The organism is Nocardioides nitrophenolicus (assembly GCF_016907515.1).
In the GTDB taxonomy this organism is placed as follows: Bacteria; Actinomycetota; Actinomycetes; order Propionibacteriales; family Nocardioidaceae; genus Nocardioides; species Nocardioides nitrophenolicus.
In genome coordinates this window covers 5,234,504-5,290,860 of record NZ_JAFBBY010000001.1, presented here as the reverse complement: position 1 = coordinate 5,290,860, position 56,357 = coordinate 5,234,504, and the positions used below count along the sequence as shown (strand labels likewise).

Genomic DNA, 56,357 nt, shown 5'->3' with positions numbered 1-56,357 from the left:
CACGGGGGATGTGAAGGCGCTGCGGAAGGCGTCGGGCAAGACCTGCGGCGGGTGCACAAAGGGCATTGCGGCAGTCGAGGACCTCTACGGCGCCGGCGGTCGCGCCGAGGGTGGCGAGTACAAGTTGACGATCACCCGAATCAAGCCGATTGAGGCCGCGGACAGGTCCCTGCATGGCTGCAAAGCACGCTTTGAGGTCCGCAATGCTGAGCAGACGATCATGCATGGTGACGGGCGCCGCGAGGTGATGACCGCTGCCACGACGAACTACCTCAGTTACCTGATTTGGCTCGACGGGGCCTGGCGCATGGACGTACTGGAGCCGCAATGAAGATGCTCCTCCTAGTATCGGCACTTCTGGTTGCTGTGCTTTCCGCGCCGGCGGTGGCTGATGACGATCCAGACGTCACTGCGGGCACCGGCACCGGCGGGCTGTTCGCCACCGGGACAAAGTCGGCGACTCCCCAACCCGGGGGCCATCAGGCCTCGACGAGCAACGATTCCGACGGCCCGCACGTCGTCATCGGCCAGGGAGCATGTGCAGGGCAGACGCCGGTCATCGGCGCCGACGTAGCGGTGTTCTGCAACGCTGATGGCGACAACACACCCGCCCTCACCCCCGCCGACGTCCAGAGAGCCTTCGCCGAACTCCCCCTCCCCGCCGGCACCCTCGTGATCCAACCCCCGGACGGCCTGACCCTGGTCAACTTCAAGACCAACTTCTACACAACCAGCACCGCCCCGATCACCACCACCGTCACCCTCCTCGAGCAGTCCGTCACCCTCGAGGCCACTCCCACGACCTTCACCTGGCACTTCGGCGACGGCGAGTCGACCAGCACGACCGAGCCGGGGGCGCCGTACCCCCGCCTGACGGTGACCCACGACTACCGGCGCAAGGGCGACTACGGGCCGAGCCTGTCGACCACCTACACCGGTCGGTTCAGGGTCGGCGGCGGGGCGTGGCAGGCGATCCCGGGGACGGTGACGATCGACGGTGCGGCGCAGGCGCTGCGGGCGATCGAGGCCAAGCCGAAGCTCGTCGGCTACTGAGCCGGACGAAGCGCTACTTGGTCAGCGTGCGCAGGGTCGCGAAGGTGACGGTCGAGGTGCCGGCGAACAGGTCGTGCAGGCCGCGTCCGTCGGGGCGGAAGACCAGGGGCGGGATGACGAGGGCGACCAGGACCTGGCGGCCGATGGCCTTGATCGGGCTGAGGCGGCGCAGGTGCCCGTCGGCGGGTACGACGCACAGCCCGGTGAGCAGCTTGCCCGCGGAGCCGCCGCCGAGCCAGGTGAGCAGGCCGGACTCGACGACGAAGACGATGAGGACGGCGCCGGAGGCGAAGGAGCCGGGCTTGGAGTACTCGTCGAGCCCGAAGATGACGATCACGACCAGGGTGCTCAGCAGCCAGTCCACGAGCAGGGCGAGGATCCGGCGACCCCAGGATGCGTTCTCGATCACGCCCCAACGCTAGCGAAGCCGCCCCGGCCGTCCTGTTACACGGCCGAAACATCCGGGCAACCCTGCGAAATCTGCGCGCCCTACCGTCGCCGGTACGTCGCCTGTGTGGCGGCACCTGCTGAGACCACCTGGGAGTTCCACATGACTTCGAACCCGACCCGCTTGGGCGCGATCCGCACCATCGAGGCGAACGAGGCGCCGGCGGCGTTCTTCGACATCGACGAGAAGACGGGCGCCATCTTCGGCGAGAACGTCTTCTCCCTCTCGGTGATGCAGAAGCGCCTGCCGAAGTCGGTGTTCAAGTCGGTGGCCGCGACCATCCAGAAGGGCGAGAAGCTGGACCCGGCCGTGGCCGACATCGTCGCGTCGGCGATGAAGGACTGGGCGATGGAGAAGGGCGTGACGCACTACGCGCACGTCTTCTACCCGCTCACCGGCCTCACCGCCGAGAAGCACGACTCGTTCATGGAGCCCGTGGGCGACGGTACGGCGGTCTGGGAGTTCTCCGGCAAGACGCTGGTCCAGGGTGAGCCCGACGCGAGCTCCTTCCCCAACGGCGGCATCCGGGCGACCTTCGAGGCGCGTGGGTACACCGGCTGGGACGTCCAGTCGCCGGCGTACATCCTGGAGAACCCCAACGGGAACACCCTGTGCATCCCGACGATCTTCGTCTCGATGACCGGTGAGGCGCTCGACCACAAGACCCCGCTGCTGCGCTCGCAGAACGCGATGTCGGAGCAGGCCAAGCGGATCCTCGCGCTCTTCGGTCACGAGGACATCGACAACGTGGTGTCCTACTGCGGCCCCGAGCAGGAGTACTTCCTCGTCGACTCCGCCTTCGTCAACTCGCGCCCCGACCTGCTCAACGCGGGCCGCACCCTGTTCGGCGCGAAGCCGCCGAAGGGCCAGGAGTTCGACGACCACTACTTCGGGGCGATCCCGGAGCGGGTGCTCGGCTTCATGCACGACACCGAGCGCGCGCTGTTCAAGCTCGGCGTCCCGGCGAAGACCCGCCACAACGAGGTCGCACCCGGGCAGTTCGAGATCGCGCCGGTCTTCGAGCGCGCGAACCTCGCCTCGGACCACCAGCAGCTGATCATGTCGACGTTCAAGTCGATCGCGAAGACGCACGGCTTCGAGTGCCTCTTCCACGAGAAGCCGTTCGCCGGCGTCAACGGCTCCGGCAAGCACGTCAACTTCTCGTTCGGCAACGGCAACCAGGGCAACTTCCTCAACCCGGGCGACAACCCCCACGACAACGCGCAGTTCCTCGTCTTCTGCGCCGCCGTGATCCGCGCCGTGCACCTGTACGGCGGCCTGCTGCGGCTCTCGATCGCGAGCGCCGGCAACGACCACCGGCTGGGCGCCAACGAGGCTCCGCCGGCGATCATCTCGATCTTCCTCGGCGACCAGCTGCAGGACGTCTTCGAGCAGATCGCCGGGGGCGGTGCCACCTCGTCGAAGCAGAAGGGCGTCCTCTCGGTCGGCGTCGACACGCTGCCCGACCTCACCAAGGACGCCGGCGACCGTAACCGCACTTCGCCGATGGCCTTCACCGGCAACCGCTTCGAGTTCCGTGCCGCCGGCTCCAACCAGACCGTCGCCGCCCCGATGGTGGTGATCAACACGATCATGGCCGAGGCGCTCGACTACCTCGCCACCGAGCTGGAGGCCGCGGTCAAGGGCGGCACCGAGTTCAACGACGCCGTCCAGACCGTGCTCGCGAAGGTCGTCGAGCAGCACGGCGCGGTCGTGTTCAACGGCAACGGCTACTCCGAGGAGTGGCACGCCGAGGCCGAGCGGCGGGGCCTGAAGAACCTGCGCACGACGGTCGACGCGCTGCCGGAGTACCAGACGCCCGAGGCGAAGAAGCTGTTCTCGACGTACGGCGTCTTCAGCGAGGCCGAGCTCGAGTCCCGCTTCGAGGTCGGCGTCGAGCAGTACGTCATGACGATCAACGTCGAGGCGAACCTGACCGAGGAGATCGCGCGTACGACGATCCTCCCGGCCGCGGTGCGCTACCAGACCGAGCTCGCCACCAACGTCTCCGCCCTCAAGGCGGCCGGCGTCGACGCCGACACCACCGACCTGCTCGCCGTCACCGAGCTGGTGACGAAGCTGCGCACCGGCCTCACGGCGCTCGTCGCCGCGCAGGGCGGCGCCGACGAGCACCACGGGCTCGCGGAGGCGGCGTACTACCGCGACGCCGTGCTGCCCGCGATGCTCGCCGTCCGCGAGGCGGCCGACGCGCTCGAGGCCGTCGTCGCCGACGACCTGTGGTCGCTGCCGACGTACCAGGAGATGCTCTTCATCCGCTGACCCCCGGCGCTCCCCCGAGCTGCCCCGGCCCCCTCAGCGGGTCGGGGCAGTTCGGCGTGCGCACGTTGTTAACACGGACGAAACAATGCGGTACTGCGACCGCAACAGGTCATTCGGTAGGTTGCCGGGGAGGGTTTCCGGCCCGTCGCCGTGCCGGAGCGCCCCGATCGCCACAGGCTGAACCGATGGCTGGGCCGCGGAGCCACAGCCGAGGAGGACCGAATGTTCAACAACAGCGAAGAGCTGCTCAAGTACATCAAGGACGAGGGCGTCGAGATGATCGACGTCCGCTTCTGCGACCTGCCCGGTGTGATGCAGCACTTCACCGTGCCGGCCTCGTCCTTCGACCAGTCCGTCTTCGACGACGGCCTGGGCTTCGACGGCTCCTCGATCCGCGGCTTCCAGGCGATCAACGAGTCGGACATGTCGCTCTTCCCCGACCCGACCACGGCGTACATCGACCCCTTCCGCAAGGCGAAGACGCTCAACGTCAACTTCTTCATCCACGACCCGATCACCGGTGAGGCGTACTCGCGCGACCCGCGCAACATCGCCAAGAAGGCGCTCGCCTACCTCTCCTCGACCGGCATCGCCGACACCGCGTTCTTCGCGCCCGAGGCGGAGTTCTACATCTTCGACAACGTGCGCTACTCGACGGGCGTCAACGAGGGCTACTACCACATCGACTCCGTCGAGGGCTGGTGGAACTCCGGCAAGGACGACGGCGAGAACAAGGGCTACAAGACCCGCCTCAAGGGCGGCTACTTCCCCGTCGAGCCGTACGACCACTACAGCGACCTGCGCGCCGACATGGTCAAGAACCTCGAGGCCTGCGGCCTCCAGGTCGAGCGAGCCCACCACGAGGTCGGCACCGCCGGCCAGGCCGAGATCAACTACCGCTTCGACACGCTGCTCAAGGCCGCGGACGACGTGATGAAGTTCAAGTACCTCATCAAGAACACCGCCTGGGAGCAGGGCAAGTCGGTCACCTTCATGCCGAAGCCGATCTTCGGCGACAACGGCTCCGGCATGCACGTGCACCAGTCGCTGTGGAAGGACGGCTCGCCGCTGTTCTACGACGAGACCGGGTACGGCGGCCTCTCCGACATGGCCCGCTGGTACATCGGCGGCATCCTCGCCCACGCCCCGGCGCTGCTCGCGTTCACCAACCCGACGGTGAACTCCTACCACCGCCTGGTCCCCGGCTACGAGGCCCCGATCTCGCTGGTCTACTCCTCGCGCAACCGCTCCGCCTCGGTCCGGATCCCGATCACCGGCAGCAACCCCAAGGCCAAGCGCATCGAGACCCGGTTCCCCGACCCGTCGGCGAACCCGTACCTCGCCTTCTCGGCCCTCATGCTCGCCGGCCTCGACGGCATCCAGAACAAGACCGAGCCGGCCGCACCGATCGACAAGGACATCTACGAGCTCCCGCCGGACGAGATGGCCGAGATCGCCCAGGTCCCCACCTCCCTCGGCGCCGTGCTCGACGCGCTCGAGGCCGACCACGACTTCCTCACGGTCGGCAATGTGTTCACGCCCGACCTGATCGAGACGTGGACGTCGTTCAAGCGGGAGAACGAGATCGCTCCGGTGCAGCTGCGGCCGCACCCGCACGAGTTCGAGCTGTACTACGACATCTGAGTCGTGACCTGAGCTGGTTCTGCTGGCTCGTCTGCGCGATGGCCCCGGGTTCCCCGGGGCCATCGTCGCTTCGAGAGCGGCTCGCGCGGGCGGAGGTGTGCCAACTCCGGCGAGCATCATTCCGCCCAGAATGTCGCGGGAGCGCCTTATCGCGCGGACCGGCGGTCCGGTGCCGGCTCAGCGACTAACCAACGTTGTCGGCGCGGCCCGCGGCGCTTTCCTCTGCGTTGGCCGTCATGGAACGCGACTCAGACATTCCCATCGACTCCGAGACAATGGCCGACCCTCAGGCGGACCTGGGCGTCGATGGGTGTGCCAGACAAGCGGTTGTCATTGCGAACGATCTCGGGCGAGAGACCGCGAACTTGACAATGCAGTACGACTACTCGGCGGACTCAGTTGCCTCTGATGTCGTTGGTGCACCTGCGGGTTTGGGCCCAGCGACTAAGTGATCAAGACGCCCGAGAAGATCCCTGCACCGAGCAATCGCCGCGTTGAGGGCTATGGCGACGACCTCATCAGCTGAGCTTGAATGCTGGTCTCCGTCTACCTGGGTTGGCTGAGCGGACTCCGGCAGGTCACTATCATCTGGATCGAACGGCTCGTCCGCGGAACCGGGGTGTTGATACAGCGCTGTCTCGAGGCGATAGGCGCGGATCCTACTTTGAAGTTGTTGCAGCACGTCGTCGACCTCGGTGCCGCCCACTGCCGTGGCCGCAACCACCCAAGGCTCCTCACGCTCCAGAGCGGCCTGAGCGGCTAGTGCGACGGCCAGCCGCACCAACTGCCCGAACTCTCGGTCCATGTCGCATGCCGTCTCGAGAATGGGATACTGCGCCAGGCGGTTGGCCGGCGGCAGTTCCTCGGCGGAGAGTGTCCGGAAGTGGGCCCAGGGTGGTGGATCTGGCTCGAGCCGTGCGAGAGCGGCGAGGACCGGTTGCACGTACCCGAACGGCGTTGTCGTGAATCGGCCGCCAGCCTTGTGTTCCCACAGCTTCAAAATGACCTCGCGCGTCTCCCTCGCGAGCTCCTGATCGGCGGGCTGTGCCTCGGACCGGGTGATGAGGTCTGCGAGATGGTGAGCCATCCATCGTCCGACGATGTCGCTGGCGTCGAGGGCGTCGGCAAGGCTCTTGCCGAGTTCGATGACAGGGTCGCTCTCACTGGTCATGAATGTCTCCTGCGAGGTCAACCAAGAAGTACTTCGTGTAAGGCTCCAAATAAGGCAGCCGCTCGTCGTCGTTCCTACCGACGCCGGAGGTGCGGTACTCGCTAGAGTCGACGTACCGCCTGATCTGCACCTCGACGATGAGCCATCGGTCCAGCCGCCGGAGCAGCGCGGAGAGGCTCGGCCGGTCGACGAGCAACTGGTGGCCGAAACTGCCGTGGGAGCTCGTTCCGGCGTCGGAGTCGTCCCAGATCCTGGAGATGAAGACAATCTGCTCGCCATCTCGCCAGATACGCATGTCTGCGTCTGGGCTGAGCTTGGCGAGTGCTGGCAGAGCTGTCGATGGGCGCTGCGGTGGGTAGTGCATCCCGCTTGCGAGCGGGTCCTTGCAGTCCAGACCTTCGGCGTACCCGTGCTCCTCGATCCAGCCGGTGAGCTCAAACCCGACGACCTCGGATGTGAACTCACGGTTCGACGCATCAGGGAGGCGGAAGGCCCGGGTGTCGGGCGCAGTCTGCATCGCGCGCAGAAGAGATCGTGCGCTGATTGGCGCAACCAGAGCGCTGCTCACGTGGATCGTTTCATTGCGGCTGTAGTGCTGGACCGACCGGTATGCAGAGACTGACAGAAGATCCGGCTCAGGCTGCAGTTCATCTCGGAAGATCGTGGCGTTGATCTCGAACGGCCATGTGGTCTCGTCGGCGCGGACTCCCCCTACGGCCCCTGATCTACCAGGGACCTGTGCCTGTAAGGGCACCGCGTCCGCACGATCGGACAGCCATCTTCCGTCGGCGCGCGTTGGGACGTGATGCGAGAGGAACCGCGAGTACTCCGACTCGCCTGTCTCCTCGTCCTCGTCGTAGGTTTGGCCTACCGGAAGAAGTTGGAGCAGGCTGCCTGCGACCTCGTACAACCCATGGACGGCCAGGTAGAAGTCTAGATCCTCTTCTTGTGGCCACTCGGACTTCTGTGAGTACGAGTGTCGTGGGTACAGCCGCAGCTCGTGCCGGGGATCGTCCTCTACTCGACCTCGGCACTCGACCTTCCACCGGTCGATGAGCACCTCGTTTACGAGTTTCTCGATCGAGGTGTCGGTCACTCCGAACGCCCTCGCTAGTCGGTCGCACCAATATGACCGGAAGTCGAAGAAGAACCTGAATGTCTCGTCGTCATCGTCGTCTGCGTCCTCGCCGGGGCCGAAATCGTCGTTGAGGTCCTCATCGAGGACGTCGTCCGCATCCCAGTCATCGGTGTCCGTATCGAGCGCAGGGTTCCAGGCCTCGCGTCGGACTAGCGCGTTCAGTTCGCTGAATGACCTGACGACGTCCCCGCGCCCCCAGGGTCGGCGGACCACTCCTAGTGGTCGACCGATGGATTCGACGGCTGGGGGCCAGTTCAATCCCTCAGGGGTGAGGTCTGCGCGTTGGAGGCGAAGGACTATGTCGCGAGTGAGTGGGCTCGTTACGGCGTGTCGAGGACCTTCCAGCACCTGCCGCAACAACGGCGCGAACTTCGCGACCTGGGGTAGCGATCTCGCCTCGAGCGAGGCGCGCGAAAGAGCAAGGAGAAGCCACTGAGTCGCGTGCTTGTCGTAGAACGGCAGCCGAGCGTCTCTGAACACAGTTGGGTCGACGCTGCCCATCGCCACCTCGCACATCCGCTCGGCAAGGTGCGGCGCCTCGATCGACAACAGGAGATGGACTGCATGGGCTGCTAGCCACCGTGTCGCCGGTGCGGGGTCACCAAGCGCGGTCCAGATCAGGCAGGCAACTGCTGTGACGTTGTCGCAGTTCGCCGTCATGCCGGCCGGATGGGGACCGTCGAAGGAGTTTGGGGGTGCAGTGTTAGTGAAGAGGCTGGCTGCTGCGTCGAAGATACTGAGGCGATCCGCAGGCGTGAGGCGTGTGGCCAGCTTGGCAGCGAGTGTGAACGCCTCCTCGGGCTCGTACGCTGGCTGGTCGGCCACGGCCCGGCTGGCAACACGTCCGTAGTCAGTCTCCCGTCCTGTGAGCGATCGCAGCCGTGCGACGTCGAGGGACCGATAGGACACCAGAAGGTAGGCCGAGCCGAGCCGCCCAAGCAACGTTGTCAGTGCGACGTCCAGGGCGCTCTGCGCGCCCATCGAGAGGGAGGCCGTCTCCAGCCTCTCGAGGATCACCGCGAGATGCCACACGTCGACGGTTGGGCAGTTGCCGAACGCCTCAAGGATCGGCGCGCTGAATCCTACCGATGCCACATGGTCGAAGAGAGCATCGCGGTCGGGACGTCTCTGCGCTCGGTCCAGTGCAATGACCCAGCCCTCGACCGAAGTGAAGTCGATGTCCGTGTAGCTCGTGGGTGCGGGACGCGCGTCGGTAACCGCGACCTCAGTCGTCTCGGCCGCCGCCTCGCGATGCATCAGGAGCGTGGGGTCGATGGCTTCGATTGTGCGCTTAGGGATGCCGAGTACATCGAGCGCACGGTCTAGCGCGTCTCTCTTGGGAGGCTCGGTCCGCCACAGCCGCAGCAGGGCCACGATGACTGGCGTCGCCGGGAGTGTTGACGACGCGAGAACCTCGGCGAGAGTGTCGATCGCGGGGTGACGGTCGCAGAACGGCAACAAGGCGAGGGCTAGGGCCGGGTCCTCTGCGAGTAACCCCACTGGTTTGGTGCAGAATGGTTCGGCGAGGCGGGCGACCGGTGCGACGCGCCGGTCTCTCCAGCGTGAGACCAGGGCGAGTGCTTCGGGGACGCTCAGCCCAGCCGCGACCCGAGCGACGCGTGCAAAGTCGAGGGAGTCGCCGAGGTACTCCTCTAGGCCTTCCGAGATCTGCCCCATCCGGTAGGCACGACCGGGTTCGTCGTCACTCGTCTCGCCGGCGAGTAGGGCAATTTCGACGAACGCATCGAACCGTGACCATGCGTCGTCCCCGATCGCGTTTGCGATGTCGAGCCCTGCTTGGAAGTGAATCTCGGCCTCGTGTGGTGATGCCTGGTACGTCGCTCGCGCGAGCAGGACCAGGCCCTTCGCCTTCTCGTGTGCATCCTCCCGGGCCACCAGCAAGTCAGCGTGCACCTGCCGAGCAAGCTCGGCTGTCACCTCGCCCAGGTCGTCGGAGGCCGATGCTCGCTGGACGAGTTGGATCATCGTCGAGCGCCACAGGCTGTCTCGATTACGTTCACAGAACGCGGTGATGTCGGTGCTAGTGAGGGTTGCAGGGTGTTCTACCAGCACGCTGAGGATGACCGAAGCGGTGATGTTCAGCTGGACCTGGTCGGTCTCTTCGTCGTTGTGCCGGCGCGTGCCCTCGCGGCTCAAGAACGCTCTCGCCTTGTCGGAGAACTCAGAGAGCAGCGCCGGGCTCGGATCGAACTGCAGCGCAGTCCATAGGTTCGCCCACCCCACTAGCGGTTCCACGTTGGCTTCATAGGCCCGCAACGACCTGGACGACTCAAAGTGCTTACGCTCGCGCGCCCTGGTGATGTCTGGGCCTTCGATCTCCGTGGCGGTGAGTTCGCGCCCTTCGAGCCTTGCTCGCAGTGCGAACCCGAGAAGCGGTACCCACAGGTCGCGGTGGTGCCACTCGCCTGTTCTGCGCCCCATGTCTGCGGGCAGATAAACATTCAGGACGCGGTGGGCGTCGTCTGTCGAGATCGAACTGGTGGCGAGGGCGCGGGTGATCAGCCAAACGATGGCGGTCAGTCCTTCGTGGACCAGTTCGTTCATGGGCGAGGCCCATGACTCGCCGGCTCGTCGGCTCGGCCGAACTGGCTTGGATCTCTTCAACGCCGGCTTCAGAAGGTGCGTGACGACCTCGGGCGTCATGGGGAGATCCCGCTCGGCGCATACCTGGGCGACGGCGAACTTCGCGTACTTCCCGCGTGTGCTCAGAGCCAGCGACTCGAGGTCGGCCACCCGCCCTGCATCGGCCAGACGTCGGGCCACGAGCACGCCGACATCGAACGCGAGTGTTCTTGGGGTCCAGCGAAGCAGGTAGTCGACGCATGCATCGGGGCCGTCAGTGTTGAGCAGACCCCATGCGATCTGCATGACGTCCTTGTCGCTGACGTTCGAGCGCTCGTCATCTCTGGCCGCTTGCTGGGTCCAGGCTCGGACCCAGGTCACGGCGCTTCGGAGTCGATTCCTGGCTTGCTCGGATTGACCGGGCGCGCCAGCCAGGAGGGCGCCTTCGTACAGCAGGTTCGAGCTCGGCCACTTGCCCGTGACAGCGCGCGTGGCCACGAGTTGCTCCAGCACGTGGGCATCCAGGAACCGGGCAGCCAGGTCGGTGTTGTCTCTGATGAGTTTGAGTCGCCTGGTCCTGCCCGCCGTGAGCTCGCCGAGACGCAACGCGAGCCGGGTCGCGGCGAAGTCGTGGTCTCCACGCAGAGCGGCGCTCAGCGCGAACTGCGTCCTCTGCTGCGAGATCTCCCGCCGCTGCAGCTCGTTGCGTTGGTGCGGCGGAAGTGTGTTGTCGGGCAGCCCCTCGTCCGAGAGTGCGAGTTGGACCAGATCGTCGAACCGGTTCGCCTCGAAGAGCAGCGCGGGGAGTGATGCGGCAACGTAGGCGTCGCTGTCAGCGAGCGGTGTGAGGCGCAGCAAAAACTCGTCCAGGCTTGTGCCCGCGGGTCGGTAGTGGTCGCGGAACCAGGTCTCGGTGGGTTCGTCGCGGAACTGGACCGTCCCGCTATCGATCAGCAGAGGCCGGCCAAGGTCTGTGACGAAGCTGAGGACGAGCGATTCCTCGATGCCTGACAGCTCCGCGAGGACGCGGACGGGGATCATCGGTCGGAGTGCTGCCAGACCGATACAAATTTGGTCGATCTCGGCGGCGCTGCTGTGGTGGCTGTCGCGCACCTCGGCTATCTGGCGTTCGATGATGGAGTCGAGGGCAGCGGCGGGAGAAACAGGATTGGGGGCTAGCCAGTCAAGCGCTTCTTCGATGGTGCTGGTCGCCTCGAGCACGGTGGCTTGGACTCGCGGGTTGCGGCTGGTGCGGGCGTGGAACTCGGCGGCGTCTGCTGCGGACACGCTTGGAAAGGCTTGCTCAACATGTGCGCGGGTCTCAGCTAGGTCGAACCCCTCGAGTCGAATGTCCAGGTGATGTGGCGGTAGGTCAAGTCGGTTGCGTCTTTCGGTGCGGCACGTGACGACCAGCCTTACGTTGGGCGGGAGTTCTTCGCGCAGCAGTCCTGCAACGAACGGGCGGTCCCCTGCGTCGGCAGCCATCATGGCGGCGTTGTCGGCCGCATCGATCACGATGGTGAGTAGGGCGTCTGGTGATGTGGCCCCGATGGTTGCGGCGGCGTTCTCGAGGCGTCCTAGGAAGGCGCGCGCGTAGTCCGTGTCGTCTGCTGTCGCTGATGGGACGAGCGGGTCGCATAGGGATCGCGCGGAGAGCTCGTTCGACAGTTGCACTAGACCTTGCTTGGCCTGATGGCGTGCGCTGCTGGGGCGCCTGTACGAGCCGTTTCCGAAGCAGTCGTAAACGAGGGCTTCGCTGCGGGGCGGACCAAGTTCTAGGAGCGCCATGGACAGCACGCTCTTGCCCACTCCGCCTGGGCCGTGGATCACGACAGGCATTCCCTGTGCCGCGCATACCGCGTCGGCGATCTCGGTGAACTGGCCTCTCGTGAGGGGGGTGGTGGGAGTTTGGATGAGGTTCGGGGCAGGCAGCAGTTGGTCATCTGACGTCTTTAGCGCAGCCAAAACGTCCTCGCGGTAGACCGCGGGTTGGTTGCCCGAGACGGACGTCGCGCGGCTTGAGATCATCTCTCTCAGCAGTAATGCTTGATCCCCTGGCGCGCCGGGGAGCAGCCCGGCGACTTGGGTCTCCAAGAGCTGACGCAACTTCAGTAGCGCGGGGGCCCGAAGATCGACGTCTAGCGCGTTGGCGAGGTCAACGATGTCGTCGGCGTCGAGGATGTCGGCCAGCCTGCGTCGGACCGAGTCGGCGGCGGTGGATGGCTTGCCCTTCTTGAGGTCGTCGAGTGTCTTTAGGGCTGAGTCACTGATCGGACGGTTGGTGATGAACTCAAACCTGATCCGGCCTAAGGCCTCTGGATGGTTGTCGCGGTGGGAGCGGTACTTCTTCGCGAAGCCGACGAGAGTCTTGGTCAGGTACGAGAAGGTCCAGGCCTCGTCCGGCCGTGTGGTGGAGTGCTTGAACTGGCGGTAGACGACGAGATCAGCGTCGTCGATGTCGCTGGAACCCCAGTACTCGGCGAGGTCGATCACCTCGTCACCTGTGAGTGGCGAGGAGTCATCGGCCGCGAGTCGAGCGACGTTGTTGCCCGGATCCGCCTCAGCCCGCGATCGGTGCTCGCTTGGATCGACCGCTTCCACGTAGAGCGCGGTCAATCCGGCGGTGGTGTCCAGCAGACGTAGCGACTGGCGCGCTGCCCATGTGTAGTGGAACTGGTCGCCGTCCCTACTCGGACGGACATCTGTCAGCGAAGTCATTTTCGCCTGCAGCGTGGTCGACAGCAGAGGACGCATCGCACAGTTGGCGTCACCACCCCGTCTTGCTTGAGCCAGCCCGAGGCCAGCGACTCCTCCGTGCAAGGAGCATATTCGGCGGCGCGGACAATGGTGAACGGATGTGACGGCGCGGCGCAGGGCTTGTCCGTAGAGAGTTGCCCCACTCGCAGGAGCCCTACCAGCTTCATGCACCCTGGCTGGGACCATGACTCCAACGTCAACGCCTACGAGATTGGGAGACCGAGGCGACGGCCTCCGGTGCTCGAGAACTCCTCATCCCGCAGTCGGACGGCGTGCATCCGGACCTACCGCTCCAAGTGCGCTCCGGGGGCGTCTTACGTTGCGACCGGACGCAGGGATCTCTCCGGCCGCCTTGAACCGCGCAGGCTCTCCGCAAGCGACGGTGTCCTGGACGTTCCGTATCACTCTGTGCCGTGTCGGCATCAGAAAAATGCGCGAAAAGGCTGACCACCGTGACAGCATTCGCACGTGGGTATGAGCACGGAACAGATCGCCATCATCGTCACCGGCTCGGTGGCTCTCTTGGGCGTTATCGTGCCCGCCTTGAATAAGCGGGGGGGGACCGGCGTCATAAGCGTCTGCTCTGGCGACATCAACGATTTGCAGCCATCGCAGACGGGCTGGCGAACGAACGCAAGCAGGTATACATAGACCTTCTGGTGCACATGCGGCACGAGCGAGACTGGTTCGCCAGCTACACACCCGACAAACTCGGAACGTCGACGACACCGTTCACGCCAGACGAGCAGTTTCGCCTCGAAGCGAGAGTCGCTCTCTGGGCCAGCGATGAAGTTCGTGCCGCCTATGACGTCTTCACCGATTGGTTGCTGGATTGGTGGGAGGGACCGGTGGGCGGCGCGAGGGACGCCCGCGCTTTGGCCGACATGTCTGGTCGCACCGAAGCGATGGAAAAGCTGATCCGGGAGGAGTTGCGATCTCTAACCGAAGGTTCGGTCGATCGATTGGATGGGCGGTCATTGTCCGCAGCGCTCGCGAAAGATCTGCGAAACCCGTAACGGGCGAGCAACCACCTACTCGCCCTCTTCGCCGAACGAAGTAGGCGGATATTCGTCCTTCAAGACTGACGTGCCTCATTCCGCCGCGATCACCGCCTTCGGGTCGCAGGCACGATCATGACTATCCAGTTGGCTCAGCCTTGGTTAGCGCGGTCTTGCCCTCCTCGGTGGTGCCAATCCAGTACTGATCGACGGACGGAGTCGGCTGGTTTGGGCGGTGGAACGTGGCCATGCCGACGTCGACCTCGATCAATCCCTCCCGGCGTAGCTCGTCGGCCATCGGCGAAGTTCCATGCCATGGCGGGCTGCTTTGCCACGAGTACCCGCCATCCCTAGCCTTGTAGATCTGCAAGAGTCTCGTGCCCATTTCCCGGGTCGACGGGAACCGCTCAGTGTCGTCCTCTTGAAGTGACTTGATGGGGCGGAGAAGGTCGTAATGAGCCCGAGTCAGTTCCACGGTCCCAGCCCTTCTTGTGGCGCGACAGGCGTCCCGTGCGCCGCCGCCTTCGCATGCGTCAAACCGCCGCGACCCGGACGCACTCATCTGCCAAAGCGGTCGCCCCCGGCCAGCGCACGGGTGTTCTGAAATCGACTGAATGCGCCACCATGACCGTGTGAGCGGTAGTGGCTTAGCCAGTACTGACGGATGCTCACCCCTGCTTCGCAGGTGCCCGTACCAAGCAGACATTCGCCCGGATCTGTCGCGATCCGCTCGGTCCTACCAATGTGCGATGGGTCGTGGCACCATGCCCGAGTGATCGAATCGGCAGAGGAGTTCGTGCGTCTGCGGATCAGCGATGACCCAGCGGAGTACAACCGGGCTGCTCACGACGAAGCGAGCGAGAGCACTTGGCGCGAGGTGATCGAGCGATTCCCGGACATGCGATTCTGGGTCGCCCAGAACAAGACCGTGCCTCTGAACGTGCTTGAGATCCTCCGTCAAGACCCCGACGACAAGGTCCGTCACATGGTCACCAGCAAGCGGTCTTGGGCGCGTGCGCACCCCGACGACACGACGCGACCCCAGGGACACGAGAACACCCGCACGAAGAACCGCCGGTCTTAGTGGGAGCGGAGCCACCAGGGCTCGACGATGCGGCTGTCGGGGCGGAGGGTCTGACCATGCCGCTGAGCGACCGGTCGTCGGCTTGCGTCTAACCGCCCCGAATGCGGGCGACCGCGACGACGACGTCCGACTAACGTGATCGCCAGGCCCGTCGGGAGACCGCGTGCGAACCACGGCAGACGGCCAGCAGCCGCTCGATCGAAATCTCGTCGACCAGTCCCCCGGCCAGGGAACGCAGCTCGCCGCACACTACCAACTGCTGGACCTGCCGCGTCGAGACCCCGAGCCGCTCCACAGCCTCGGAGACGGCGCGCAATGACAGGACACAACGTTCGCTTACGCGAAGCCGTCCGCCAGCCGGGCGAACACACCGGCTCAGACCCGAGCGGGCCGTGGAGCAGCTGACGACGAGAGCCGCCCGGTTTGGAACATCGCACCGAGCACGGTCGTCACCAGGATGATTCCCGCAACGACCATGAGCGACCACCCGAGCCCCGCCCGCAGCAGCAGTGCCCCCGCGAGAGCACCCACCCCGATGGCCACGACCGCAAGAAGGCGGCGGCCGGAGCCGGAGCCGGTGCCCAAGCCCAGCCGGGAGTCAGCGGCAAGACCGGTGAGGGTCGAGGTGACGACGACCGTCGTCACGTCCTTGACCGCGAGGAAGCGAGCGGTCGCGGCCTGCAGGCCCATGGCCGCGCCGAGCGCGGTGGTGACGGCGAGGGCGACCGGCTCGCGGTCGGTGCCGACGACCGCCGTCGTGATCCCCAGGGCCAGCACGATCGATCCCACCGCGGCGAACAGCAGGGTCGTCAGGCGGGTCCAGCCGGGCTCGGCGCGGCGCAGCGCGCGGCCACCGATGGCGGCGCCCGCCATGAAGCCGGCCAGCGCGAGGAGTGGGCCCGCGATCGGCAGGTCGCCGGCGCCCGTGATGGCCATGCCGAGGATGACCACGTTGCCGGTCATGTTGCCGGTGAAGACCCGGTCGAGGCCGAGATAGCCGATCGCGTCGACCATGCCGGTGGTGAAGGTGAGCGCGAGCATCGCCCACAGCCGGGAGCGCTCGGCGAGGGCGGTCGGGTCCGGGCTCAGCTCGCTCATGCGACCTCGAGCACGGCCTTGCCGCGCAGGCCCCGCTGACGCAGCAGACCGAACGGGGTCGCGTGGTCCTCCCACGGCCCGCGCCAGGTGACCTCGGCGTCCAGCCGGCCCTCGGCGACCTCCGACGCCAGCAGCGTGAGGTCGTCACCCACCGGGAGTCCGCCGTGCAGGTGGAAGGTCACCAGCCGGCGGTCGTGGAGGCCGCCGTGGGCGTGGAAGGCGCCGATCGGGAAGACGGTCTCGGCCACGGTGGCGTGCCCGATCGCCACCAGCACGCCGCCGGGCCGCAGCGCGAGGTAGCCCGCGACGAGCTGGTCGCCGGCGACCAGGTCGAGGACGCCGTCGAAACGGCCCTCGGCCTCGCGCGGGTGGCTCACCACCTCGGCGGCGCCGAGCTCGCGCAGCCGCGGTCCGAGCTCGCTCGGACTGGTGGTCGAAGCGACGACGTGCGCTCCCCCGCGACGCGCCAGCTGTACGGCGAACCGGCCCACCCCGCCGCTGGCGCCGGTGACCAGGATCCGCTTGCCGAGGGTCCCGGTGAGCTGGAGCGCCCGCAGCGCGGTCGTGGCGGCGACGGGGAGGGTCGCGAGGGCGACCGGGTCGGCGCCCGCAGGGGCCGTCCCGAGCCACGCGGTCGGTACGGCGCGGAGCTCGGCCCAGCCGCCGAGGCCGCCGTGCGTCACGACCAGGGCGCCTTCCGGCGGCCCGGAGCCGTCGGCGGCCGCACGTACGACGATCCCGGCCGAGTCCCAGCCCGGCACCGTGCCGTCGGGGAGGTCGAAGACGCCGGCGTTCACCTCGCCGAAGTTCAGCCCGATCGCGGTCGTGCGCACCAGCGCCTCCCCCGGCTGCGGCACCGGGATCGGTACGCCGGACGCGAGGCGCACCCCGGTCTCCGTGGTGGCGTCGCGGACCAGCGCGCGCATGGTCGGCTCAGGCATCGCGCACCGGCCACGGGTTCATGCCGGGGAGCACGAGGTGCCCGGCGTCGACGGGCAGCTGGATCCCGTGCACGAACGCGGCCTCCTCGGAGCAGAGCCAGATGGCGGCGAGGGCGGCGGCCCGGGCGGGCAGGGCGCCGACGTTGCGCATCGCCGTCCACTGGTGGACCGCGTCGAGGTAGTCCTCGCGGGTCCCGTCGGGCTTGCCGCTGGCGCGCCGCCACCCGGCCGGGTGGTCGTTGATCAGCGTGTCCGTGGTCGAGGGCAGCAGCGCGTTGACGCGCACGTTGTGGTTGCCGAGCTCCAGCGCGGCCACCCGCATCAGCCCGATCACCCCGTGCTTCGCGGCGACGTACGGCGCGCTGCAGGGCGCGCCCTCGACGCCGACGTTCGAGGAGGTGAAGACGATGGCGCCGCTCTGCTGCTCGACCATCACCGGCGCCACCGCCTTGGCGGTGCGCCAGGCTCCCTCGAGGCAGACGCCGATCTGGTCGGCCCAGGCCGCGTCGGGGGTCTCCCACAACGGCTTGTCGGACCAGTCGTAGATGCCCGCGTTGACGAGCAGGGCGTCGATGCGACCGAACCGGTCGACCGTCGCGGCCACCGCCTCGTCGAGGGCGGACTGGTCCCGGACGTCCGCGACGAGCGCCAGGCACGCGCGCCCCTCCTCCTCGACCAGGGCCCGGGTCTCCTCCAGGTCCTCCTTCGACGCGAGCGGGTACGGCACGCTGGCGATGTCGGCCGCGATGTCGACCACGACGACGTCCGCGCCGCGGCGCGCGAACTCGAGGGCGGCCTCGCGCCCCTGCCCACGCGCCCCGCCGGTGATGAAGGCGACCTTCCCTTCGAACGAGCTGCTCATCGTTTCCTCCTGTGTCGGATGCTGGTAGGGGTCAGGCCGGGACGGCACGGACGACGGGGGCGCCGAGCTGCTGCGCGAGCCAGTCTGCCGCGCCCGGGAGCCAGCGCCCCCGGGCGTTGGCGATGTTGTGGTCACCGCCGGCCACGACGCGGCGCTCCGCACCCGTGACGTGCTCGGCGAGCCAGCGGCCGGTGAAGTCGCCGTGGACGAGGGGGTCGGCGTCGCCGTCGACGACCAGGAGCGGTACGTCGATCGCGAGCGCGGCGTCGGTGACGTCGAGGGACCCGGTGAAGCGGCGGGCGCCCTCCTCGTCGCCGGTGCGCACCGTCAGGAGCCCCTGGATCAGGGGCGGAAGGTCGGCGTAGGGAGGGACCTTCACCAGGCCGCTGACGACTACGCCGGCCCGCAGCCGCGGCTCCGCGGCGAGGGTCGCGGTCGCGTACAGCCCGCCGAGGCTGCAGGCGAGGATGCCGGCGCGGACCTCGCGCCCCTCGTCCGGGAAGCGCGGGAGCACCGCGTCCAGCGCCTCCCGGACGACCGCCGGGTAGTCGGTCGTCGGCGCCTGGACGCCGACCAGCTCACCCTGGCCCGGTCCGTCCAGCACGAGGGTCGCACAGCCGCGGGCCAGGAGCGCCTCGGCCAACGACCACAGCTCCTCCTTCGCCCCGTCGAGACCGGGGACGAGCACCACCAGGGCGGCGGACTCCGTCGCCGGGCGACGGAGCACGCCACGGAAGCGGTCACCCTCGACCCGCTCGGCCCCCGGGTCGAGGACGGCGAGCGCTGCGGCCTGCGCCTGCGCCGCCTCCTGGTAGGTGCTGGTGCGGGGGCTCGGCCACGACCCGGCGAAGTAGTACCAGGCCGACGCGGTCAGGAAGGCCTCGCCGCTGGTGACGGCCAGACCCTGCTCGCGGGCCGCGACGGCGGTGCGCACATAGCCTGCCGCGACGTCGCGGAAGCTGTCGCTCCAGCGGTCGAGCGAGGTCAGCGCGCCGGTCACGGCGTCGTACTCGTGGACGTCGATGCCCGCCGCGACCGCGCGGGAGCGGGTCGCTGCCGTCATCTCGGCGACGCCGTCGTCGGGCGTCTCGGTGGAGCTCACGGATTCTGCCTTTCTCATCGTGGGAGTCGGGGTCAGGCCCTGCGGGCCAGGAGGCGTTGCCGTACGCGGTCGAGGTAGACGGCCACGAGCAGGATCGCGCCGGTGACGACCATCTGCCAGGAGTTGTTGAACCCGCGGAGGGCGAGCGCGTTCGCGAGCACCTGGAGGAAGGCGGTCCCGACCAGCGCGGCGAAGACGGACCCGCTGCCCCCGGTGATCGAGACGCCGGCCAGCAAGGTCGCCGCCACGACGTAGAGCACGATCGTGTTGTTGCCGGCCGTCGGGTCGGCGATCGTCTGGCGGCCGATCATCATCACGCCGGCGAGGCCGGCGCAGGCGCCGCTGACGCCGTACACGGCCGGAACCACCCACTGCGACCGGATGCCGGAGAGCTGCGCGGCCTCCGGGTTCCCACCGATCGCGTACACGGAGCGGCCGAACACCGTGTAGGTCAGCACCACGCCGGCGACGACGACGACCAGTACGGCGATCATGGCGCCGTACGGCAGCACCCCGCCGAGCGCGTCGTTGCCGAGGGTCCGGGCGAGGCCGTCCCAGGACAGGTCGTACTGGCGGTTGCCCGACCAGAGCAGCGCGAACCCGCTCAGCAGCGAGGCGCTCGCCAGGGTGACCACGAAGAACGAGAGCCCCACCCTCCCGATCAGCAGTCCGTTGACGAGGAAGCCGATCGCGGCTCCCAGCAGCACGGTGAGCAGGAGAGCCGGCTCGGGAGCCAGGCCGCCCATCACCAGCTTGGCGTAGGCGATCCCGCAGACGCTGAGGATCGCGCCCATCGACAGGTCGATCCCGCCGGTGAGGATGACCATCGTCATCCCGACACACAGCAGCATCGGCACCGCGCCGGTGCGCAGCAGGTTGGTGAGGTTGGAGGACGAGGAGAAGTTCGGCTCGGTCAGGAGCTCGACCACCACCACGACCACGAGCAGACCCGCGACGGCGTACGCCGGTGCGCTGCTCCCGGTGAGATGGCGTCGCCAGCCCGCGCCGGTGGCCGGCCGTTCGGCGGCGGGCGGCTCGACGTCCGTCCGCACCGTGGTGTCCTCGCTCGAGCTCATCGTGCTGCCTTCCTGTGGTGTTCGGGTTCCGGTGCGGTGAACGCCAGCCGGGTGATCGACTCCTCCGTTGCCACCGCGCCGGGCTCCTCGCCGACGACGCGGCCCTTGGCCATCACGACGACGCGGTGGGCCAGCCGGAGCACCTCCAGGAGCTCGGAGGACACGACCACGACGGCCAGCCCGCGGCGGGCGAGCTCCTCGACGAGGGCGTAGATCTCGGCCTTGGCCCCGACGTCGACGCCTCGCGTCGGCTCGTCGAGCACCAGCACCCGCGGGTCGTTGAGAAGCCACTTGCCGATGGCGATCTTCTGCTGGTTGCCGCCGCTGAGCGTCCCCGCGGCCACGTCCGGGCTCGCCGCCTTGATGGACAGCTCACGCGCGACCCGCGACGTGTGGGCCCGCTCCGGCGCCGGGCGCCGGATCCCCCACCTGCCCCGCCGGGCCAGGGACGCCATCGCCAGGTTCTCCTGGACCGACATCGACAGCACCAGGCCTGCCCGCTTGCGGTCCTCGGGCACGAGCGCGATGCCGGCGTCGATCGCCGTCCGCGGTGAGCTCAGCGCGACCTGGCGGCCGTCGACCCGCACGGTGCCGGTGTGCGGCCAGCGCCCGAAGAGGGTCTCCGCGAGGCTGGTGCGCCCCGCTCCGGCCTGTCCGGCGATGCCCACGATCTCGCCGGCGCGCACCTGGAGGTCGACGTCGGTCAGCCGAGTGCTGCACAGACCGGCCACCTCGAGCAGCGGCGGCGCGGCGGACAGGTCCTCGGTGTCCTTGGCCGCGGGGCGCTCGAAGATCGCCACCTGCTGCCGACCCACCATCAGCCGGACCAGCTCGGACTCGTCGACCGAGGCCGTCTCACGGACCCCCACATCGCGTCCGTCGCGCAGCACGGTCACCCGGTCGGTGAGGTCGAAGTACTCCCGCAGTCGGTGGGTGATGTAGACGACGCCCGCGCCACGCTCCGCGAGGCCCCGGATCATCGCGTACACGTGCTCGGTCTCCTGGCCGGTCAGCGAGCTGGTCGGCTCGTCGAACAGGACCAGGCGCGGCTGCCGGCGTACGACGCGCGCGATGGCGAGCATCTGCTGCTGGTGCAACGGCAGGTCCCCGACGAGGGCGGTGGGGCTCAGCGGCAGGTCGAGCTCGGCGAGCTCGCGCTCCGCGGCCCGGTTCGCCCGTCGCCAGTCGATCAGCCCCAGGCGCCGCGGCGGGCGGCCGTCGAGCAGGTTCTCGGCGACGGTGAGCCGCGGCTGCACCTGCACCTCCTGGGCGATCAGGGCGATGCCGAGGTCGAGCGCCGTCGCCGGTGAGTAGGCGGAGCGGGAGTGTCCGTCGAACCACACCTCCCCGGCGTCGGCGGCGTACCGCCCTGCGGCGATCTTGAGCAGGGTCGACTTCCCGGAGCCGTTCTCCCCCACCAGCCCGACCACCTCGCCACGTCGTACGTCGAGGTGGACGCCGTCCAGCGCCTGGACGCCGGGGAAGCGCTTGCTCACCGCGGTCATCCTCAGCAGGAGGTCGCCCCCGCCGTCCGTGCTGCTCATCGTCCGTGCGCTCCCTTCTCGGTACGTTCTCCGGCGTGACCGGTCAGTCGAGCGGACACGCGACCGCCTCGCGCTGCTCGGCACTCGCCTCGAGCAGCGGCTCGTCGCTCTCGACGAGCGGCTGGATGCCGGTCGGCTCGAGGTCACGGCCCTCCGCGATGCCCGCGGTCCGCACCGCGATCGACGGCATCTCCTTGACCGTCGCCTTGCTGAGGCACTTGGGATAGACGGTGACGTAGCGGGGGGCGGGCTCGCCCTTGGCGAGAGCGATCATGACCTCCACCGCCTTCTGCTGCTGCTCGGGCAGGCCCCAGGCGAAGGTGTAGTCGATGGTGCCCTTCGCCAGGGCGTCGAGTCCGATCGCGTCCGCGTTGTAGCCGACGATCGTGAGCTGGTCCCGCATGCCGAGGTTGTCGGCCGCGCGGGACGCCGCGACCGCGTTGGTGTCGCTGTAGGCGACCACGCCGACGGCGTCGGGGTGCTGCTGCAGGACGGCCTGCGCCGTGCTCAGGCCGCCGGCGATGTCGTCGGTCTTGTTGGAGTAGGTGCCCACGACGCTCAGCCGGCCGTCGCTGCAGGCGGCCAGCTCCTTCTCGAAGCGCGACTGCATGTCGATCAGGTCCTGCTGCGGGTTGCCGTAGGCGCCGTAGACCAGCTCTCCACCGTCGGGGAACTTCTCGCAGAACAGCCGCGCGGCGTTCACCGACGCCGTGAGCCGGTCCTGGTGGAAGGTCGTGGCGGCGCCGTCGAAGTTCGTGATCTCACCCGCGACGACCGGGATCCCGGCCTTGACCGCGCGCTCGCTGGGCGCGGTCATCACGTCGGCGCTCAGCGGGAAGAAGGACACGGCGTCGGCCTGCTGCGCCACGATCTGGTCCATCGCCGTGATCATCGTGTTGAGCGGGTCGTCCGCCTTCGCCTCGACGATCATCGGCGTCGCGCCGCACGCCTCGGCGGCGGCCCTGAAGGCGTCGTTGCCGGCCTTGCCGCCGGCGTTGGAGCTCCACACGGCGGCGTACCCGAGGGTCAGCCCCGCTCCGCTGGTGCACGCCTCGGCGGGGCCGGCGCCGAGCTCGTCGAGGATGGCATCGGCCTCGTCGGCGGAGACGGTCTCGTTGAGCACCTCGTCGGTGCCCCCGTCGCGGGCATCGTCGCTGCAGCCCGATGCCACGGAGACGACGGCCAGTGCGGCGATGGCCAGGACGCCCTGGCGGATCCTCGATCGAGTCATTGTTCCTCGGCTCTCGTGCGCGGTCCCGGAGCTCCGCAAGTGGATGTTGCACTACACTCTAATCAGATTGCATCCTATCTGTCACTAGTCGGATTCCATTTGAATCACTCGCGCAAGGAGTCGCTCATGCACGCACCCGCCTTCCTGGCCAGACCCGAGCTCGAAGGCACCTTCGGCATGTGCGCCTCGACGCACTGGGTCGCGTCCGCGGTCGGGCAGGCCGTGCTCGAGCGCGGCGGCAACGCCTTCGACGCCGCGGTCGCCGCCGGCTTCGTGCTCCAGGTGGTGGAGCCGCACCTCAACGGCCCGGGCGGCGATCTCGTCGCCATGATCGCCCTGCCCGGCGCGGAGCCGCGGGTCCTGTGCGGGCAGGGGCCGGCCCCTCGCGGAGCGAGCATCCAGCACCTGCGCTCGGAGGGCTTCTCCGCGGTGCCCGGATCCGGCGCCCTGGCCGCCGCAGTGCCGGGCGCGGTCGACGCGTGGCTGCTCCTGCTGCGCGACCACGGGACCTGGCGGCTGGGCGACGTGCTGGAGTTCGCCGTCCACTACGCCGAGCACGGGCATCCGCTGCTGGCGTCGGCCGCGCGGGTCATCGGCGAGGTCGAGGACCTCTTCCGCACCTCGTGGCCGACCTCGGCGCAGCAGTGGCTGCCCGACGGGCGCGTCCCGCGCGCCGGGGACGTGGTGAGGAACCAGGCCTGGGCCGCGACCCTCCGGCGCCTGCGCGAGGGGTCGGCGAGGCCGGGCGCACGCCGCGAGGAGGAGATCGAGGCGGCACGGGCCCAGTGGCGCTCGGGCTTCGTCGCCGAGACCGTCGCGGCCTTCGTGGCCGGCTCCGCGCACGCCCACTCGGACGGCCGGGAGCACCGCGGCGTCCTCGACGCGGCCGACCTGGCGGCGTACGTCGCCCACTGGGAGCCGAGCGTGAGCCGCGAGTTCCGGGGCCACCGCGTGCACAAGGCCGGCCCCTGGACGCAGGGCCCGGTACTGCTCCAGGCCCTCGCCGTCCTCGAGCAGTACGACGACCACGAGCTCGACCTCGACACCGCCGGCGGCGTGCACCGCACGCTCGAGGCACTGAAGCTGGCCTTGGCCGACCGCGACGCGCACTACGGCGAGGGGCTCGGCGCCGAGGGACTCGCGACCCTGCTCTCGACCGCGTACGCCGAGCAGCGCCGGCGGCTGGTGCTCGACACCGCGTCGCACGACTTCCGGCCGGGGACGGGGGCCGGGCTCGGCACGTACCGTCCGCCCCTGGTCGTCGCCGAGGCCGGCGAGCTGACCCTCCCCACGACCGGGGAGCCGACGGTGCAGTGGAACGGCGACACCCGAGGCGACACCTGCCATGTCGACGTCGTCGATCGCTGGGGCAACGCCGTCTCGGCCACCCCGTCGGGCGGATGGCTGCAGTCCTCGCCGACGATCCCCGAGCTGGGCTTCGCGCTCGGGACCCGGCTGCAGATGAGCCACCTCGACGCGACGAGCCCCTCGGCACTGCGACCGGGCGCGCGACCGCGCACGACCTTGACCCCGACGATCGTGACGGCCCCCGGGAGGGTGATCGCGATGGGCAGCCCCGGCGGCGACCAGCAGGACCAGTGGCAGCTGGTGCTGCTGCTCCGCCTCCTGGTGGCCGGCCAGTCCCCCCAGGCGGCGATCGAGGCGCCGATGTTCCACACGACGAGCGCGCCCGGGAGCTTCTGGCCCCGCACCTGGACGCCCGGAGGCGCGGTGCTCGAGGACCGGTTCGACCCGCGACTCGTCGAGGAGCTCCGGTCCCGAGGTCACGTGGTGACGACGTCAGCCGGATGGTCGCTGGGCCGGCTGTCGCTGGCCGCCCACGACGACACCGGTCGGGTGTCCGCGGCCGCCAACCCGCGCGGCGCGCAGGGCTACGCGGTCGGCCGGTGAGGACGACGGCGCCCGGCGGGTCCGTGCAGTCCGGGCCTGGTGGGATGCAATCATCGGACGACCAGCGGAACGAGGAGCGAGCGGTGAGCAGCAACAGCGAGTCGATGAGCGAGCGCGTCGCGGCCGAGCTCCAGCACCGCATCATCGTCGGGACCATCCCGGTGGGCACGTGGCTGCGTCACGACGCCATCGCCCGCGAGTTCGGGATCAGCCGGACTCCCGTCCGGGAGGCGCTGCGCATCATGGCCGCCCAGGACCTGGTGACCATCGAGCCCAACCGCGGCGCGCGGGTCAACGGCCAGTCGAGCCAGGACGTGCGCGAGATCGGCGTCGTGCGCGCCGAGCTGGAGGGGCTGGCGGCGTCCCTCGCCGCCGCCCACATCGACGACGCCCAGGCGGAGCGGATGACGGTGGCCTGGCAGGACTTCGAGGCGGCGTTCGAGGTGACCGGCCCGGGCGAGCAGCTCGCCGAGCGGTGGATGGAGTCGAACGAGGCGTTCCACTCGACGATCCTCGAGGCGTCGGGCAATCGCTACCTCCAGCAGGCGATCGCCGACCTGCGGCGCAAGCTGCCGCACAACATCTCCTTCGGCGCCTACGCCGGGAGCTCGCGCCTGATCGCGCGGAACATGGCGGAGCACCAGGCCATCGCCGACGCGATCCTCGCCCAGGACGCCGAGCGAGCCCGCGCCCTGATGAGCGAGCACATCCGCAGCTCGGTGGAGGCCGCGGCGCACTGGATCGAGCGGAGCTCCTAGGCGGCCAGCTCGTCCGCGCGGCGCAGGTGCTCCAGGAGCGCCGCCCCGACGCGGTCGGGCGCCTGCTGGTGCACCCAGTGCCCGGCGCCCTCGACCACGACGACCCGAAGGTCGGCGAACAGGCTCTCGTCGACGCGCATGAAGGCCGCGACCGGATCGGTGCTGCCGGTCAGGAACAGGGAGGGCGCCTCGATCCGGTCCAGGTCACGTGCGGACGCCGCACGCCAGTTGTCGTCGATGTTGCGGTAGTACGACAGCCCGCCGGCGAATCCCGTGCGCCGGAACACCGCGACGAGGTGGTCGAACAGCTCCGCGCTCATCCACGCCGGACGATCCCTCGGCCCGACCGGCCGGCCGATGGCCTCGAAGTCGTCGTCGAACGCGGCGGCGAGCGTCGCCGCGACGTCGCGCTCCAACGCCTGCTCGGCCACCCCCTCCGCCTGGAAGCGGACCTGGTAGAACTCCTCCCCCAGTCGCCGCCGGAGGATCTCGATCGGGGGCGCCGGCGCGGGACGCGTGTGCGGCACGCTCAGGCCGGTCAGCGAGAGCAGGCGGTCCGGGTGGTCCAGGCCGAGCGCCCAGACGCACTGCGCGCCCCAGTCGTGACCGACGACGTGCGCCCGGTCGACACCCTCGTGGTCGAGGAGTCCGATCAGGTCCCGGCCGATCTCGCTTGCCGCGTACGACGAGCGCCCGGCCGGGCGCGAGCTGTCGCCGTACCCGCGCAGGTCGGGAACGAGCACCCGGTAGCCGGCCTCGACGAGCGTGGGCACCTGCCGGTGCCAGGTGATCCCGAGATCCGGGAAGCCATGGACCAGCAGCACCACGGGACCGTCACCGGCCGCGTCGACCGCGAGCTCGACCCCGTTGACCCGCCACAGCTCGCTCACCAGTCGGTCTCCATCCCGGGGATCACCCGGCCGTTGTGCACCGGGGGCTGGGCGACGGCGCTGCGGCTCTGGCCGAGCAGCTCGACGATGTAGTGGGTGCTCTCGGTGTCGCCGACGTTGGTGATCCAGTGGTCGGCGGGCAGGCCGTCGACGCCGACCTCGCGGTAGAGCACGAAGCCCTCGTCCGAGGGCTGACGGATGACGCCGTCGCCGCCCTCCTCGCGCGCCTCCATCTTCGACGGGTTGGCGTACACCAGGACGTGGTCGTTGGCGTGCATGTGCGGTGAGCACGACTCCCCCGGCGCGAGGCGCATGCGCCACACCCGCACGACGTCGTTCTCGAACAACAGCTCCGTCCCTACCTGTCGGCTTCGGTCGTTCTCGGTCACGGTGGCCTCCTCGGTCTCCCACTCCATCACACCGGATTGGATGCAGTATTGTCTGAATTGCATCTAATCACATGACGCCGAGGAGAGACCAGATGCCCGAGCTGCCCGTGTGGGGCATGGTCCTGACGCCGTTCACTCCCGAGCTGAGCGTCGACCACGCGTCGTTGGCCGCGCACGTCCGCTCCCTGCTCGAGCAGGGAGTCCACGGCGTCGTCGCCCTGGCGGTGATCGCGGAGCCCGGCGCGCTGACGCGCGACGAACGGGCCGCCGTGCTCGACACGGTGCTGGACAGCGCACGCGGCCGCCCGGTCGTGGCCACCGTCATGGCGCTCGACGACGAGCGCCACCGCGACGAGCTGCGGACCCTGATCCGCCCTCGGGCCGACCGGCTCGCCGCGGTCATGCTGCCGATCCACTCGCCCGACCCCGCGCTCGTGGCGCAGCGGCTCCAGGCTGCCCATGACGAGTGCGGACTGCCGGTCTGGGTGCAGGACTATCCCGGACCGACCGGGGTCTCGATCGCGTACGACGACCTGGTCGACGCCTTGCGAGCGGCTCCCGCCGTCGTCGCGGTCAAGTGCGAGGCGCCGCCGACCTTCCGCCGCATCCACGGCCTGGCCCGGGCCCTCCCACACCTCCAGCTGCTCAGTGGGCTCGGTGGAGCCAACCTCGTCGAGGATCTCGTCGCGGGCGCGAGCGCGGTGGCGTGCGGCATCTCCCGGCCGTCGGACCTAGTGGCCGCCACCCGCGCCTGGACCTCCGGCGGCATGCCCGCTGCTCTACCGGAGGTCGCGCGGTTCTCGGCGCGCGTGGGCGTGGAGACCCAGCCGGGGACCAGCATCGCCATCCGCAAGGAGCACTGGCGCCGCGCCGGAACCATCGCCTGTGCCGCGGTCCGCGCGCCGCAGCTGCCGTACCCGGGCTTCCTGTCCGGGCTGAGCGACGCGCTGGTCACCTAGGGACTGGGGGCGCCAACGCGGCCGGGGCACCCTTGGGTGCGGCCCGGACGTGAGCGCGTTCGCCTTGCTTGCCGATCAGGCTGAGGAACTCGACCGGTCCCGAGCTGGTGGCGGCGAACCAGTGCGGCGTGCGGGTATCGAACTCCGCTGCCTCACCGGGCTCGAGGATGAGGTCGTGCTCGCCGAGCACGAGCCGGAGCCTGCCGCTGAGCACGTAGGCCCAGTCGTATCCCTCATGCGTCCGCAGGTCCGGCTCGGCGTCGTCATGACCGGCAGGCAGGACGAACTTGTAGGCCTGGATGCCGCCGGGCCTGCGCGTCAGGGGCAGGACCGTGGAGCCGTCCGCACACGGGATCGGCCGCAGGTTGACCCGTGGGTCGCCGGTCGGTGGTGCGTCGACGAGCTCGTCGAGAGTGACGCCGTAGGTCCGCGCGAGCGGGAGCAGCTGCTCCAGCGTGGGGCGGCGCAGACCTGCCTCGAGCCGGGACAGCGTGCTGGTCGAGATCCCGGTCCTCTCGGACAGGTCGCTGAGGGTGATGTCGAGACGTTGGCGCAGGCGCCTGAGTCGCGGCCCCACCGCGTCGAGAGTGCGGTCGGTCGAGTCGTCCATCTGCCCAGATTGCCATTTGGCAAGAACCTTTGCGAATCCGCCTGCTCCCGCACACCATCGAACCGAGTGGCCCGTCGACGAGGGCCCACCATCGACGCGGAGGGGATCAACCGATGACGCACTCGTTCGATCAGGACTACTGGGACCAGCACTGGCGCCCCGACCCGACCGGTGCCCCGTCGGCGATGGCCGTCAGCCCTCCCCACCCGTACCTGGTTCGCGAGCTGGACGACCTCGAGCCGGGCACGGCACTTGATGCGGGCTGCGGCGCGGGAGCAGAGGCGCTCTGGCTCGCCGCCCGTGGCTGGCAGGTCACCGGCGCCGACCTCGCGCACGACGCGCTGGTCCGTGCGGCCGAGCGCGCCGCCGCGAGCGGCGTCGCGGATCGGGTGCGGTGGGTCCAGGCCGACCTGACCACCTGGGAGCCGGACGTGTCGTACGACCTGGTGACGACGAGCTACGCCCACCCGGCGATGCCGCAGCTCGAGTTCTACGACCAGGTCGCGTCCTGGGTCGCTGCCGGCGGCACGCTTCTCATCGTCGGCCACCTGCACCACGGTCCCGGCCACGGTGCGGGTGAGCCGCCCGCCGCCGCGTCGGTGCGCGCCGACGACATCGTGGCGCGACTCGACCCCGACCGCTGGGTCGTCGCGACGGCGGAGGAGCCGAGCCGCACTCTCGCGGCTCATGGAGTCAGCGAGGTCGCGCTCCACGACGTGGTCGTCCGGGCGACGCGGCGGCACTGACCCATCCCCACCATCCTGCCTCCACGAGGGCAGCGAGAGGAATCACGTGAGCTCCAACCCACCCATGGCCGACACCGGCCACAGCACCCCCGCCGCCGACCCCGACCCCACGGTCCACGACGCGCGGCAACGCCGCGCGATCCTGATCGCGGTCTGCATCGCGCTGATGGCCGTCATCGCCTCGGTCACCGGACTGAACGTGGCGCAGCCCGAGCTCGCCGTCGAGTTCGACGCGTCGCAGACCACCGTGCTGTGGTTCATCAACCTGTACACGATCAGCCTCGCCGCGCTGCTCCTGCCGCTGGGCGCCCTCGGTGACCGGCTCGGTCGCAAGCCCGTCCTGGTCGCCGGCCTGATCGTCTTCGGCGCCGCGAACGTGGCCGCCGGGCTGGCTACCTCCTCGGAGCTGATGCTCGCCTCGCGCTTCGTCTCGGGCGTGGGCGCGGCGATGATCATGCCGGTCACCCTCGCAGTGATCACCTCGACCTTCCCCGAGGAGGAACGCGCCAAGGGAATCGGGGTGTGGACCGGGGTCGCCGGTGGCGGCGGCATCCTCGGCATGTACCTGTCCGCCCTGCTCGTCGACGTCGCCACCTGGCGCTGGCTCTTCGTCCTGCCCGTCGTGCTCGTCCTCGTCGCGGTCGCGCTGATCGGACGCTCGGTGCCCAACTCCCGCGAACACAGCGAGCACCGCTTCGACGTCGTCGGCTCGGCCACCTCGGTCCTCGCGGTCCTCGGACTGATCTACGCCCTCCACGAGGGCCCGGTCCACGGTTGGACCGAGCCGGCGACGCTGGTGGGCCTCTTCGGTGGCACCCTCGCCGCGGTCGCCTTCGTCGTGGCGGAGCTGCGCCAGATGGCGCCGCTGCTCGACGTCCGGCTCTTCGGCGGGCGTGGCCTGGCCAGCGGATCGGTCACCCTGCTCGCGGTCTTCGGCGTACAGGCCGGGATCTTCGTGGTGCTCTTCCCCTTCCTCCAGGCCGTGCTCGGGTGGTCGGCACTTCGAGCAACGTTGGCGATGATGCCCATGGCGTTGCTGATGATGCTCGCCTCCGGCCTGGCCCCGCAGGTCGCCGCTCGCATCGGAGCCCGAGCCACCATGGCCACCGGGATCCTCCTCGGCGGGGTCGGCCTCGCCCTCATGGCCGGCCTGGTGTCCGTCGACGGCGGCTACCTCGCGGTGCTGCCCGGGATGCTCGCGATGGGTCTCGGCATGGGCCTGTCCATGACGCCCTCCACCGAGGCGATCACCGGTTCGCTGCCCCGCGAACGCCAAGGCGTCGCGTCCGCCCTCAACGACGTCACCCGCGAGTTCGGCACCGCGCTGGGGGTCGCCCTCCTCGGAGCCATCCTGTCCGCCGGCTACCGGAGCGCCATCGACGAGCGGCTGGCCGGCGTCCCGCGCGACCTCGCGGACACCGCACGCGAGGGCGTCGCGAACGCGGTCGCCGCAGCGGACCCGGCCGGAGCCCCCGCCCAGGTCGTCGTCCGTGCCGCACAGGACTCATTCGTCGAGGGGTGGCAGCACGCGATGTGGGCCGGAGCCGCCGTGATGGCCGTGCTGTTCGGATACGTGCTCGCCCGTGGTCCCCGCGGGTCGTCTGGCGGGCCGAGCCTCGGCGCACCTCAGGACGAACGCCCGTAGGTGAGCCGACGCAGCACCTGCTCGGCCGGCCCGGGATGGTTCGGGGTCTGGAGAGCCACCGCGACGGCGACCGAGCCCAGCCAGACGCCGACCGCGGCGAGGACGGCGAAGGTGGTGTGGCCGCCGAGGTCGAGGGCGAACGGGGCGAAGAGCACGAGCCAGCACCCCGACTGGAGGAGGTAGCCGGAGAGGGAGCGCTGGCCGAGCGCGGCGATGGCGGCGGCCCGACCAGTCCGGGTGAGGCGGGCGCAGAGGAGGGCGAGGGCGGCGATGTAGCCGGGGCCGGCGTACTCACCGCTGACGTCGTGGAGCAGGGCGAGGAGGTCGACGGTGCCGGCGGCGGGATGGAGGACGCCGGCGGCGACGAGGGCGTAGGGCAGGCCGCCGAGGACCGCGATGCCGAGGCCGACGACGGCGGTGCGGACCAGGAGGGTCCGGTGCTGGTCGACGTCCTCGAGGATCCCGCGCCGGGCGGCCCAGACGCCGAGCCAGACGATGACGATGGCGGGCAGCACGGAGAGGGTGTGGCCGGGCCACTCGGCGAGCCGGTCGCCGATGGAGGCGCGGTAGGAGTCCGCGGCGAGCGACGGGTTCGGCGTGTTGACGAGCCCGGCGCTGCCGGACCAGTCGTGGGTCACGGCGAGGATCGGGAGGACGACGAGGTAGATCGACTGCAGCCCCCACACCCACAGCACGGCCCGGTGGAAGCGGTCGGAGCGACGGACGAGCAGGAAGGTCGCGGCGAGGCCGATCAGGCCGTAGGCACCGAGGAAGTCCCCGAAGTAGAGCAGGGTCGCGTGCACGAGGCCGAAGCCGACCAGCCACGCGTTGCGACGGACCAGGACTCGTCGAGCGTCACCGCCGGCGGCCTCCTGGCGCCGGGCGATCTGGACCAGGCCGTAGCCGAACATGATCGCGAAGACGGGATAGGCGCGGCTGTCGACGAACAGGGAGAGCCCGAGGTTGAGGACCCGGGCGGGGCCGTGCGGGTCGGGGTCGAGGCCGGGCTGGCCGGCGAAGGCGCAGTTGCCGGCGTTCGCGAGCGCGATGAAGAGCAGCATCACGCCGCGGATCAGGTCGGGGGCGAGCGCACGCTCGCCACGTCGGGTGGGCCCGAGAGCGGTGGTGGTCATGACTCCACGCTCGTCGCCGGCGGCGGCGTCCGCGAGGAGCCCAGGCCCCCGGCGGGGGTGGGGATCTCCCCACCCCGGCTCAGTGGTGGGCGTGCCCACCGGGTGCGCCCACGTCGGAGGCTGGCTCCTCCCCCGGGCGGACGACGACGAACTGACCCATCATCCCGTTGTCCTCGTGGCGCAGGGTGTGGCAGTGGTACATGTACGGCCACCGGGCCGAGGCATGGTCGGTGAAGCTCAGGGCGATCCGCACCGTCTCGTCGGGCCGGACCCAGACGGTGTCCTTGCGGCCGGCCAGCTCCGGGGGCGGTGGCGTGCCGTCGACGTCGACGACGCGGAACTGGACGTCGTGGACGTGGAAGCTGTGGCTGCCGCCGTCGGCATTGGTGATCTCCCAGATCTCGGTGTCGCCGAGGGTGACCACGTCGTCGATGCGACCGAGGTCCATCGGGCGGTCGTTGATCGCGTAGCCGGAGAGCTCGAAGGTGCGGGTGCGGGTGGCGGCGCCCGGGTCGGGAAGCTCGGGATCGGCGAGCCGGGCGGGCAGCGGGACGGAGGGCGTCAACCGGTCCCCGGCGCGGAGCTGGAGGAGGTCGAGGCGGTCGGCGCCACCCGCCATCCGGTCGCCGGTGTCGCTGGGGCCGGAGCGCAGGGTCGCGATCTCCCCCGGCTCCAGCCGGACGACGATCTCCGCGCGCTCGCCGGGCGAGAGCTGGATCCGGTCGAGCTCGACCGGCGCGGTGAGCAGGCCACCGTCGCTCGCCACCATGGTGAACGAGTCGCCCGAGGACAGGGCGACGGCGTACGGACGGGTCGAGGAGGCGTTGAGCAGCCGGAGCCGGACCAGCTCGGTGGTCACGTCGAGATAGGGGCCGACGGTCCCGTTGACGACGATGGTGTCGCCGGTGAGGCCCGCCGACTGGAAGGAGCCCGGGTCCTCGTCGAGGGTGCCGTCGTCCTGGAGCTTCTTGTCCTGCAGGATCACCGGGACGTCGTCGACGCCGTACGTCGCCGGCAGGCCCGTGGCGGGCACCGGGTCGTCGACGAGCAGCAGGCCGGCGAGGCCGCGGTAGACGTGCGCGGCGGTCGCGCCGTGCAGATGCGGGTGGTACCAGAGCGTGGCGGCCGGCTGGTCCACCGTCCAGCCGGGCTCCCACACCGCGCCGGGCTCGACCACCTGGTGCGGGCCGCCGTCGGCCTCGGCGGGCAGGTGCATGCCGTGCCAGTGCAGCGTGGTCGTCTCGGGCAGGTCGTTGCGCACCCGCATCCGCACCCGCTCCCCGCGGGTCACCCGGATGGTCGGACCCAGGTAGTCGCCGTTGACGCCCCAGGTCGGCGTACGCCCGCGACCGAAATCGCTGACGCCCTCGTCGAGGTCGAGGTCGAAGACCCGCTCGCCGTCGACCAGCCGGGAGCCGGCCAGCGGTGGGATGGCCAGCGGCGTGTCGAACTCGACCTCGCCGACGGTGTCGACGGTGACCCGCAGAGTCGCCACCACGATCCAGGCGACGAAGCCGACCCCGGCCGCGAGCACCACCGCGAGCACGACCGCGAGCGGCTTCGCGAGCCTCCTCACCGCACCCACGGCACGTCGTAGTCGAAGATCCAGTCGGTACGACGGTCACTGCCCGCCTTGCGCAGGAAGATCGGCAGCATCAGGTCGCGCATCGCGATCGCGACCCGGGACCGGGCCACCCGCTTCTGCTTGTCGATGCCGGCCGCATAGGCGACCAGCGCCTCGGCGCGCGCCCGGCGGGCGTCCTCGTAGGCCGTGAAGGCGACCGCGGGGTCGGGGTCCGCGCGGAGCGAGGACGCGAGCACGATCGCGTCCTCGAGCGCCATCGACGCGCCCTGGCCGGCCGACGGGCTGGTCGCGTGGACGGCGTCGCCCACCAGCACGGCACGGCCCCGCCACCACGGCTCGACCCGTGGGAGCCGGAAGATCGGGTAGACCGTGATCGGGCCGGCGGTGGCGTCGAGGATCTGCGGCACCGGAGCCGGGTCGTCGGCGTGGAGCTCACGCAGCCGGGCCAGCCAGTCGGTCGAGGTGGCGATGCCGGCGGCCGGCGGCTCGTCGGCCGTGAGGTTGGCGAACCAGAAGACCGTGCCGTCCGCGCGGACCAGGTAGCCGAAGAACGAGCGCGTGCCGAACACGAAGTGCTGCCGGCCCGGCGTCGGGGCGAGCCCCGGGACCCGGGCGAAGCCGCCGCTGCCGAGCAGGCCGCTGAAGGCGGGGACGACCTCCGGCGCGACCTGTCGTCGTACGGCCGAGCCGACGCCGTCGGCGCCGACCACGACGTCGCCGTGCTCCTCGGAGCCGTCGTCGAACCGGGCGAGCACCCCCTCCCCCGTCTCGCGTACGTCGACCAGCCGGCGGCCGTAGGACACCGTCACGCCGGCGTCCTCGGCGCCGTCCCGGATCACCTCGTGCAGCCACGAGCGCCGGACGACGACACCGCCGTCGTCGGGCCGGCCGGCAGGACCGTTGGGCACCACGCCGAGCTGCTTGCCGCGCCCGCTCCACATCACCATCTCCGCGGCGGGATGCGCGTCCGCGAGCAGCCGATCCTCCCAGCCCAGGGTGCGCAGCACCCGGCGGCCGTTGACCGCCACGTTGAGGAAGAGCCCCTCGAACGGGTCCGGCGCGGTCCGCGCCTCGAAGACCGGCGCCTCCCAGCCGATCCGGGTGAGCAGGGCAGCGACAGCCGGTCCGGCGACTCCGCCGCCGACGACCAGGGCCTTGGGCATGGTCCGTCTCCTCTACAGTGAGGCGATCACTCGCCATCAGATTATCTCTCTGAGCGAGAGACTATGCGAAGGAGACAACTGTGGCCAAGCGGGCGACCCTGCTCGACGACTCCGCGCGGCTGATGCGCGACTTCATGAGCTCGGCGGTCTTCTTCCAGGACGTCGTCGCCCGGGCCGCCGGGCTGACCGCCAGCGACCTGCAGACGCTCGGCGTCCTGGTCAGCGAGGGACCACGCTCCCCCGGTGAGCTCGCCGCCCGCACCGGCATCAGCACGGGCGGCGGCATCACCCAGCTCGTCGACCGGCTGGTGAAGGCCGGCTTCGTCACCCGGGAGCGCAGCGAGCAGGACCGGCGCCGCGTGCTCGTCACCCCCGTGCTCGAGGAGGTCGGCCGGCGGATCGGGCCGCTCTACGCGGGTGTCGGCGCGGACTGGCAGTCCTTCCTGGAGAGCCTGAGCACCGCCGAGCTCGAAACCTGCGTGCGCTTCCTGGCGACCGCGGTCGAGATCAACCGCCGCCACGCGGCGGAGGTCGGGGACACCGAGGCCTGACCCGGGGTGCGGCGACGCTCACCCCGCGGAGGCCGCGAGGTCCAGCACCCAGGTCACCCCGAACCGGTCGGTCAGCATGCCGTAGAGCGGCGCCCACGCGGCCGGCGCCAGGGGCGCCCGGACGACGGCGCCCTCGGCCAGGCTCGCCCAGTAGCCGCGCAGCTCCTCCACGTCGGTGCCGCGGACGGAGACGAAGAAGGGATCCTCGCCCCGGTCCCAGGCCAGGTGCGGGTAGGCGTCGTAGGCCATCACCCGGAAGCCGGCCGGGGAGGCGACCTGGCCCCAGGCGACCTGGTCGGCGGTGGCCGGGTCGGTGCCGCCCATCTCGGCGTGGGTGATGACGACCAGATCGCCGCCGAAGACCGAGCGGTAGTGCTCGAGCGCGGCGCGGGCCTGGCCGCGGAAGTTCAGGTGGGGGGTGACGTCGATCGAAATGAGTGCTCCTGTGCTGGGACCTTCTCGGACAGGAAGGACGCTCGCAGCAATAGCGGCCGGATTCTGTCCGCCACTGGAGGAGAATCGGGCAATGACCGGAACCTCGGCGCGGATGCTCGCCCTGCTCTCGCTGCTGCAGACCCGCCGGGAGTGGCCGGGCCGGGTGCTGGCCGAGCGGCTGGAGGTGAGCGCGCGGACGCTGCGTCGCGACGTCGACCGGCTCCGCGAGCTCGGCTACCAGGTGACCGCGGTGATGGGGCCGGACGGTGGCTACCGGCTGGACGCGGGCTCCGAGCTGCCCCCGCTCCTCTTCGACGACGACCAGGCGGTCGCGCTCGCGGTGGCGCTCCGAGCGACCCCGGTCTCGGGGGCGGACCTGACCGAGGCGGCCGAGCGGGCACTGGCGACGATGCGGCAGGTCCTGCCGTCGCGGCTGCGGCACCGCGTCGACCGCACCGACTTCCATTCGGTGCCTGCGCCGGACCCGGTCGACCCCGCGGTCCTCGATGCCGTCACCGACGCCGTACGACGCCGCGAGGTGCTCCGCTTCGACCACGCCGGCCACCCGCGGCGGGCCGAGCCGCACCACGTGGTCGCCCGCCGGGGGCGCTGGTATCTCGTCGCCTGGGATCTCGACCGCGCGGACTGGCGGGTGTTCCGGCTGGACCGGGTCCGGCCCCGGACGCCGAACGGTCCGCGGTTCGCGCCGCGCGAGCTGCCCGCGCCCGACGTGGGGACCTTCGTGGCGGCGCGGTTCAAGGGCTCCACCGGACCGGACGCCTGGCCGTGCACCGGCGAGGCGGTGCTGGCGTGCCCGGCGACCGAGGTCGCGCCGTACCTGCTCGACGGCGCCGTGGAGGACCTGGGTCCGGACCGCTGCCGCGTGCGCGCCGGCGCCTGGTCGTGGGTCGGTCTCGCGGCGCTCCTCACCCGCTTCGACGCCGACCTCGTCGACGTCCGGCCGGTCGAGCTCAGGGACGCGTTCGGCGTCCTGGCGGAGCGGTTCGCGCGGGTGGTCAGACCTTCGCGACCCGGAGGACCTTGACCGCAGCGGCACCGATGAGAAATGACACCGGCGCGGGTCTGATCGCGGTATGAGACCGCTCCGGTACGCCATCAATGTCACCCTCGACGGCTGCTGCCACCACGAGGCCGGGATCCCGCCCGACGAGGAGTCGATGCAGTACTGGACCGACGAGATCGCACGTGCCGACGACCTGCTCTTCGGCCGGGTGACCTACGAGATGATGGAGGCAGCGTGGCGCCGGCCCGACTCGGGCGGCTGGCCCGACTGGATGAGCGGGTGGGAGATCCCGTTCGCCGAGGCCATCGACCGCGCCCCGAAGCACGTCGTGTCGAAGACGCTGGGCAGCGTCGACTGGAACGCCGACCTGATCGACGGCGACCTGGCGCGGGCGGTCCGGCGGCTGAAGGACGAACCGGGCGAGGGCAGCGTCTTCGTCGGCGGCGTGACCCTCCCCCGGGGGCTGGCGGACCTCGGCCTGATCGACGAGTACGTGTTCCTCGTCCAGCCGGTCGTCGCGGGACACGGGCCGACCCTGCTCGCCGGGCTGCGCGAGCGGATCCGGCTCGAGCTCGTCGATCGTCATGAGTTCCGGTCGGGAGCGGTCGCCCTGGAGTACCGATCCGTGGCTGCCGGCGACTGACCGCCCCCCGGGACGTCGCGCGGTGGCCGGCGTCAACGGGTCAGCAACCGGGCCACCCACCCGGCGGCCGGCGCCGGCGCGCGTCCCGCGGCCAGCACGCCGGAGTGGCCCGTGGGCCACCACCGCGTCTCGACCGGTACGCCGACAGCGCGGTAGCGGCGGACCAGCGAGCGGGTGAGCCACCAGGGCGCGACCTCGTCGACGGCGGCGGCGTCGATCCGCACCGGCAGTCCCCGGGGCAGGTCGAGCCGGGCGACGTCGTGGGCACGGAGCGAGGACAGCAGGCGCGCGCGGACGAGCGGGCCGTCGGGACCGAGGATCGCCGCCGGCGCCAGCCCGCCCCACGACGTACGACGGGCGAGCTCGGTGAGCGTGAGCTCGCCGAGCCGGGGCCAGAGCTCGCGAGCGCGATGGCTCAGCCCGTCGCCGGCCACGAGCCGGGCGAGGTCGGGGTCGGCCGTGGCGGCGCCGCTGACCATCAGCGCGATCAGCGCCGGGACGACGCCGAAGCCCGGTGGCGTGCGCGGCCACCGCAGCGAGAGGCCGATGGTCTGGTCCATCCGGGTGACGGGGGCGAACACCGCACAGCCCGCCAGCTCCACACCCGGCGGCGCGCCCAGCGCGGCGGCGTGGAGGGCGGCGACCGCGCCCTCGGAGTGGCCGGTCGAGACCCAGCGGTCGGCGAGCGGGAAGGTCGAGCGCGCGGCGACGAGCAGGTCGAGTACCGAGGTGGCCAGCGCCGGACCGATCAGGTAGGGATGCGGGCCGGGGCTGCCGAGCCCCGGGTAGTCGGGGCGCAGCACGGCGATGCCGGCGCGCAGCAGGTGCGAGACGAAGGCGTCGCCCTGGGTCATCCGGCGCAGCTCCGGGTGCCCGTCGACGGCGGTGCTCGGCGCGGAGCGGTCACCGCCGCCGGTCGTCATGTGGCCGTAGGTGGCGACCGGCCAGCCGCCGGAGGGCGGCGCGCCGGCGGGCAGGTGGACCAGCCCGGTGAGCACCTCCCCGCCCGAGTCGTAGGACACCCGCCACGACTCCTCCGCGGCGGCAAGCGCCGCCCGGCCCCGCGCCGGCTCGCGGACCACGATCGCGCTCACCAGCGGCCCCGAGGCAGCAGCCGGCGCACCCGGCGCGGGATCAGCCCGAGCCGTTCGGCGGGGCGGGCGTCGGCGGCCGCCATCAGCTCGGCGAAGGCGTTGGCGACGGGCACCAGCTGGTCGACGTCGACCTTGTCGACGGTGTCGGCGTCGTCGTACAGGTAGAGCGGGCCGGAGACCAGGCTGATCGTCGGCACCCCGGCGGTCAGGGTGAAGGACGCGTCGGTCGGGATGCCGTCGAGGGTGAACTCCAGCAGGCTGGCGTTGAGCATCGAGGTCGCGCCCAGGCCGTGGCGCCGGATGGCGCGCGCCACCGCGCGCTTCATCGGGAGCGAGACGTTCTCGAAGAAGGCCCGCGGCTCGCTGTGGTCCAGGGTCTCGAACGACCCGTCGGCGGTACGCCGAGCCCGCAGCCCGACGTGCTCGACGGTCAGGTTGAGCGCCAGCCGGTACGGCGAGTCCGGGTCGATCGTGTAGCGGCGCGCGAACGCCCGGTGCGCCTGGTAGCCGGTGAAGTGGCTGTCGAAGGACACGAACATCAGCGTCTTGCGCCACGGCCGGCCGGCCTGGAAGCGGGCGACGGCGTGCTCGGCGAGGGCGATCACCTCGGCCGTGCCGGTGGCGTCCTCGACGGCTCCGGGACCGATCGAGTCGTGGTGGGACTGGACCATCACGGTCTCCCGGCTCTCGCCGTGGAGCACCCCGATGACCGTCCGCGCGCTCACCCGGCGGCGCTCGGCGACCAGCCGCAGGCAGGCCCGCGACCCGGGACGCAGCCGCGCCCGGAGCGCCTCGCCGGCCCGGCGGGTGAGCCATGCACCCGGCAGGGTGAGGAGGGTCCGCCGGTAGTACTCGTTGTGGTAGCCCAGCGACTCCGGGTAGTCGCGCAGCACGCCGACCACCCCCACCGCGCCCGCGGCCGCCGCCTCCCGCACGGTGCGGGTGAGCGAGGTGAGATACGGGTTGCGCGAGCCGAGCGCCTCGCGGTTGAGCAGCCGCCGCTCCGGGTCGTGCACGTACTCGCTCAGCGGCAGCAGCGCCCACTGCGGCAGGTCGAAGGTCAGGTCGAAGAGCACGATCCGGCCCGCGACGTCGTGCTCGCCGACCCGCCCGGCACCGATGTCGACCAGCTCCGCCGCGACGCCGTCGGGGCCGGTGCCGAGCACGCCGACGTGCTCGTGGCCGGGCAGCGCGCAGTGCCGGATCGGGGCGCACGGGAGCTCGACCCCGTCGACGTGGAGCGTCGTCAGCCGCGGCTCCCAGGCGAAGGAGTCGGTCTCCTCGACCCACACCTCGTCGAGCCCCGCGCCGCGGAGGCGGTCGGCGACGTAGTCCGCGGCCTTCGCGCCGCCGGGCGTGCCGGTGGCGCGGGGCGCCATCGCCACCAGGTCGTCGACGGTGGCCAGCAGCTCGTGCGTGGCGGCGACATCGGCGGTGGGCCAGCTCATGGCTCGACCCTAGGACTTCGTCAGGTTCGGCGGATCTCACGCCGGGAAACTCCGGCAACGGGCATCGAGTGCGAGAGAATGGTCGCGTGACGTCCCCCGATGACGAGATCGATCAGCTCGCGATCCTGCCCGAGATCGACCTCGCGCTGATCGACGCACTCCAGGTCCATCCCCGGGCGCCGTGGACGACCATCGCGTCGGTGCTCGACATCGACGCGGTGACCGCGGCCCGCCGCTGGCGGCGGCTGTACGACGAGCGGCTGGCCTGGTGGGTGGTCCGCCCGTCCGCGGCCCGGCTCTCCCCCTACCTCGACGCGACCCTGGCGCTGCTGCGCTGCCCGGCGAGTGCGGCCGAGCGGGCCGCGGTCCCGGAGTGGGCGCACACCGTCGACCTGCTGTCCGGCAGCGCGGACCTGGGCGTCGTGGTGCTCGGATCCGGCCTGGCCGAGGTGCACCGGCGCGTCGACGAGCTGGCGGCACTGACCGGCGGCGAGGTGGTCGAGCGCCGGGTGGTGGCGGCCGTCCACGCCGAGGACTCCGGCTGGCGGCTGGGGATCTGCTCGGCCGCCCAGCGCCGCGCGCTGCTCCCCCGCGCCGACCGGCCGGTGCCGACGCCGCCGCGATCGGAGGTGGTCGACGAGCTGCTGGCCGCGCTCGGCGACGATGCCCGGCTCAGCGGCCAGGAGCTCGCGGCCCGGGTCGGCGGCTCGGAGCCGACCGTGCGCCGGGCCCTGGACCGGGCGCTGCGCTCCGGGGCGCTGCAGCTCGGCTGCGACCTCGCGACGCCGGCCGCGGGTCTGGGCCGCGGGGTGCTGCTGGAGGTCGAGGTCGACGACCCGGACCGGTCCGGCCGAGCCCTCGCGGCGGCGGGAGCGGTGCACCGCTGCGTGCAGACCGTCGGCGCCGGCAACCTCACCCTCGGCGTCCGGCTGGCCTCGCTCGCCCACCTGCCGCGGACCGAGGCCGAGCTGGCCGCCCTCGCCCCGGGCTGGCGGGTGCGCAGCCGGCAGACCGTGCTGCGCCCGGTCAAGCGCCAGGGGCTGCTGCTGGATGCGTCGGGGCGGCGCGCAGCACCTCGTCGAGGCGGTAGGCGCGGATCGCGAGCAGGCTGAGCAGCACCAGCGCGGCAGGCACCACGGAGGTGCCGGCGAGCACGGCGAGCCGTGCAGGTGCGTCGTACGCGTCGAGGCCGCCGCGATAGCCGCCGAGCGCCAGCACCACGCCGAGCAGGCCGGGCCCGAGGGCGAAGCCGAGCAGCTCGCAGCCCGCCCACACGCCGGAGAACAGGCCGATCCGGTTGCGTCCGGACAGGCGCGCGTCGTGGGCGGCCACGTCGGGGAGCATCGCCAGCGGGAACACCTGGATGCCGGCGTACCCGGCCCCGGTGACGGCCGACCAGACCAGGCACCAGCCCAGGCTCCCGGTCCCGGCGCCGACCAACGCGACCAGGCCGCCGCCGAGGACGGAGGTCGCGATCAGGTAGCCGCCCTTCTTGCCGTGACGGCGGCCGAGCCAGGCCCACAGCGGCGCGGACAGCACGCCGGGCAGGACGAAGGCGGCGAACAGATAGCTCCCGGTCGCCGGGTCGCCGAGCAGCACCCGGGCGGCGTACGCGACCGCCGCGAGCAGCATGCTCGTGCCCGCGGCCTGGAGCACCAGCGCGACGACGAGCGGCCGGGCGTGGGCGTCGCCGAGGACGACCCGCAGCTGGTCGCGCAGGCCACCTCCGGCCGGCTCCGCGCGGACCACCGGCGCGCCGCGGGTGCACCACCACACCGCGAGCGAGCCCGCGACCACCACCAGCCCGGCCACCGCGCCCATCGCGCGGTAGCCGCCGGCCGTGGTCGCCAGCCAGGGCGCCACCACGCCCGACACCGCGATCGCCGAGGTCACCACCCCGACCCGCCACGCCATCATCTGGGTGCGCACGCCGTAGTCGGCCGTCACCTCCGCCGACATCGCGAGATAGGGCACCTGGAAGAACGCGTACGCCGTCGCGGCGGCCAGGTTCGCGACCAGCACCCAGGCCAGGGCGAGCAGGAAGGGCGTGCTCGGGCCGGTGAACACGAAGGCCAGTCCCACCCCCATGAGCGGGCCGGCGACCAGCAGGAACGGACGGCGCCGGTCGTGGCGTCGTACCCGGTCGCTGAGGCGGCCGGCCAGCGGGTTGCACACGAAGTCCCACGCCTTGGGCGCGAACACGACCAGGCCCGCGAGCAGCGCGCCGACCCCCAGCTCCTCGGTGAGGTACGGCATCAGCAGCAGGGAGGGCACCGTGCCGTAGACGCCGGTGGCGACCCCGCCCAGCGCGTAGCCGCGGCGGATGCGCGCGGGCAGCTCGTCGACCATGGGCCGAACGTAGAGGACGAACGGGTCGGGCCTCGGGGATGCAGGAATCCGTCACCGGGAAGCCCGCGGGCGCGGCAGTCGGGTCTCCGCTCAGCTCGGCTTGGCGTACGCCGCCACCCCGGTGTCGAGGATGACGCATGCCTCGTCGCCGACGGTCCACGCGTCGTGGCCCGGGTCGAGGTCGATGACGTCACCGGGGCCGATGGCGAACTCCTCGCCGGCGTCGGGCTTGATGGTCATCCTGCCGGACAGGCAGATGCCGGTGTGGTGGACCTGGCAGGACTCGGTGCCGGCGATCGGCTTGACGTCCTCGGACCAGCGCCAGCCGGGCTCGAAGGTGCCGCGGCCGAGGGTGAAGTCACCGAGCGTGACGACGTCCATGTGCCCGTGGTCCCGGAAGTCCCGGCGCTCGTGCGGGCTGTCGATGCTCTGCGTGTCGGACATGAGCCTCTCCTCAGCTCGGTGGGTCGGACGGTGGTTCAGACGGTGGCCCGGGGCCGGATGTTCTGGTTGCCGGCGAAGACGTTCCCGGGGTCGTACTCGGACTTGATGGCGACCAGGCGCTCGTACTTCTCCGCGCCGAAGGCGGCCCGGATCCGCTCGTCGCCCTCGTCGCCGATGAAGTTGAGATAGACGCCGCCGGTGGTGAAGGGGGCGTTGGCGCGGCGGTAGTCGCGGACCCAGGCGATGTTGGCGTCGTCGTCGGCGGGGTCCTCCCAGGTCGCGAAGGGGTGGCTGACCCAGCGGGCGGCGCGCTGGCTGAGCGGCGTGGCGTCCGCGTCGACCCGGGCGAGGGCGCCGCCCCACGGGAGGAGGAGGTGCTGGGTCAGCGGGGAGGGACGCCGGGCGCCGGCGTCGAGGAAGACCTCGAGAGCGTCGTCGGGGAAGCTGTCGTGGTAGTCGGCGCTCCAGTACTGGCGCAGGCCGGGCGGGTCGTCGATCATCGCCTGGAGGGCGGCGTACGGCATCGGGCCGACCAGGTCGACCGCGGGGTCGAGGTCGCGCATCACCTGCACCAGCTCCGCGCCCACGGCGTGGTCGCCGTTCCAGCACACCGCTAGCCCGACCGCCGGCCGGCCCTGGAGGTACGCCGGGACGAACTCCTCGGGCGGGCCGCTGATCACGACCAGCGCGGAGCCGAGCTCCTCGGGAGCGTCGTCGGCCCAGTCGCGGTAGGTGTGCGCCACCTCGCCGGCCCGGTCGAAGGGCCACAGCATCAGGCCGCCCAGGATCGTCGGCCCGACCGGGTGCAGCCGGAGCTCCAGGGCCGTGACGACGCCGAAGTTGCCGCCACCGCCCTTGCTGGCCCACAGCAGGTCCGGGTGCTGGTGCTCGTCGGCGCGGACCAGGGTGCCGTCGGCCGTGACCAGCTCGACGGCCAGCAGGTTGTCGCAGCTCAGGCCGTACTGGCGCTCCAGCCAGCCCGACCCGCCGCCGAGGGTCAGCCCGGCGACGCCGGTGGTGGAGACCCGGCCCCCGGTGGTGGCGAGGCCGTGCTCCTGCGCGGCCGCGTCGAACTCGCCCCAGGTGCAGCCCGCGCCGACCCGGGCCCGGCGCGCGGCGGCGTCGATCTCGATCGCCTTCATCGGCCGTACGTCGACCACCAGGCCGTCGTCGTTGGTGGACTGCCCGGCCACCGAGTGCCCGCCCGAGCGCACCGCGACGGCGAGCCCGTCGCGCGCGGCGCGGTCCAGCGCCTCGCGGACGTCGTCCGGGCCGGCACACGCCGCGATCAGCCGCGGTCGCCTGTCGATCATCGCGTTGAACAGTGCCCGCCGCTCGTCGTACTCGGCGTCGCCAGGGCCGCACCACGTCGTCATGTCCACTCACGATCCTCGGCGCGGCGCCGATCGGCATCCCGTGGAATGGGGAAACGCCCGGGCGGATCTCTAGTCTGGAGCCGTGCTGTACGAGGTCCTCCACTCCGTGGTCCCGCCGTTGGCTCGCGCGGTGTGGCGGCCGACGATCGAGGGCGTCGCGAACGTGCCCCTGACCGGCCCGGTCCTCTTCGCGAGCAACCACCTCAGCTTCGCCGACAGCGTCGTGATCCCGATCGTGGCCCCGCGCAAGGTGGTGTTCCTGGCGAAGGCGGAGTACTTCACCGGGACCGGCCTCAAGGGCCGCCTCAGCAAGGCCTGGTTCGAGGGACTCGGCATGGTGCCGGTCGACCGCAACGATACCCGGGCGGCGCTCAACTCCCTCGACGTGGCGCTCGAGGTGCTCGGCAGGGGCGACGCGTTCGGCATCTACCCGGAGGGCACCCGCTCGCGCGACGGGCGGCTGTACCGCGGCCGGACCGGCGTCGCCCAGCTCGCGCTGACGGCCGGCGTACCGGTGGTGCCGGTGGGCCTGACCGGCACCGACGAGCTGCAGCCGGTCGACGCGCGGTTCCCGCGCCGGGCCAAGGTGACCGTGCGCTTCGGCCGGCCGATCGACTTCACCGGCCGCTTCGCGGGCGTGGCGCCCGGGAGGGCTCGGCGCGAGGCGACCGACGAGATCATGGACGCGATCCACGCGCTCACCGGCCAGGAGCTCGCCGGCGCCTACAACGAGCGACCCGCCGACGCCTGAGCGGCCGGGACTGCCGGGGTGCGGTGCCGTATCGGCGCCGAGGCCCTGGGTACGGCTGGGGCTCCCCCGCAACGCACGAGGAGCAAGCCATGAGCAAGGACGTCGTCGACCTCATCATGAACGACCACCGGGAGCTCGAGAAGCTCTTCGACACGCTGCTGAACGAGCCCGACAAGCGCGCGGCCCTGGTGCCGGTGATGACCACCCTCCTCACCGCGCACAGCCGCGCCGAGGAGTCCGAGGTCTACCCCGCGGCGCGGGAGGCCGGCGGCGCCGACGACGTCGAGCACAGCCAGAAGGAGCACCTCGAGGCCGACCAGCTCGCGCTCGCGCTGTCCGAGACCGACCCGTCCTCCCCCGACTTCCCGGCCGCGCTGCAGAAGCTGGTCGACGCGGTCAGCCACCACGTCGAGGAGGAGGAGCAGACCGTGCTGCCGGGCATGCGCGAGCGTCTCGACGAGACCCGGCGGGCCGAGCTGGGCGAGGCCTTCCTCGCCGCCCGCGAGGAGCACCTCGGCGAGCAGCCGGCCGACATCACCAAGGCCGAGCTCGACCAGCAGGCCGCCAACGCCGGCGTCCCCGGTGCGTCGTCGATGAGCAAGTCCGAGCTGAAGCAGACCCTCGAGGACGAAGCGGAGTCGTGACGTGAGGATCGGCTACTTCCTGTCCAGCGAGGAGTACACGCCCGCGCAGCTCACCGAGCAGGCCCTGGCCGCCGAGGACGCCGGGTTCGACGGGCTGTGGATCAGCGACCACATCCAGCCCTGGAACTCGACGCAGGGCCAGAGCCCGATGGTCTGGCCGATGATCGGGGCGATCGCGCAGGTCACCGCGCTGCCGATCATGACCGCGGTGACCTGCCCGATCGGCCGGCAGAGCCCGCTCCTGGTCGCCCACGCGGCCGCGACCTGCGCCGTGCTCAACCCCGGCTTCCGGCTCGGGGTCGGCACGGGCGAGGCGCTCAACGAGCACCTGACCGGCGCGGTGTGGCCGTCCTTCGACGTACGCATCGAGATGCTGCGCGAAGCGGTCGGCCTGATCCGGGCGCTGTGGACCGGCGAGACCGTCGACCACCGCGGCCGGTGGTTCACGGTGGACGACGCGCGGCTGTGGACCCTGCCCGGCACACCGCCGGAGATCTGGATGTCGGGCTTCGGCGAGAAGGCCACCCGGGTCGCCGCCGAGATCGCGGACGGCTACGTCAACACCGCGCCCGGCGCCGAGCTGCGCGCGCTGTTCAGCGAGGAGTCGGGCGGCCGGCCCACCTCCGCCGGGTTGAAGGTCGCGTACGCGCCCAGCAAGGAGGAGGGCGTCGAGCACGCCCACCGGCTGTGGGCCAACGCCGGCCTGCCGGGCGAGCTGGCCCAGGTGCTCCCCTCGCCCCGCCACTTCGAGCAGGCCTCCCAGCTCGTGACGAGGCAGGCCACGGCCGACAGCGTGGTCGCCGGGTCGGCCGCGGGCGAGCACGTCGCTGCGGTGCGGGCCTACGCCGAGGCGGGGTACGACGAGGTGTACGTGGCCAACATGGGGCCGTACTACCGGGAGATGATCGAGTTCTACGGCGAGCAGGTGCTGCCGGGGGTGCGGCGGGGCTGACGGGACGGGGCAGGTCTGACGGAGTGAGGCGGGGTGGGTCGTCGACTGCGTCGCACCCGGCATTCCGGTAGCCGATCGCGGCTGAACGCGACCCGGATGCCGGGTACGACGGAGGCGGCGGCCCACGCGGACGGGTCCGGGCGTTCCACCCGAACGCGATGCTGGCGCTGGCGGAAACCGCCGACAGCGGATCCGGTCGGCTGATCGTCGATCCGCGAACACCATCGGCCGAGTAGGCCGCGTCGACTGCAGGTCGGAGGACGCTGGGCCACGGCGACCTCGACCCTTGCGTCGGAGACATCCAGCGGGGCGCCTGCTTTGTCCGGTCCTTCTCGGACGAAGCGACAGCTCTCGAAGGGATGGACGATGACCGAAACTCGTCCTGGCATCGCGGTGCTGCTCACGGGCGCGGGCCTGACCGCGGTGACCTTCCTCCAGCCGTGGGTGACCTACGGCGACATCCCGGTCCGGTACGCCGGTCTGCCGCCGTGGTCGGCCATCTATCCAGTTCTGTTGGCCACGGAGACGCTCGTGGTGACGACTCGGATCGGGCGGCCACGCCGGCCACCCGCGGCGGCGCACACGCTGTGCGGTCTGCTCGCGGCGGGCGCGAGCGGCTCGGCCGCGCTGCTGCTCCGCGCCGCTCGAGAACCGGCCGCGGTGTTCGACGGGGTCGCACCGGCGGTGGCGGCGACCGCCGACCTCGGCGGATGGTCGGCAGTGGCGGCACCGTGGGTGCTCGCGGTGGCGGCCGGCCGGGCTCACCCGCGCCGGCCACCACCGAAGGCATCCGCCACCGCCTGACCGCGGAACACCCGGTACTCCAGCGGCGACGGCTCGCCGAAGGCGTCGGCCGGGACGGCGCCGGCGGCGATGATCAGGTTGCCGGGACGGCGGCCCTTGAGGGTGGCCGGCTCCGCGCCGACGACGACCTCGCCGAGCGAGCGGACCCCGGCGACGAAGGCGCGCACCCGCGGGTACGGCGGCCGGTCAACGAGGTTCGCGACGAGCATCCCGCCCGGGGCCAGCACCCGGCCGACCTCCGCCACGAACGCCTCCGAGGTCAGCGACTCCGGGACCTCGCCGCCGGCGAAGGCGTCCAGGATGACGACGTCCTGGGAGTCGTCGCGGACCGCGAGGATGCCGGTCTCGCCGTCGACCGGACGCACCTTGATCCCGCTGCGCGGCGGCAGCGGCGCCTCCGCGCGGACCCGTTCGATCACCTCGGCGGCCGGCTCCAGCACGATCTGCGCCGAGCGCGGCCGGGTGGCGGCGACGTAGCGCGGCAGGGTCATCGCCGCGCCGCCGACATGGAGGACGCGCAGCGGCCCCGGCGGGCGTACGTCGAGCAGGTCGCCGATCCGGCGCACGTAGTCGAAGACCAGGCGGGTCGGGTCGGCGAGGTCGACCGCCGACTGCTGCATGTCGTCGAGCTCCAGCAGGTACAGGCTCCCGGACATCGAGGGCGCGTCCTCAGTCCTCGCCGCGCATCTTCGCCCAGCGCGCCCGCAGGGCCGCGGCGCGGTGGGCGTTGCCGCGCAGGTCGGCGTACCGCTCGCCGTGCACCCAGAGCAGCGCGTCGTCGAGGCGGCGCACGGCGCCGGGTGGGTAGCGGTAGCCCATCCGCTCGCGCAGCGCGACCTCGTCGACCGAGCGGAGGGTGTCGCCGAGAGCGGCGAGCGAGGTGATGCCGAGCTCGAGGAGGAGGGCGGAGATCCAGGCGTAGTGGTCGGTACGCGACCAGCCGGCGTCGGCGTACTGGCCGGCGAGGAAGGCGGCCAGCTCGCGGGGACTGATCCGTGGGTCGTCCTCGTCGAGGGGCTCGGCCTCGGCGCCGGCCGGGCCGGCCGGGCCCTGGAGCAGGTCGCGGATGGTGGAGAACTCGCGGTCGGCGAGCTCGAGCAGGCCGGCGGCGAGGGTGAAGCGGCGGTCCAGCTCGCGGACGTGCTCGGGCGGGACGGTCCCCTTGTAGCGGATGTCGTGCTCGAACTCGGCCCAGGCGTGCTGGAGCACGGTGCGGATCTGGATCGCGGCCTGGTGTCCCTGCAGCGGCCCGTCGGACCCGGGCTCGAGACCGACCAGCAGGTGCCGGCTGGAGTAGCCGAAGCGGCCCTCGCTGGCGATCTCCTGGCCGAGGTCGCGGTCGTCGTGGACGACCACCTGGTCGTCGAGCAGGTCGACCACGGCCTGCACGTCGCTGTGGACGTAGGTGATCACCCGGACGCCGATCTGGTCGGTGATCTCGTGGAGCGGGTCGGTGTAGAGCGGGCGGCCGTCGACGGTGCGGGCGGCCTTCGCGGCGAACGAGGACACCGACTTGGTGCGGCCGGTCACGGTCAGGTAGTTGATGCCGGCCTCGTCGAGGATCGAGGTCACCAGCGCCACGAAGCCCTCGGTGACGGGACGCAGGCCGGGCTGCAGCTCGGCATAGCGGCGTACGGCGGAGCCCACGTCGAGTGGCGGGGCACCCCGGCGGGGGCGCGGGGTCGGCTCGAGGTCGGGCGGCAGCGTGGGCGTCACGATGTAGCCGGTCTGCAGGTCGCCGTAGGTCGTGGTGTGCTCGGGCCGGTGCTCGGCGAAGAGCCCGACGTAGGCGCACACGACGGCGTCGACCTGGTCCTCGACGACGCGCAGCTCGCTCTTGCGGGTCGCGGTCTCGGCGGCGGCACGCAGCTCCTGCCAGGCGGCCAGCGAGGCGACGTGCAGCGGCGGCTCGGCGGCGACCAGGCCCTCGACCAGGCCGATGAGGACGACCAGCTCGGCGCGCAGCTGCTCGAGGTCGCGACCGGGCTTGTCCTTGTACTTCAGGGTGCGCCCGAGCCGGAACAGCGCGACCGTCGCCGGGTGGGGGTAGACCTCGATCGCCCGTCGCGGCCGGCGCGAGCGCGGGTTGACGTCGAGGCCCAGCCGGGCGGCGACCCGGGCCGCGCGCGGCTGCTCGCGGAACTCCGGCTTGCCGGTGTTGGCCGGGTGGGCGCCGGCGTCGAAGCGGGCGAAGTCCTTGTTGAGCGCCGCCTCCGCCGGCCGGTTCCCGGTGGCGTTGGCGACCACGATCGGCGCGTCGATCGCGACCAGGCACTCCCCCTCGACGTACGGCGCCAGCGCGGCGACGATCTCGTCGTCGTCCTGGACGGCGCAGACCGCGACGAGGGTGCCGTCGCCGTCGACGACCGCCAGCCCGGTGGGCCTGCGGTCGCCCCAGGCGAGGTCGATCCCGACGAAGTGCATGCGGCCGGTCAGCCGCGGTTGAGGGCGACGGCCTCGCGGACCAGTGCGACGAACGCCTCGTCGTCGAGGGACTCGCCCTCGAACACGTCGACGGCGCGCCGGGTGCCGGCGTCGAGGCTGGCGTTGAAGATCCCCGTCGGGTCCTCGAGCGAGGCGCCCTTCGCGAAGGTGACCTTGACCTTGTCCTTGTAGGTCTCGACGGTGCAGATCAGCCCGTCGGCGGAGAAGGTCGGCACCCCGTCGGGGTTGGACGCCTTCTTCCACTTGGCCTCCTCGACGACGGCGGGCTCCGCCGTCACGATCAGGGACCGGATCTTCTCGACGGTGTCGGCCCGCCAGTCAGCGCTCATGGCCCGACCCTATCGAGCCCGGCCCGCCGGGCGGGCTCGGTGAACGGGAGGTGAACGTGACACCATGCCTCGGTGAACACCCTCCCTGTCGCGCTCTGGCGCCTCCTCGTCGCGGCCAGCGCCGCGACCGGGGTGGTCCTCGCGGCGCGGGAGTACGACGTGTGGTGGACCGCGCTCTCCCAGCTCTCCAACCTGGCCGTGGCCGGGTGCTTCCTCGCGCTGGCGGTCCGCGAGCCCCGCTCCCCCTGGCTGCGCGGCGCGCTGACCACGCTGATGGTGCTGGTCGGCCTGGCCTACGTGCCGATGCAGAACGGCAACCTGTGGCACGCCTGGTCGCTGCTCGAGCACGTCGTGACGCCGTCGCTGGTCGTCCTCGACTTCGTCCTCGTCGGCCGCAACCACCACGCCGTGCGCTGGTGGCACCCGCTGTCGTGGCTGGTCCCGCCGACGGCCTACCTGCTCTGGTACGTCGGCGACGACCTCGCCGTCTACGCCGCCCTCGACGCCGCCCACCCGGCGCAGTTCGGGCAGCGGATCGCGGTGCTGCTCGGCCTGCTGCTGGCGACCGGCTTCGCGCTCTACGCCCTCGGCCGGCGCCGGGTGGCGACGGCGGACCTCACGAACGCCTGAGCCCGCGCGGTCAGCCGCACGTCCTTCATCGAGGCGACGACCACCTCGAGCGACTCGACCGGGTCGGCGATCTCGAGGGTGACGACCTCCGCTCCGTCGTACGTCGTGTCGCTCGCCGGCCGCTGGTTGAGGACCGACCAGCCCTGCCCGTTGGCGACCAGCGCGCGCACCGTCTCGAAGCCGGAGCTGCGGTGCCGCACGGTCGGGCGGACGCCGGCCGCGGCGAGGATGCGCTCGAAGTACTGCCGGCTGTGGGGCAGGTCGAGCAGCACCATCGGCTCGTCGGCGAGCTCCTTGAGCGCGATCCGCCTGCGCCGCGCGAGCCGGTGGTCGCGCGCCAGCAGGACGTAGGGCGGCGCGCCGCCCACCCGGACGTGGTCGATGTCGTCGTCGAGGTCGTAGCCGTACATCAGCGCCAGCTCGCAGCGCCCCGAGCGCAGCGCCTGCTTGAGCGCGGCGTGCTCGTCCTCGACCACCGAGATCCGGATGCCGGGGTGGTCGGCGGCGCAGGCGGCGAGCAGCCGGGGCAGCTCGAACGGGCCGAGGCTGGTGAAGCAGCCGACGGTCAGCTCACCGGTGAGCGCCTGACCGGCGGACCGGGCCACCTCGGCGAGCTCGCTGGTGTGGACCAGATAGCTGCGCAGCTCGCGCTGGAAGGCCTCGCCGGCCGCGGTCAGGGTGAGCCCCCGGGCGTGGTGACGCAGCAGCAGCTGGACGCCGAGCTCCTTCTCCAGCTGGGCGACCGCCGTCGACACGGCCGACTGGGAGACCATCAGCTCCTTCGAGGCCGCGGTCATCGAGCCGAGCTCCGCCGCCGCGGCGAAGTACCGCAGCTGGGTGAGCGTGAAGCCGACCTCCGCCATGACGGCCATCCTGCCGTACCTCCCGGGTCCCGGTGGTCAGTCGTCGAGGTTGGCGAGACGCTCGGGCCGGAGCAGCTCGTCGAGCGCGGCGGCGTCGACACCCCCGGCCAGGGCCAGCTCGCGCACCTCTCCGGCGCCGCTCAGCGCGGCCTTGGCGATCTCGGCCGACGCCGCGTAGCCGAGCAGCGGCGTGAGCGCCGTGGCGAGGCCGGCGTTGCCCGCGGCGCTCGCCGCCAGCCGCTCCTCGTCGACCGTGATGCCGTCGACGCACAGCTCGCGCAGCGCGTCGAAGGCGGCCGCGGTCCAGGCGAAGGACTGCAGCAGGCTGTGGCAGATGACCGGCTCGAAGGCGTTGAGCTGGAGCTGACCGCCCTCGGCGGCCATGGTGACGGTGAGGTCGGTTCCGATCACCCAGAACGCGACCTGGTTGACCATCTCCGGGATGACCGGGTTCACCTTGCCCGGCATGATGCTCGACCCCGCCTGGCGCGCCGGCAGCCGCAGCTCGCCGAAGCCGGCCTGCGGGCCGGACGAGAGCAGGCGCAGGTCGTTGCAGATCTTGGACGCCTTGACCACGATCCGCTTGAGCACCCCGGACACCTGGACGAAGGCGCCGGTGTCGCTGGTCGCCTCGACCAGGTCGCCGGCCGCGATCACCGGGCGGCCGGTGATCTCGGCGAGGTGCGCGAGCGCACGGCGACGGTAGTCGGGATGGGCGGTGATGCCCGTCCCGATCGCGGTGGCACCGAGGTTCACCTCGCACAGCAGCGTGCGGGAGTCGGCGAGCCGGGCCAGCTCCTCGCGCAGGGTGACCGCGAAGGCGCGCAGCTCCTGGCCCACCGTCATCGGCACCGCGTCCTGGAGCTGGGTCCGGCCGACCTTCGGCACCGTGCGGAACCGGGTCGCGCGCGCCGCGAACGACTCGGCCAGCGCCGCGGTCGACTGCTCCAGGCGGTCGATCGCGGACAGCAGTGCGAGCCGCACGGCCGTCGGGTACACGTCATTGGTCGACTGGCAGCGGTTGACGTGGTCGAGCGGGTGCACCTCGTCATAGGCCCCGCGCGGCAGCCCGAGCAGCTCGAGCGCCCGGTTGGCGATCACCTCGTTGGCGTTCATGTTGGTCGAGGTGCCGGCGCCACCCTGGACCACGTCGACGACGAGCTGGTCGTCGAGCGCCCCGGCGCGCAGCTCCTCGGCCGCCGCGGCGATCGCGCCGAAGCGGCGCTCGTCGAGCAGGCCGAGCTCGTGGTTGGCGCGGGCCGCGGCCAGCTTGACCGCGCCCAGGGCCGCGACCAGCTCCCGGTGGCTCCCGACCGGCGTGCCGCTGATGGGGAAGTTGGTGAGCGCGCGGGCGGTGTGCACGCCCCAGTACGCCGCGGCGGGGACCTCGTGGGGGCCGAGCGAGTCGTGCTCGGTGCGCGTCGTCATCGCGCCGCCGCGACGTCGAGCGCGGTCCAGGCGAGCGCGGTGGCCGCGTCGAGCAGCGCCTTCTCGGCGTCCCCGCCGACGCAGTGCGCCGCGAACTCGGGCTGGTGGTTGAGCGCGGTGCCCGAGTTGATGCCGATGTAGGGGTGGATCGCGTTCACCACCTGGGAGACGTTGCCCATGTCGGTGGACGCGCGGTTCATCCGGCGTGCGGGCGAGGTCTCGTCGAAGGTCCGACCCAGCTCGACGGCATTGCGCTTGTAGGCGTCGAGCGCGGGCTGGAAGGTGCGGAACTCCGCATAGGGCTTGCTCTCCGGCGTCACCTCGAGCGTGGCGCCGGTGGCGAGCGCGCCGGCCTCGAAGCAGCGCCAGACCCGCTCCTCGGTCTCGGCGAGCTGGGCGAGCGACTCGGCCCGGACGTACCAGCGGCCCTCAGTGCGCGCGGGGATGGCGTTGGGCGCCTCTCCCCCGTTGGTCATCACGCCGTGCACCCGGACCGTGGGGGGAAGCTGCTGGCGCAGCAGCCCGATCGCCACCTGGGCGATGGTGAACGCGTCGGCGGCGTTGACCCCCTGCTCCGGGTACGCCGCCGCGTGGGCCGCCTTGCCGCGGTACTCCACGTGGGAGTGGGACACCGCGAACGGCTCCGCCTCGGCGACGTCGACCGGCGCCGGGTGGGCCATCATCGCCAGGTCCAGGCCCTGGAAGGCGCCGCGCTCGAGCAGCTCGATCTTGCCGCCGCCGCCCTCCTCGGCCGGGGTGCCGTAGACCTCGATGGTCAGGCCGGCCAGGTCGGCCAGCGGTGCCAGCGCGCGGGCGGCGCCGACGGTGATCGCGGAGATGAGGTTGTGGCCGCAGGCGTGGCCCAGGCCCGGCAGGGCGTCGTACTCGGCGCACAGGCCGAGGCGGAACGGGCCGCTGCCGATGGTGGCGTGGAACGCCGTCTCGAGGCCCAGATAGGCCGGCGTGACGTCGTACCCGACCTCGGCGAGCGTCTCGGCGACCCAGCGCGACGAGTCGTGCTCCTCCCAGCCGAGCTCGGGGTGGGCGTGGAGCTGCTCGGAGAGCCGGATCAGGCGCTCGGCGTCGGCGGCGACGGTGGCGGCGGCCTGGTCCCTCATCACTCGTCCCCGGGGACGCCGTACGACGGGGCGGTGGTGGGGTCGATCCCGCGCGTCACGTAGTCGTCGCGCTGCGGCAGCCAGACTCCCAGCAGCTCGCGGAGCTGACCGATCGGGTCGTCGCTCCAGTCGACCCGCAGGTCGGTCTCGCGCCAGTCGACGTCGCGGACGACGGACAGGCCCGCCGAGCGGACCGGTCCGGCCTCGCCGCCGGCGGCCAGTCCGGCCTCCAGCGCGGCGAGCAGCCGCTCCTCGAGCTCGCCGGAGGCGGCCGCGAAGCCCGCCGCGACCGCGTCGACGACCTCGGTCGTGGCCAGCAGGTTGCCGGCCGCGACGACCTGGTCGCCCACGACCTGGTGGTGGACGCCGAGCGACCCGGCGCCGGAGTACGCCGCGCCCCGGCCGTCGAGGGTGAGCACCGTGAGCTGGCGATGCTCGATGTGCTCGCGGCCCTCGGTGACGCTCGCGAGCGCGGCGCGGGCGTCGAGGCCGCTCTGGAGCGCGTCCAGGAGCGCCGTTCCGAGGCGGGGGTCGGTGATGTTCTGGGACGACGCGCCGCCCACGCCGGGGCGCAGGTGGATGCAGCGCGCGGCCACGGCCGGGCTGGACGACGTCACGGCGATGCCGACGGCGCCCTTGCCGTCGGTGCCGAGGACCGAGAACGTCACTGCGCGTCCTCCGAGATCACCGCGATCGCGTCCACCTCGACCAGCCACTCCGGGCGGGCGAGCGCGGAGACGACGATGCCGGTGGAGATCGGGTGCACGCCCTTGGTCCAGCGGCCGATGGTCCGGTAGACGGTCTCGCGGTAGCGCGGGTCGACGATGTAGATGGTGAGCTTGACCAGGTGCTCCATCCGGGCCCCGGCCTCCTCGAGCAGCATCTTGATGTTGGCCATCGCCTGCTCGGTCTGGGCCTCGACGTCGCCGATGCCCACGGACTCACTGGTGTCCAGGTCCTGGCCGATCTGGCCGCGCACGTACACCGTGTTGCCCGCGACCACGGCCTGGCACAGGTCGTTGTCGAGGTTCTGCTCGGGGTAGGTGACGCTGGTGTTGAACGGACGGATGCGGGTGTGGCCGCCGACGACGATGCTGCTCATGCGCACCAGTCCACTGGACACCCGGCCATGTGTCCAACAGATCTTTCCGGCATCGGGCATCAATCGAGCAGATGTAGCCCGGACACTGCCGCCGAGCATCGGCGAAACCAATGCAGTGGACCAAGAAGATCTGTTGGACAGGACCAATCGGCTCGACCGACGATCGTCCCATGTCCCACCAGGAACCCCAGCGGGTCGAGGTCCTCGTCGTCGGCGCCGGTCAGGCCGGCGTCGCGATGAGCGAGCACCTCAGCGACAACGGCATCCCCCACCTCGTCCTCGAGCGCGAGCGGATCGCCGAGCGGTGGCGCACCATGCGCTGGGACTCGCTGGTCGCCAACGGCCCCGCCTGGCACGACCGCTTCCCCGGCCTGGAGTTCCCCGACGTCGCGCCCGACGAGTTCGCCACCAAGGACCAGGTCGCCGCCTACTTCGAGGCGTACGCCGAGAAGATCGCCGCGCCGATCCGCACCGGCGTCGAGGTCACCTCGGTGATCCGCAACCAGGGCCGCCCCGGCTTCCGGGTGGAGACCTCCGACGGCATCGTCGAGGCCAGGTACGTCGTGGCCGCCACCGGCCCGTTCCAGAAGCCGGTGTTCCCGCCGATCGTGCCCGAGGGCCCCGACGGTCCCGTGCCCGTGCAGATCCACTCCAGCGACTACCGCAACCCCGCGCAGCTGCCCGAGGGCAACGTGCTGGTGGTCGGCGCCGGCTCGTCCGGCGTCCAGATCGCCGACGAGCTGCAGCGCTCGGGCCGCCAGGTGTACCTCTCCGTCGGCCCGCACGACCGCCCGCCGCGCAGCTACCGCGGCCGCGACTTCTGCTGGTGGCTGGGCGTGCTGGGCCTGTGGGACCTCGAGACGCCGGCCGCCGGCGCCGAGCACGTCACCATCGCCGTCAGCGGCGCGCGCGGCGGGCACACCGTCGACTTCCGCGCGCTCGCCGCGCAGGGCATCACGCTGGTCGGCATGACCGACCGGTACGCCGACGGCGTGCTCACCTTCCGCGGCGACCTCGCCGCCAACATCGCCGCCGGCGACGCCAACCTGCTGGCGCTGCTCGACCAGGCCGACGCCTGGGTCGAGGCCAACGGGATGGACCTGCCCGAGGAGCCCGAGGCCCGGGTGC

At 71.3% G+C, this 56,357-nt stretch carries 50 protein-coding genes and 1 pseudogene (2 of these 51 running past the window's edge); 21 read left to right on the top strand and 30 right to left on the bottom strand.

The window, feature by feature from the left end; all coding sequences use genetic code 11:
- Positions 1-331 carry the 3' portion of a DUF6318 family protein gene (locus tag JOD66_RS25375; protein ID WP_204839554.1) on the top strand. The gene continues 254 nt to the left of window position 1, outside the view, so the window shows 331 of its 585 coding nt (coding positions 255-585); its start codon lies off the left edge, out of view; it ends in the stop codon at positions 329-331.
- Positions 328-1,053, top strand: coding sequence for a PKD domain-containing protein (locus JOD66_RS25370; RefSeq protein WP_204839553.1), 726 nt, complete (start codon positions 328-330; stop codon positions 1,051-1,053). The genes JOD66_RS25375 and JOD66_RS25370 overlap by 4 nt, the downstream gene beginning before the upstream one ends.
- Before the next feature lie 13 nt (positions 1,054-1,066).
- Here JOD66_RS25370 and JOD66_RS25365 read toward each other — a convergent pair whose 3' ends face one another.
- Complete coding sequence (locus tag JOD66_RS25365) at positions 1,067-1,462, bottom strand: RDD family protein (protein WP_204839552.1); 396 nt, start codon at positions 1,460-1,462, stop codon at positions 1,067-1,069.
- 141 nt (positions 1,463-1,603) lie between these two features.
- Between JOD66_RS25365 and JOD66_RS25360 the strand changes: the two genes are divergently transcribed.
- Both JOD66_RS25360 and glnA read left to right on the top strand, forming a co-directional pair.
- Entirely contained in the window at positions 1,604-3,781 is a 2,178-nt protein-coding gene (locus JOD66_RS25360; protein WP_204839551.1) for a glutamine synthetase III family protein, read from the top strand.
- A 222-nt stretch (positions 3,782-4,003) separates the two neighbouring features.
- Positions 4,004-5,425: a type I glutamate--ammonia ligase gene (gene glnA, locus JOD66_RS25355; protein WP_204839550.1), complete on the top strand. Its 1,422-nt coding sequence runs from the start codon at positions 4,004-4,006 to the stop codon at positions 5,423-5,425.
- Between the two features lie 382 nt (positions 5,426-5,807).
- Here the strand turns inward: glnA and JOD66_RS25350 are convergent, their stop codons facing one another.
- Both JOD66_RS25350 and JOD66_RS25345 read right to left on the bottom strand, forming a co-directional pair.
- Positions 5,808-6,596: a hypothetical protein gene (locus tag JOD66_RS25350; RefSeq protein ID WP_204839549.1), complete on the bottom strand. Its 789-nt coding sequence runs from the start codon at positions 6,594-6,596 to the stop codon at positions 5,808-5,810.
- Positions 6,586-13,035, bottom strand: coding sequence for a hypothetical protein (locus tag JOD66_RS25345; protein WP_204839548.1), 6,450 nt, complete (start codon positions 13,033-13,035; stop codon positions 6,586-6,588). The genes JOD66_RS25350 and JOD66_RS25345 overlap by 11 nt, the downstream gene beginning before the upstream one ends.
- Before the next feature lie 698 nt (positions 13,036-13,733).
- Between JOD66_RS25345 and JOD66_RS25340 the strand changes: the two genes are divergently transcribed.
- Together JOD66_RS25340 and JOD66_RS25335 are read left to right on the top strand one after the other, a co-directional pair.
- Positions 13,734-14,090 carry a hypothetical protein gene (locus JOD66_RS25340; protein ID WP_204839547.1) on the top strand — a complete coding sequence of 119 codons (357 nt, stop codon included), beginning with the start codon at positions 13,734-13,736 and terminating at the stop codon, positions 14,088-14,090.
- Positions 14,091-14,844: 754 nt separating this feature from the next.
- Positions 14,845-15,156, top strand: a complete 312-nt coding sequence (locus JOD66_RS25335; protein WP_204839546.1) for a hypothetical protein — start codon at positions 14,845-14,847, stop codon at positions 15,154-15,156.
- Positions 15,157-15,531: 375 nt separating this feature from the next.
- Here JOD66_RS25335 and JOD66_RS25330 read toward each other — a convergent pair whose 3' ends face one another.
- From JOD66_RS25330 to JOD66_RS25300, 7 genes are read right to left on the bottom strand one after another with little or no spacing between them, the layout of a single operon-like run.
- Complete coding sequence (locus JOD66_RS25330; RefSeq protein WP_204839545.1) at positions 15,532-16,254, bottom strand: YoaK family protein; 723 nt, start codon at positions 16,252-16,254, stop codon at positions 15,532-15,534.
- A complete protein-coding gene (locus JOD66_RS25325) occupies positions 16,251-17,195 on the bottom strand; it encodes a zinc-binding dehydrogenase (RefSeq protein ID WP_239545442.1) in 945 nt (314 codons plus the stop codon). Before JOD66_RS25325 ends, JOD66_RS25330 begins: the two co-directional genes overlap by 4 nt.
- The gene (locus tag JOD66_RS25320; protein ID WP_204839544.1) at positions 17,188-18,057 is read right to left on the bottom strand and encodes a mycofactocin-coupled SDR family oxidoreductase; all 870 of its coding nucleotides are present in this window, start codon (positions 18,055-18,057) and stop codon (positions 17,188-17,190) included. The genes JOD66_RS25325 and JOD66_RS25320 overlap by 8 nt, the downstream gene beginning before the upstream one ends.
- A gap of 31 nt (positions 18,058-18,088) precedes the next feature.
- Positions 18,089-19,159, bottom strand: coding sequence for an alpha/beta hydrolase (locus tag JOD66_RS25315; RefSeq protein ID WP_204839543.1), 1,071 nt, complete (start codon positions 19,157-19,159; stop codon positions 18,089-18,091).
- Between the two features lie 32 nt (positions 19,160-19,191).
- Positions 19,192-20,235: an ABC transporter permease gene (locus JOD66_RS25310; RefSeq protein WP_204839542.1), complete on the bottom strand. Its 1,044-nt coding sequence runs from the start codon at positions 20,233-20,235 to the stop codon at positions 19,192-19,194.
- Entirely contained in the window at positions 20,232-21,779 is a 1,548-nt protein-coding gene (locus tag JOD66_RS25305) for a sugar ABC transporter ATP-binding protein (RefSeq protein WP_204839541.1), read from the bottom strand. The genes JOD66_RS25310 and JOD66_RS25305 overlap by 4 nt, the downstream gene beginning before the upstream one ends.
- Positions 21,780-21,822: 43 nt before the next feature.
- The gene (locus tag JOD66_RS25300) at positions 21,823-23,010 is read right to left on the bottom strand and encodes a sugar ABC transporter substrate-binding protein (protein ID WP_204839540.1); all 1,188 of its coding nucleotides are present in this window, start codon (positions 23,008-23,010) and stop codon (positions 21,823-21,825) included.
- A gap of 126 nt (positions 23,011-23,136) precedes the next feature.
- Between JOD66_RS25300 and JOD66_RS25295 the strand changes: the two genes are divergently transcribed.
- Positions 23,137-24,921: a gamma-glutamyltransferase family protein gene (locus tag JOD66_RS25295; protein ID WP_239545440.1), complete on the top strand. Its 1,785-nt coding sequence runs from the start codon at positions 23,137-23,139 to the stop codon at positions 24,919-24,921.
- 83 nt (positions 24,922-25,004) lie between these two features.
- Complete coding sequence (locus tag JOD66_RS25290) at positions 25,005-25,679, top strand: GntR family transcriptional regulator (protein ID WP_204839539.1); 675 nt, start codon at positions 25,005-25,007, stop codon at positions 25,677-25,679.
- On the opposite strand, the gene JOD66_RS25285 is transcribed toward JOD66_RS25290, so the two are convergent.
- Entirely contained in the window at positions 25,676-26,569 is an 894-nt protein-coding gene (locus JOD66_RS25285; protein WP_204839538.1) for an alpha/beta fold hydrolase, read from the bottom strand. The two genes, JOD66_RS25290 and JOD66_RS25285, sit on opposite strands and share 4 nt — an antisense overlap.
- Complete coding sequence (locus JOD66_RS25280) at positions 26,566-26,958, bottom strand: cupin domain-containing protein (RefSeq protein ID WP_204839537.1); 393 nt, start codon at positions 26,956-26,958, stop codon at positions 26,566-26,568. Before JOD66_RS25280 ends, JOD66_RS25285 begins: the two co-directional genes overlap by 4 nt.
- A gap of 92 nt (positions 26,959-27,050) precedes the next feature.
- On the opposite strand from JOD66_RS25280, the gene JOD66_RS25275 reads away from it, so the two are divergent.
- A complete protein-coding gene (locus tag JOD66_RS25275; protein WP_204839536.1) occupies positions 27,051-27,917 on the top strand; it encodes a dihydrodipicolinate synthase family protein in 867 nt (288 codons plus the stop codon).
- Here the strand turns inward: JOD66_RS25275 and JOD66_RS25270 are convergent.
- The gene (locus JOD66_RS25270; RefSeq protein WP_204839535.1) at positions 27,910-28,527 is read right to left on the bottom strand and encodes a helix-turn-helix domain-containing protein; all 618 of its coding nucleotides are present in this window, start codon (positions 28,525-28,527) and stop codon (positions 27,910-27,912) included. The genes JOD66_RS25275 and JOD66_RS25270 overlap by 8 nt on opposite strands.
- Before the next feature lie 113 nt (positions 28,528-28,640).
- On the opposite strand from JOD66_RS25270, the gene JOD66_RS25265 reads away from it, so the two are divergent.
- Positions 28,641-29,273, top strand: coding sequence for a class I SAM-dependent methyltransferase (locus JOD66_RS25265; protein ID WP_204839534.1), 633 nt, complete (start codon positions 28,641-28,643; stop codon positions 29,271-29,273).
- Positions 29,274-29,319: 46 nt separating this feature from the next.
- Positions 29,320-30,918, top strand: a complete 1,599-nt coding sequence (locus tag JOD66_RS25260; RefSeq protein ID WP_307823714.1) for an MFS transporter — start codon at positions 29,320-29,322, stop codon at positions 30,916-30,918.
- Here the strand turns inward: JOD66_RS25260 and JOD66_RS25255 are convergent.
- The 3 genes from JOD66_RS25255 to JOD66_RS25245 all read right to left on the bottom strand — a co-directional run bounded on the left by JOD66_RS25255 (position 30,900) and on the right by JOD66_RS25245 (position 34,799).
- Positions 30,900-32,051, bottom strand: a complete 1,152-nt coding sequence (locus JOD66_RS25255) for a DUF418 domain-containing protein (RefSeq protein WP_204839533.1) — start codon at positions 32,049-32,051, stop codon at positions 30,900-30,902. The genes JOD66_RS25260 and JOD66_RS25255 overlap by 19 nt on opposite strands.
- 79 nt (positions 32,052-32,130) lie before the next feature.
- A complete protein-coding gene (locus JOD66_RS25250; protein ID WP_204839532.1) occupies positions 32,131-33,627 on the bottom strand; it encodes a multicopper oxidase family protein in 1,497 nt (498 codons plus the stop codon).
- Positions 33,624-34,799, bottom strand: a complete 1,176-nt coding sequence (locus JOD66_RS25245; RefSeq protein ID WP_204839531.1) for an FAD-dependent monooxygenase — start codon at positions 34,797-34,799, stop codon at positions 33,624-33,626. Before JOD66_RS25245 ends, JOD66_RS25250 begins: the two co-directional genes overlap by 4 nt.
- Before the next feature lie 80 nt (positions 34,800-34,879).
- Between JOD66_RS25245 and JOD66_RS25240 the strand changes: the two genes are divergently transcribed.
- Positions 34,880-35,350, top strand: a complete 471-nt coding sequence (locus JOD66_RS25240; RefSeq protein WP_307823713.1) for a MarR family winged helix-turn-helix transcriptional regulator — start codon at positions 34,880-34,882, stop codon at positions 35,348-35,350.
- An 18-nt stretch (positions 35,351-35,368) separates the two neighbouring features.
- On the opposite strand, the gene JOD66_RS25235 is transcribed toward JOD66_RS25240, so the two are convergent.
- On the bottom strand, positions 35,369-35,761 hold the full coding sequence (locus JOD66_RS25235; protein ID WP_239547101.1) for a VOC family protein: 393 nt from the start codon (positions 35,759-35,761) through the stop codon (positions 35,369-35,371).
- A gap of 115 nt (positions 35,762-35,876) precedes the next feature.
- Here JOD66_RS25235 and JOD66_RS25230 point away from each other — a divergent pair, with 115 nt between their 5' ends.
- Positions 35,877-36,830: a helix-turn-helix transcriptional regulator gene (locus JOD66_RS25230; protein ID WP_204839530.1), complete on the top strand. Its 954-nt coding sequence runs from the start codon at positions 35,877-35,879 to the stop codon at positions 36,828-36,830.
- 49 nt (positions 36,831-36,879) lie between these two features.
- Positions 36,880-37,452 carry a dihydrofolate reductase family protein gene (locus JOD66_RS25225; RefSeq protein WP_204839529.1) on the top strand — a complete coding sequence of 191 codons (573 nt, stop codon included), beginning with the start codon at positions 36,880-36,882 and terminating at the stop codon, positions 37,450-37,452.
- Positions 37,453-37,484: 32 nt separating this feature from the next.
- On the opposite strand, the gene JOD66_RS25220 is transcribed toward JOD66_RS25225, so the two are convergent.
- On the bottom strand, positions 37,485-38,546 hold the full coding sequence (locus tag JOD66_RS25220; protein WP_204839528.1) for a lipase family protein: 1,062 nt from the start codon (positions 38,544-38,546) through the stop codon (positions 37,485-37,487).
- Positions 38,543-39,994, bottom strand: coding sequence for a M28 family peptidase (locus JOD66_RS25215; protein WP_204839527.1), 1,452 nt, complete (start codon positions 39,992-39,994; stop codon positions 38,543-38,545). Before JOD66_RS25215 ends, JOD66_RS25220 begins: the two co-directional genes overlap by 4 nt.
- A gap of 86 nt (positions 39,995-40,080) precedes the next feature.
- Between JOD66_RS25215 and JOD66_RS29300 the strand changes: the two genes are divergently transcribed.
- Complete coding sequence (locus tag JOD66_RS29300) at positions 40,081-41,106, top strand: AsnC family transcriptional regulator (RefSeq protein ID WP_204839526.1); 1,026 nt, start codon at positions 40,081-40,083, stop codon at positions 41,104-41,106.
- On the opposite strand, the gene JOD66_RS25205 is transcribed toward JOD66_RS29300, so the two are convergent.
- From JOD66_RS25205 to JOD66_RS25195, 3 genes are all read right to left on the bottom strand, one after another.
- Positions 41,021-42,343 carry an MFS transporter gene (locus tag JOD66_RS25205; protein WP_204839525.1) on the bottom strand — a complete coding sequence of 441 codons (1,323 nt, stop codon included), beginning with the start codon at positions 42,341-42,343 and terminating at the stop codon, positions 41,021-41,023. The genes JOD66_RS29300 and JOD66_RS25205 overlap by 86 nt on opposite strands.
- Positions 42,344-42,433: 90 nt before the next feature.
- Positions 42,434-42,787 (bottom strand): cupin domain-containing protein, encoded by a 354-nt coding sequence (locus JOD66_RS25200; RefSeq protein WP_204839524.1) that lies wholly within the window; start codon positions 42,785-42,787, stop codon positions 42,434-42,436.
- Between the two features lie 35 nt (positions 42,788-42,822).
- Positions 42,823-44,163: an FAD-binding oxidoreductase gene (locus JOD66_RS25195; RefSeq protein WP_239547096.1), complete on the bottom strand. Its 1,341-nt coding sequence runs from the start codon at positions 44,161-44,163 to the stop codon at positions 42,823-42,825.
- A gap of 82 nt (positions 44,164-44,245) precedes the next feature.
- Here JOD66_RS25195 and JOD66_RS25190 point away from each other — a divergent pair, with 82 nt between their 5' ends.
- From JOD66_RS25190 to JOD66_RS25175, 4 genes are all read left to right on the top strand, one after another.
- The gene (locus tag JOD66_RS25190) at positions 44,246-44,914 is read left to right on the top strand and encodes a lysophospholipid acyltransferase family protein (RefSeq protein ID WP_307823712.1); all 669 of its coding nucleotides are present in this window, start codon (positions 44,246-44,248) and stop codon (positions 44,912-44,914) included.
- 89 nt (positions 44,915-45,003) lie between these two features.
- Positions 45,004-45,558 carry a hemerythrin domain-containing protein gene (locus JOD66_RS25185; RefSeq protein WP_204839522.1) on the top strand — a complete coding sequence of 185 codons (555 nt, stop codon included), beginning with the start codon at positions 45,004-45,006 and terminating at the stop codon, positions 45,556-45,558.
- Position 45,559: 1 nt separating this feature from the next.
- Positions 45,560-46,510, top strand: coding sequence for a TIGR03557 family F420-dependent LLM class oxidoreductase (locus tag JOD66_RS25180; protein WP_204839521.1), 951 nt, complete (start codon positions 45,560-45,562; stop codon positions 46,508-46,510).
- Between the two features lie 366 nt (positions 46,511-46,876).
- Complete coding sequence (locus JOD66_RS25175; protein ID WP_204839520.1) at positions 46,877-47,314, top strand: hypothetical protein; 438 nt, start codon at positions 46,877-46,879, stop codon at positions 47,312-47,314.
- Here JOD66_RS25175 and JOD66_RS25170 read toward each other — a convergent pair.
- The 3 genes and pseudogenes from JOD66_RS25170 to JOD66_RS25160 all read right to left on the bottom strand — a co-directional run.
- Positions 47,272-47,991 (bottom strand): annotated as a pseudogene (locus tag JOD66_RS25170) (spermidine synthase); the annotation flags it as partial. The gene JOD66_RS25175 and the pseudogene JOD66_RS25170 sit on opposite strands and share 43 nt — an antisense overlap.
- Positions 47,984-49,738 (bottom strand): DUF429 domain-containing protein, encoded by a 1,755-nt coding sequence (locus JOD66_RS25165; protein WP_204839518.1) that lies wholly within the window; start codon positions 49,736-49,738, stop codon positions 47,984-47,986. The gene JOD66_RS25165 and the pseudogene JOD66_RS25170, both read right to left, overlap by 8 nt.
- Before the next feature lie 8 nt (positions 49,739-49,746).
- Positions 49,747-50,088, bottom strand: coding sequence for a DUF1801 domain-containing protein (locus tag JOD66_RS25160; protein ID WP_204839517.1), 342 nt, complete (start codon positions 50,086-50,088; stop codon positions 49,747-49,749).
- Between the two features lie 72 nt (positions 50,089-50,160).
- On the opposite strand from JOD66_RS25160, the gene JOD66_RS25155 reads away from it, so the two are divergent.
- On the top strand, positions 50,161-50,718 hold the full coding sequence (locus JOD66_RS25155; protein ID WP_204839516.1) for a hypothetical protein: 558 nt from the start codon (positions 50,161-50,163) through the stop codon (positions 50,716-50,718).
- Here the strand turns inward: JOD66_RS25155 and JOD66_RS25150 are convergent.
- From JOD66_RS25150 to JOD66_RS25130, 5 genes are read right to left on the bottom strand one after another with little or no spacing between them, the layout of a single operon-like run.
- The gene (locus tag JOD66_RS25150; protein ID WP_204839515.1) at positions 50,667-51,581 is read right to left on the bottom strand and encodes a LysR family transcriptional regulator; all 915 of its coding nucleotides are present in this window, start codon (positions 51,579-51,581) and stop codon (positions 50,667-50,669) included. The two genes, JOD66_RS25155 and JOD66_RS25150, sit on opposite strands and share 52 nt — an antisense overlap.
- A 36-nt stretch (positions 51,582-51,617) precedes the next feature.
- The gene (locus tag JOD66_RS25145) at positions 51,618-53,009 is read right to left on the bottom strand and encodes an aspartate ammonia-lyase (RefSeq protein WP_204839514.1); all 1,392 of its coding nucleotides are present in this window, start codon (positions 53,007-53,009) and stop codon (positions 51,618-51,620) included.
- On the bottom strand, positions 53,006-54,127 hold the full coding sequence (locus JOD66_RS25140) for a M20 family metallopeptidase (protein WP_204839513.1): 1,122 nt from the start codon (positions 54,125-54,127) through the stop codon (positions 53,006-53,008). The genes JOD66_RS25145 and JOD66_RS25140 overlap by 4 nt, the downstream gene beginning before the upstream one ends.
- A complete protein-coding gene (locus JOD66_RS25135; RefSeq protein ID WP_204839512.1) occupies positions 54,127-54,795 on the bottom strand; it encodes a DUF1028 domain-containing protein in 669 nt (222 codons plus the stop codon). The genes JOD66_RS25140 and JOD66_RS25135 overlap by 1 nt, the downstream gene beginning before the upstream one ends.
- Positions 54,792-55,229 (bottom strand): RidA family protein, encoded by a 438-nt coding sequence (locus tag JOD66_RS25130; protein ID WP_204839511.1) that lies wholly within the window; start codon positions 55,227-55,229, stop codon positions 54,792-54,794. The genes JOD66_RS25135 and JOD66_RS25130 overlap by 4 nt, the downstream gene beginning before the upstream one ends.
- A gap of 170 nt (positions 55,230-55,399) precedes the next feature.
- Between JOD66_RS25130 and JOD66_RS25125 the strand changes: the two genes are divergently transcribed.
- Positions 55,400-56,357, top strand: partial view of a flavin-containing monooxygenase gene (locus JOD66_RS25125; protein ID WP_204839510.1) — the 5' portion only. 317 nt of this gene lie beyond the right edge of the window; only the first 958 of its 1,275 coding nucleotides appear in the window; its start codon is at positions 55,400-55,402; its stop codon lies beyond the right edge, outside the window.

What these genes read in the sequence shown, in the direction of transcription:
- JOD66_RS25370 (WP_204839553.1), top strand. Translation starts at nt 328, where the DNA reads ATGAAGATGCTCCTCCTAGTATCGGCACTTCTGGTTGCTGTGCTTTCC.
- JOD66_RS25360 (WP_204839551.1), top strand. Translation starts at nt 1,604, where the DNA reads ATGACTTCGAACCCGACCCGCTTGGGCGCGATCCGCACCATCGAGGCG.
- glnA (WP_204839550.1), top strand. Translation starts at nt 4,004, where the DNA reads ATGTTCAACAACAGCGAAGAGCTGCTCAAGTACATCAAGGACGAGGGC.
- JOD66_RS25350 (WP_204839549.1), bottom strand. Translation starts at nt 6,596, where the DNA reads ATGACCAGTGAGAGCGACCCTGTCATCGAACTCGGCAAGAGCCTTGCC.
- JOD66_RS25345 (WP_204839548.1), bottom strand. Translation starts at nt 13,035, where the DNA reads ATGACTTCGCTGACAGATGTCCGTCCGAGTAGGGACGGCGACCAGTTC.
- JOD66_RS25330 (WP_204839545.1), bottom strand. Translation starts at nt 16,254, where the DNA reads ATGAGCGAGCTGAGCCCGGACCCGACCGCCCTCGCCGAGCGCTCCCGG.
- JOD66_RS25325 (WP_239545442.1), bottom strand. Translation starts at nt 17,195, where the DNA reads ATGCCTGAGCCGACCATGCGCGCGCTGGTCCGCGACGCCACCACGGAG.
- JOD66_RS25320 (WP_204839544.1), bottom strand. Translation starts at nt 18,057, where the DNA reads ATGAGCAGCTCGTTCGAAGGGAAGGTCGCCTTCATCACCGGCGGGGCG.
- JOD66_RS25310 (WP_204839542.1), bottom strand. Translation starts at nt 20,235, where the DNA reads ATGAGCTCGAGCGAGGACACCACGGTGCGGACGGACGTCGAGCCGCCC.
- JOD66_RS25305 (WP_204839541.1), bottom strand. Translation starts at nt 21,779, where the DNA reads ATGAGCAGCACGGACGGCGGGGGCGACCTCCTGCTGAGGATGACCGCG.
- JOD66_RS25300 (WP_204839540.1), bottom strand. Translation starts at nt 23,010, where the DNA reads ATGACTCGATCGAGGATCCGCCAGGGCGTCCTGGCCATCGCCGCACTG.
- JOD66_RS25295 (WP_239545440.1), top strand. Translation starts at nt 23,137, where the DNA reads ATGCACGCACCCGCCTTCCTGGCCAGACCCGAGCTCGAAGGCACCTTC.
- JOD66_RS25275 (WP_204839536.1), top strand. Translation starts at nt 27,051, where the DNA reads ATGCCCGAGCTGCCCGTGTGGGGCATGGTCCTGACGCCGTTCACTCCC.
- JOD66_RS25270 (WP_204839535.1), bottom strand. Translation starts at nt 28,527, where the DNA reads ATGGACGACTCGACCGACCGCACTCTCGACGCGGTGGGGCCGCGACTC.
- JOD66_RS25265 (WP_204839534.1), top strand. Translation starts at nt 28,641, where the DNA reads ATGACGCACTCGTTCGATCAGGACTACTGGGACCAGCACTGGCGCCCC.
- JOD66_RS25255 (WP_204839533.1), bottom strand. Translation starts at nt 32,051, where the DNA reads ATGACCACCACCGCTCTCGGGCCCACCCGACGTGGCGAGCGTGCGCTC.
- JOD66_RS25245 (WP_204839531.1), bottom strand. Translation starts at nt 34,799, where the DNA reads ATGCCCAAGGCCCTGGTCGTCGGCGGCGGAGTCGCCGGACCGGCTGTC.
- JOD66_RS25230 (WP_204839530.1), top strand. Translation starts at nt 35,877, where the DNA reads ATGACCGGAACCTCGGCGCGGATGCTCGCCCTGCTCTCGCTGCTGCAG.
- JOD66_RS25225 (WP_204839529.1), top strand. Translation starts at nt 36,880, where the DNA reads ATGAGACCGCTCCGGTACGCCATCAATGTCACCCTCGACGGCTGCTGC.
- JOD66_RS25215 (WP_204839527.1), bottom strand. Translation starts at nt 39,994, where the DNA reads ATGAGCTGGCCCACCGCCGATGTCGCCGCCACGCACGAGCTGCTGGCC.
- JOD66_RS25205 (WP_204839525.1), bottom strand. Translation starts at nt 42,343, where the DNA reads ATGGTCGACGAGCTGCCCGCGCGCATCCGCCGCGGCTACGCGCTGGGC.
- JOD66_RS25200 (WP_204839524.1), bottom strand. Translation starts at nt 42,787, where the DNA reads ATGTCCGACACGCAGAGCATCGACAGCCCGCACGAGCGCCGGGACTTC.
- JOD66_RS25195 (WP_239547096.1), bottom strand. Translation starts at nt 44,163, where the DNA reads ATGACGACGTGGTGCGGCCCTGGCGACGCCGAGTACGACGAGCGGCGG.
- JOD66_RS25185 (WP_204839522.1), top strand. Translation starts at nt 45,004, where the DNA reads ATGAGCAAGGACGTCGTCGACCTCATCATGAACGACCACCGGGAGCTC.
- JOD66_RS25175 (WP_204839520.1), top strand. Translation starts at nt 46,877, where the DNA reads ATGACCGAAACTCGTCCTGGCATCGCGGTGCTGCTCACGGGCGCGGGC.
- JOD66_RS25165 (WP_204839518.1), bottom strand. Translation starts at nt 49,738, where the DNA reads ATGCACTTCGTCGGGATCGACCTCGCCTGGGGCGACCGCAGGCCCACC.
- JOD66_RS25160 (WP_204839517.1), bottom strand. Translation starts at nt 50,088, where the DNA reads ATGAGCGCTGACTGGCGGGCCGACACCGTCGAGAAGATCCGGTCCCTG.
- JOD66_RS25150 (WP_204839515.1), bottom strand. Translation starts at nt 51,581, where the DNA reads ATGGCGGAGGTCGGCTTCACGCTCACCCAGCTGCGGTACTTCGCCGCG.
- JOD66_RS25145 (WP_204839514.1), bottom strand. Translation starts at nt 53,009, where the DNA reads ATGACGACGCGCACCGAGCACGACTCGCTCGGCCCCCACGAGGTCCCC.
- JOD66_RS25140 (WP_204839513.1), bottom strand. Translation starts at nt 54,127, where the DNA reads ATGAGGGACCAGGCCGCCGCCACCGTCGCCGCCGACGCCGAGCGCCTG.
- JOD66_RS25130 (WP_204839511.1), bottom strand. Translation starts at nt 55,229, where the DNA reads ATGAGCAGCATCGTCGTCGGCGGCCACACCCGCATCCGTCCGTTCAAC.